The following is a 51,794-nucleotide window of genomic DNA, read 5'->3' as shown; positions in this document are numbered from 1 at the left end:
TCCAACCGAAACCTGACCGTCAATGTCTCCGACGCGGCTCAGGGATATGTCAAAGTCAATACCATCGATGTACTGCCTGCTACTCCCGGTGTACCCGCCAATCCATACCCGTGGACCGGTATCTACTTTCAGGGCGTGCCGGTAACGGTGGTCGCCAAACCCAATCGCGGCTACAAATTTCAACACTGGAAAGACGGAGCAACGATATTGACGACAGATACGACGCTGACGCTGGCATCGCTTACTGCCGACCGCACCCTGCTGGCCGTTTTCGTCGTCGACTCGGCCTTCAACAGCAAGCCGCCGGCCTATAACCTGGTCCTGTGCGACTACCGTTTCCAGAGCTGGGATGCTGCCGCGCCGGCCGGTACCTATCCGCCCAATATGCAGTTTGTCTCGATGAATCAGGACGATCCGGGCCTTACTGCGGTTCCTGCCGATACGGTTAAAGGCGCCTACAACTACTCCTCCCGCACCCGCATCAACGGCCTGGGTAGTAACGGAATCGCCTTTATCAATACCGGCAACGACAATACCAATCCGGGGTATGTACCGAGCCGCCTGGGAGGTGCGCTGCTGGCCCTGCGGACGCTCGGGCTCAACCAGGCCTTTGTGCAGTGGACCGGCGGGACAGTCACGCCCAACAGCCGGCAGTACCGCATCCGCCTGCGCTACCGGATCGGAGATACCGGCCCGTTTCAGGACCTGACCGACGGCGGCGGTAATCCCGTCGAATACGTCCGGAATACTACTGCCGGCCATAGCCAGACCTTCGGCCCGGTGGCGCTGCCGGCGGCGTTGCTCAACCAGCCTTACGTACAATTACTGTGGCAGTATTATTACACGGGCATAGGCACGTCGGGGTCGAGGGATCAGCTTCGGATCGACGATATTGTTGTTTCCAGGGATAAATGCGAGAGCGTGGCATCGGGAAGCTGGCAGGTCAAAACGACCTGGAGCTGCGGGCGGGTACCGTCGGTTTGCGACGACGTCGTGATCAAAAACGGACACGTTATCACCATTGCGAATGCCGAAGCCCGAAACCTGCAACTCGAAGCCAACGCCCGGCTCGATTATACTTCGGGAGGAATGCTTCTTCTGAAAGGCCCCTGATAAGGAACTTTCGTTTGTCGAAAAACCTTGCTTGTTTTAACAGAAGCTGTATACATTCGTCCTTCCATACAGGCTTTGAAAATGATGCAGGAAAGTTTGGAAATCGTCAATCGCGTGGCTAATTCCGGTCTGGTGACGCTGGACCTGGAATCGTATTACCACCCCGGGGAGCGGGTCGTCTATGACCTGAAAGACAACCTTTTCATGGAGGCCATCCTGCGGGAGAAAGACTTCCGGGAATTTCTCAAAAGTCACGACTGGAGTCAGTACACAGGTAAAAACGTAGCCGTCATCTGCTCGGCAGACGCCATTGTCCCGACCTGGGCCTACATGCTCCTCGCCGTGCACCTTGAACCCTATGCCAACATGGTGGTATTCGGGGACTTACAGACCCTGGAAGACAAGCTGTTTTACGATGCGCTTTCGCGGATCAACCCGGAAGATTACCAGGGCACCCGCGTGGTCGTGAAAGGGTGCAGCAATTACCCGGTACCCGTATCCGCTTATGTGGAGGTTTCGCGCCTGCTCCGGCCTGTTGTTCAGTCGCTTCTTTTTGGCGAACCGTGCAGTACGGTTCCGCTGTACAAAAAACCGAAGGCCTGAGTTCTACGTCGATAAAACCCATTCAGATGCCCGCTAACTGCCGTCCTCCGGCCTGTCAGCGGGCATACTTGATTTCTTTTCGGTAGCTTTGCGGAAAGTTTACCCGTATGAACGCACAAGCAGCCAACGACATTTTCCGGAAGAGCATTCAGGACTACCACCTGACGGACGACATCGATACCCCCATTCCCAATCCGTACGAAAACGGAACAATATCCCAGCTGCTTTACTTAAAAAACTGGATCGACACGGTACAATGGCACCTGGAAGACATCATCCGGAGCCCGCAGATCGCGCCGGAAGAGCTCGTTGCCGTTAAACGCCGCATTGACCAGTCCAACCAGGACCGCACGGATACCGTAGAGCGGATTGACGACTGGTTTCTTTCTTTTTTCGGGACGATCGAGCGTAAACCCGGCGCCCGTCTTAACTCCGAAACGCCTGCCTGGCTGCTCGACCGCATGTCGATCCTTCAGCTTAAAATCTACCATTTCCGGGAGCAGGCCGAACGGAGTGACGCTTCCGAAGAGCACCGCAGCAAAGCCGAGCAAAAGCTCCGCATCCTGCTGGAGCAGGAACAGGATCTGGCGATGTGTTTCGACGAACTGGCCGAAGACATCCGTGCCGGCGTGCGGTACATGAAGGTCTACCGGCAAATGAAAATGTATAACGATCCGACGCTCAACCCGGTGCTCTACCAGCAGAAATAGCCGAATGAAGCGTTTACTCGTTTTCCGCTTTTCCGCGATGGGGGACGTCGCCCTGCTCGCACCCGCCGTGCGGGCCATCGCGGCGGCTTACCCTGATCGCGAGTTGACGGTCGTTACCCGCGCCCGCTTTGGGGCGTTTTTTGAGGGTATTCCCGGCGTGCGTGTGGCAGCTGCCGACCTCGACGGCATCCACAAAGGCATTCCGGGACTCTACCGCCTCTTCCGCGAACTACTCCGGGAAGGCCCCGTAGAATACGTCATCGATACCCATCAAAACCTGCGGACGTCTATCCTCAAGCTGTTCTTCCGTCTGGCGGGAGTGCCTTCTGTGACACTCGACAAAGGGCGGGACGAGAAAAAAGCCCTCACCCGGAAAGAAAATAAAGTCTTCCGGCAACTTCCTCACAGCGTCGAACGGTACCTGGCCACTTTCGCCCGGGCCGGGTTTTCGGCCAAACCGGGGAATGCACCCTATTTTCCTTCCTTTTCTCCCGGCAGCACAGACGCTTTCCTGGCCCGGAACGGCCTGTCCACGAAAACCAAAAAATGGGTAGGTATTGCGCCTTTTGCCCAGCATGAAGCGAAAATGTGGCCGCTCGACCGCTTTCCGGAAACTATGCGGCAGCTTCAGAAACGGCACGATGTCCATTTCTTTCTGTTTGGCGGGGGAAAAGCCGAGATCGAACAACTGGAACAACTCCGGGCGCAGGTACCGGATACGACGGTAGTAGCGGGCCAACTCTCGCTGGCAGACGAGCTGGCTTTTCTGCCCCGCCTCGACCTGATGATCTGCATGGACTCCGGAAACATGCACCTGGCTGCCCTCAGCGGAGTATCGGTGCTGTCGATCTGGGGAGGAACGCATCCATTCGCCGGGTTTGGTCCCTGGGGGCAAACCGGTCCGCATATCCTTCAGATACCTGCCGAAGAACTCACCTGCCGCCCCTGCTCCGTTTTTGGCAACAAGCCCTGCTGGCGCGGAGACCTGGCCTGCATGACCGGAATCAGCGCCAGCCAGGTAGCGGCACGCGCGGCCGAACTGCTGACAGCCTGACGGGTCGAAATGTCCCTCCTACTCACCTCCTTCGCTTTTTTTATGGAGGGAAGCGCGTTTCTTTGTACCAGGACTTTACTTCCGTCCCGTTATGACGAAACGTCTCCTTTTATTGGTTTTCTGGTTTTTGGGGTGGACCGCCGCCCTGGCACAGCAGGCCCCCCGCTATTCGGTCTTTCTCCTTGGCGACGCCGGAAACCCCGTACCGGGGCACGACCCGGTACTCTCCACCTTGCAGAAACAGCTGACCACGGCCGGACCTAATGCGCTGATGGCTTTTCTTGGAGATAATCTCTATCCGTCCGGTCTGCCCGCTCCCGGACCGGGCCGCGCTCCGCTCGAACAGAAACTCAAAGACCAACTGGCCATTATCCGGGATTTCAAGGGAAAAACCCTCGTCATTCCCGGCAATCACGACTGGCAGCAGGGACATAAGGATGGCTGGAACCGCGTCCGGAACCAGGCCGACTACATCCGCCAGCTCACCGGCCGGGACGATGTCTTCGTACCGGAAGGCGGATGCCCGGGGCCGGTTGAAATCCCGGTCAGCCCTGAACTGACCATTCTGGCCTTCGACAGCCAGTACTGGCTGCACCCGTGGGACAAACCGGATGAAACGTCCGACTGCGGTACCACCGACATCGCTTCGTTCTTCATCGCCGTCGAAGATATTCTCGAACGCAACCAGCACAGGCAGGTACTCGTACTCGGCCACCATCCGATGTACTCCCACGGGGATCACGGCGGGTATTATACCTGGAAAGATCACCTTTTTCCGCTGACGGAAAAGGTACCCTGGCTGTACGTTCCGCTACCCGTCATCGGGTCTATTTACCCCCTTTACCGGACACTGATCGGTAATATCCAGGATATTCCTCACCCGAAATACCAGCTATTCCGCAACGGAATGGTCCGGCTGCTCCGGCAATACGGAAATGTATTTTACGCCAACGGGCACGACCACAACCTCCAGCTCATCGAGCGGGATTCGCTCTACTACCTCACCAGCGGTAGCGGATCGAAACAAACGCCGGTAAAGAAAGCCCGCGATTCCCGTTTTGCAGAAAGTACCAAAGGGTTCGCCCGGCTGGACTACGGAGCCGACTCTCTTACTATCCGGTTTTACGCCCCCGATTCGGCCTTCTCAGAAGGGCGTATTCTCTACTCCCAGGTCATTCCGTTACCGCGGCTGCGTCCGGTTAACAACGTCCCGACAACAACCAAACTACCTGAAATACAGGCAGCTTCTCTCCACTATGGAGCGGGCTTCCGCAAACGGATGTGGCTGGGAAGCAACTACCGGGATGTTTGGGCAACGCCCATCCGGACCCGTACCGTCGATCTCCCTACCGAACGCGGCGGCCTGAAAATTCTTCAGAAAGGCGGAGGTATGCAGACGCTCTCCCTGCGGCTGGAAGCCAAAAGCGGCATGCAGTATGTCATGCGGAGTGTGGAAAAGTATGCGGAAAACGCCATTCCCCTCTCCCTGCGCAGCGGCTTTGTTGCCGATCTGGTGCAGGATCAGATATCGGCCTCGCACCCGTATGCCGCGCTCGCGATCCCCCCGCTGGCCGGCGCTGCAGGGGTTCTGCACACCAATCCCGAAGTAGTACGCCTCCCGGCCGATACGACCCTCGGTCCTTACCGGCGCCAGTTTGCCGGGCAGATGGTTCTGTATGAAGAACGGGGAGACGATGGCTTCAGCGGATTCAAGAAGGTTATTTCGACGGATAAAGTCCTCCAGAAACTCGCAGAAGACAATGACAATCAGGTCAATCAGCAGGAGGTACTCCGCGCCCGGTTGTTTGATATGTGGCTGGGCGACTGGGACCGCCACGACGATCAATGGCGCTGGGCCGTTGAAAAAACCAAAAAGACCCAGAGCTATATTCCCATTCCGCGGGACCGGGACCAGGCCTTTTTCGTCAACGAAGGTATTCTTCCGAAAATCGTCTCCCGCAAGTGGATTATGCCCAAGTTCCAGGGCTTTGGCTTCACCATCCGGGATGTGCCCGGCTTTAACTTCAACGCCCGGTACTTCGACCGATCCTTCCTGACCGAACCCGGCAAGGCCGACTGGCTCCGGATGGCAGATTCTCTGCGCCACCGGCTGACGGACGAACGGATCGCGGAAGCCATGAGCCGGTTTCCCGTTTCAGCCGATGGCTCCGGCGCCATCAAACAGAGCGCCGAGACAATCGCCTCCAAACTCCGGCAGCGCCGCGAAGACCTCACCCGCTATGCCGAACAGCAGTACCTGTTTCTGGCAAAAGCGGTGGACGTCGTCGGAAGCGACAAAGAAGAATTATTCCTCGTCAACCGCCTTCCGGACGGCAAGACAGAAGTCCGCATGACCAAAAAAGGCGGCAAGGAGCTCTATTCCCGCGTTTTTGACCCGACAGAAACCAACGAAGTACGGCTGTACGGCCTCGGCGGTAACGACGTATTCCGGGTAGGCGGCAGCGCCGTCCGGGGCCCTGTCATCCGGATTATCGGCGGTACCGGCATGGACGATATCCGGGATTCGTCGCACGTGAATGGCTTACGGCGAAAGACCGTCGTTTATGACACCAAAGACAGTACCCGTCTCGAAGGCGGCCACGAAACCCGTTCAGAGCTTTCTGACCATGCATCCGTAAACCTCTACAACCGAAAGTCGTTTTTATATGACCTGATTCAGCCGCTGGTGTCGGTTCAATTCAACCCGGACGACGGCGTATTCCTCGGTGGCGGTGTATTGATCCGGAAACAGGGCTTCCGGAAAAATCCGTTTGCGGCGCAGCACCGGATCACTGTCAACCACTCCTTTGCAACAAAAGCCTATAATTTCGACTACCAGGGCGATTTCACCCACCTGATCGGCTCTCTGGATCTGCAGGTAAACGCCGAAATACGCTCACCGAATTTCGTCCGTAACTTCTTCGGGCTGGGGAACGAAACGGTATTTGACCGGGACAAAAAAATCCGCTACTACCGTACCCGTTTCGAAGAATGGCACCTCGACGCCCTGTTGCGCAAACGGGTAGGCTCGCACCTGACGCTCTTCGCCGGTCCGGTCGTGGAGCAGATTGAACTGGAGGAAAACAAAAACCGGTATATCAATCAGTACCTCGAGACCGTCGGACCGGTGGAAGCCGACCGTCTGCTGAAGACAAAATGGTATGGCGGCCTGAAGGCCGGTCTTACGTTCGACAACCGGGACAGCAAGCTCTATCCGACGCGCGGTATCTACCTCAATACCAACTACCTGGTTTACAAAGGCCTGCGGGAAAGCACGAAAAACCTGAACCGGCTGGAGGGAGAGCTGGCTTTTTATTGGTCGGCCCGGCTGCCGGCCCGCCTGACCCTCGCCACGCGCCTGGGCGGAGGCAAGAACTTTGACGATTATGAATTTTTCCAGTCGAATACCCTGGGCGGACTGAGCAACCTGCGCGGGTTCCGGCGGACGCGCTTCGCCGGAAAATCCAGCCTCTACCACAACCTGGAGGCCCGCCTGAAAATCGCCACGCTGCGTACCTACTTCTTCCCGGCATACCTGGGTGTGCTGGCCTTCCATGACATTGGCCGGGTGTGGCAACCCGGTGAGAATTCCAATCAGTGGCACAGGGGCGTAGGCGGCGGCATTTGGTTTGCTCCGTATCAGGCGGCGGTTATTTCGCTCGTCTACGCGCACTCCCGCGAGGAAAACATCCCGATGATTCGTCTGGGCTTTTTGTTTTAACGACGTATGAAGATTCTCGAACTTGATCACGTGGCCCTGTATGTGGCCGACACGGAAAAGAGTATTCATTTTTACGGGGAAATCCTTGAATGGAAATCCCTGCCGCGCCCGGCGTTTGATTTTCCCGGCGCGTGGTTCAGCCTGGGGGGCAACAAGCAGTTGCATCTCCTCGGAGCGCGCACCGAGCCGCTGCACGAAGGTACCCTGGGTTCCCGCAAAAATCACTTCGCCATCAAGGTTCCGGATATCCTGGAAACGGAAGCTTTTCTCAGAAGCAAGGGTCTGGCTTTCCGGGGACCGAAAGCCCGGCCGGACGGAATCAGGCAGATCTTTTTGCAGGATCCGGATGGGTATTGGATTGAGTTTAATGAGTAGTCTTTTTCTCACAGAATACACAGAAATTTAGGTAGCATAAAAGACAGAGGACGCCTCTCCTATTGAGTTGAGCAGGCGTCCTCTGTCTTAATTTTTTGTCTGTGTATTCTGTGAAGTCTGTGAGAAAAACTACGCCTTCGCCTCCCTCAAATACAACTGAATCGTATTCTCCAACCCATAATACAACGCATCGCAAATCAGCGCATGGCCGATCGATACCTCCAGCAGGCCGGGAATATGCTGGCGGAAGTACCGCAGGTTTTCGAGGCTCAGGTCATGCCCGGCATTCAGGCCGAGGCCGAGCTCTCCGACGCGGATAGCGGCCTGAACAAACGGCGCAATCGCGGTTTCCCGGTCGCTACCATAGCCATGCGCATAGGGTTCGGTGTAGAGTTCGATGCGATCGGTACCGGTTTCGGCGGCGCCTTCGACCATCCGTACATCGGCATCCACGAAAATAGACGTCCGGATACCGGCATCTTTAAACAGTCCCACCAGATCGATGAGGCGTTCGCGGTGGGTAATTGTATCCCAGCCGGCGTTGGACGTAACGGCCCCGAGCGCATCGGGTACAAGCGTCACCTGAGCCGGTTTTACCTTCAGAACCAGGTCGACAAACTTCGCTTCCGTCGGATTTCCTTCGATGTTGAATTCGGTCGTGAGTACTTCGTGAAGGTCGAGCACATCCCGGTAGCGGATGTGGCGCTCGTCCGGACGCGGGTGCACGGTGATTCCTTCGGCTCCGAAACGCTCGCAATCGAGCGCGGCTTTTACGACGTCAGGGTTGTTACCGCCACGCGAATTCCGCAGGGTGGCGATCTTATTGATGTTGACTGAAAGACGGGTAGACATAAGGCAGGAACAGCAGGGAGCGACGTATATTCGGCGACTATGCCCTTGAGATTTTGTAGCTTTGTACGCCCGAGAACCATTCTTTCCAAAGAACAGTTCTAAATAACGCACCAAAAATCGATGACCGGACAAGGAATTCCTAATCCCCGGTCCTAATTGTTTTCGAAATGGCCTTAAAAGCAACCATCGAATCCGAAATCAAACAAGCCATGCTGGCCAAGAACCAGCCCCGGCTGCTGGCCCTCCGGGCAATAAAATCTGCTATCCTCCTGGAGGAAACCGCGGGAACGGCGCACGAGCTGACGTCCGACCAGGAAATGAAAATCCTGATGAAGGCCGTCAAGCAGCGGAAGGAATCTGCGGAAACCTATGTCGCCAACGGCCGTCAGGAACTCGCCGAAAAGGAACTTTCCGAAGTAGCGGTCATTGAAGAGTTTCTCCCGAAAATGCTTTCGGAGGCAGAATTGACGGAACGCCTGAAAGACATCATCGCCCGCGTCGGCGCTACCGGCCCCGGCGACATCGGCAAAGTCATGGGCACAGCCACCAAAGAACTCGCCGGCCTGGCGGAAGGGAAGGCGATTTCGGCTACAGCAAAATCCTTGCTTTCAGCGTAACCTGTTTTTGAGTTTAGAGTTTTGAGTTTAGGGTTTAGAGTTGACTGTGATAACTCTAAACCCTAAACTCAAAACTCCAAACCCTAAACTTCCAAACCGAATGAACTTCCTCGACCTCTTCCTCCTCCTTCCCCTCGCCTATGGCGCGTATACGGGGTTTCAGCGGGGTGTATTGGTCGAAATCATCGCGGTGGTGGCGTTTGTGGTATCCATCATCCTGGGATTCAAGCTGCTCAACGAGGCGATTGCGTTCATCTCCCCGTATGTCAGCGAAACCATTGCCCGGAAGTTTCTGCCCTATATCGGGTTTTCGGGGGTCTTTGTGCTGGTGATTTTTACGATCAACCGGTTCGGCTGGCTCCTGCGGAAAAGCATCCGGTATACGCTGATGGGCAGTTTCGACAGCATGGCGGGGGCCGTCGTCGGGCTGTTTACTTATGCGTTCGGCGTCAGCCTGTTTCTATGGCTCCTGAGCGCTTTGCACGTAGGCTATCCCGATAAGCGGCAGGCGGCTGCCAGCATGGTGTACCCCGTCATCCGGCCGCTCGCGCCCAAGGTGATGGACAAAGTAGCGAGCGCCATTCCGAAGCAGGACAGGCTGATTGAGAAAGTCGACCAGTGGCGCGCCGATCACTGAAACGCGTATTTTTTATTGGTAATCAGCTGTTAATGAACTGATTTACCGCCCCGAGAGTTGAAAGAGCACGAAAACGATATGGAAACAGCAGTCATTCAGAAACAGGACATCCGGAAAACGACCGCAGAGAACCTGAAGACCTTTCTGGTCACCCACGGCGAGCAGGGATTCCGGGCCAAGCAGATCCTGGAATGGCTCTGGAAGAAGTCGGCGCGCAGTTTCGACGAGATGACCAATCTCTCGAAAAAAACGCGCGAGCTGCTCGACGAGCACTTCGAAATCCGGCCGCTGTCGGTTTCGAACATGCAGATTTCGCAGGATAAGACGATCAAATCGGCCTTTCGCCTGTTTGACGGTAAGCTGATTGAAGGGGTATTGATCCCTGCTGACGACCGCATGACGGCCTGTGTTTCGAGCCAGGTAGGCTGCTCGCTGACGTGTAAATTCTGCGCGACGGGCTATATGGACCGGGAACGGAACCTTGATCCTGCCGAAATCTATGACCAGGTTGTCACGATCCGTGACCAGGCTGAAAAGCATTACCAGCAGCCGCTCTCCAATATCGTATACATGGGCATGGGCGAGCCCCTGCTCAACTATGCCAACGTACTGAAATCGGTCGATTACATTACCTCGCCCGAAGGCCTGGGTATGTCGCCCAAGCGGATTACCGTCAGTACCGCCGGTATCGCCAAGATGATTACCAAGCTGGGCGACGACAACGTCAAATTCAACCTGGCACTGTCCCTGCACGCCGCCAACGACGCCAAGCGGAATCAGATCATGCCCATCAACGAGACCAATACCCTCGTTGCCTTACGGGACGCCCTGAAATACTTCTACAAAAAGACCGGGAACAAGATTACCCTCGAGTACATCCTCTTTTACAACTTCAATGACTCTGAGGAGGATGCCCGGGAATTGTGGAACTTCGCCAAGCAGGTTCCGGCAGTACACATCAACATCATCGAGTATAACCCCATCGAGAACGCCAGCTATAAGAATACCGACCCGCAGACGCTCGCGCGCTTTGCCCGGTTTATCGAGCAGAAAGGTATTCCGATTACGGTCCGCCGCAGCCGTGGAAAGGACATCGACGCCGCCTGCGGTCAGCTGGCCGGGAAAACACAATAATTTCCCCGTATTTGCTTGTTCCGATAAAAATTCTGTATTTCCCGTCCCTCCCGGAAGGATTGCGGGCACATACCGCAGTCTCTTTATTCGGGAGGAAGCCAATCAGCTGTTTCCCTTACATTTCCGGTTTCGGCCGCCTTTTGCGACCCGGAGAAGTATCCGAGTCTTAACAATTCCTTAACATACGGCCCGATCCCTTTCGGTAGTTTTGCGTCAAAATAGCCCCCTAACTTTATGTTCGGCTTAGAGACTGGAATTTTTATTCTTCTGTGTATCTGCCTTTTCTGCGCCTGTGCGTTCGAGTTTGTCAACGGGTTTCACGATACGGCCAACGCAGTGGCAACGGTGATTTACACCAACTCGCTGAAACCGAATATCGCCGTTATCTGGTCCGGATTCTGCAACTTTCTCGGGGTATTTTTCGGGGGAATCAGCGTAGCAATGGGGATTGTGAACCTACTGCCTGTTGAACTGCTAATAGACCAAAATGTCTACCATGCCGTGGCGATGGTGCTATCGCTACTCATAAGCGCCATCATCTGGAACCTCGGTACCTGGTATTTCGGACTTCCGTCCTCTTCTTCCCATACACTTATTGGTTCGATTCTCGGCGTAGGCCTCGCCTATGCCCTGCTTCCGGAAAACACGGCCGGTACGAGCTCGGTCAACTGGGACAAGGCCAAGGAAACGGGCTTCGCCCTGCTGCTTTCGCCCCTGGTCGGTTTCAGCCTCGTCATCATCCTGATGTTCATCCTGAAGCGGACGGTAAAAAATGATATCATCTTTAAAGAGCCGAAGAAAAACCAGACGCCTCCGGGCTGGATCCGGGGTATCCTGATCCTGACGTGTACCGGGGTGAGTTTCTTCCACGGCTCGAACGACGGGCAGAAGGGCGTCGGCCTGATCATGCTTATCCTCATCGGGATTACGCCGGCGTACTTCGCGCTGGACGCCAGCCGGGATACGTCGCACCTCCACACTAACCTTGTCCAGATCGAAACGCTGGTCAACCGCATCGAAGAAGGCCGCCTGGCGGAAGTGGACAAGGAAAAGCTGAAAATTGTCAAGTCCAGCATCACCGATCTCGATAGTGTGCTGACGGTGAGCAACGGCAAGATTCCTCCGCAGCTGCGCCTCGAATCCCGCAAGGATATTCTCCTTATTTCCCGCGATCTTTCCAAGATTCAGAAAGACGGCGCGCTGACGCTCAACCGCGATGAAACGGCCAAGCTGAGCGAGTCGCTCAAAGCCCTGAAGTCCTATACAGAGTATGCGCCGACCTGGGTTATTCTGTTGATTTCGCTCTCCCTCGGCCTGGGTACGATGGTCGGCTGGAAGCGGATCGTGGTGACCGTCGGCGAAAAAATCGGCAAGCAGCACCTGACCTATGCACAGGGCGCGAGCGCCGAGCTCGTCGCAGCCAGCACCATCGGAATGTCTTCCGGGCTCGGTCTGCCGGTATCGACGACACACGTACTTTCTTCGGGTATCGCCGGTAGTATGGTGGCCAACAAGGGCATCAAAAACCTCCAGGCAGGTACCATCCGAAACATTGTACTGGCCTGGGTGCTGACGCTTCCGGTGTCGATGTTTCTGGCGGGGACGTTGTTTATTTTCTTCAGGACGATTTTGTAGGCTATATATTTCGAATAAAAAAAGCGCGGCAGAAGACTGTCGCGCTTTTTTTATTTGAAATAATATCCAGGCTTCTAATCTCTTTCACTACTTTTTGTAAAAATACCGTCCTTATGAAACTAATATCTGACGCAAGAATCCAGAAAGCGGAATTTCAGAGATTGATGCACCAGTACCGACATTTTCGGTGGGCAATAGCTTGGGCTAGTCCTGTACCTACTCTTTTTCAAGAACTCGTCAAATACAAAGAAAAAATCCATAGTCTTATAGTAGGTATTCATTTTTATCAAACTCATCCCGATTTTATTCAAGAATTTCTCGACGATCCGCGGGTTCGTTTTATTCAACAGCCAGAGGGTACCTTTCATCCGAAGCTTTATTTGTTCTCAAATTCAGATCAAGAATGGGAATTACTGCTCGGTAGCACCAATTTTACAAAAGAGGCCTTTTCGAGAAATATTGAAGCAAGTCTGCTCATTTGCAATGAAGATGACGTTTCTAACAAAATCCACTCAGATACACTGGATTTGATTAGCAGTACATACAATGAAGGTGTATCATTCGACGCGAAAATGCTTAACGACTATAAAGTTATATGGCAAACCCATCAACGAAAAATTGAAAGCCTTTCAGGTCGATATGGAAATTCCGGAAATAAAAGTATAGCCATTCATAATGTTCCAGTTATTACCAAAAGCTGGAATGACTTCATCAGCGAAATAAAAAAAGAACCAAACGACGGGTTTGAGAAAAGGTTGTCTGTTATCAGAATAGCACAACAATTATTTAAAACACGATTTCATTTTCGCGAAATGACAGCCGACGAAAGAAAATTTATTGCAGGTCTTAGAAATAAGTTAAATATAGAGGGCGCAGGTAACTGGGACTACTTCGGAAACATGAGTGCAAGCGGCTACTTCAGCGGAAAAATCAGCCAAAATGACGAATTAATATCAAGAGCACTCGATGAAATCCCGCCATCCGGGCAAGTAACGAAAGCGCATTATGAAAACTTCAAAAAGCTATTCTGCGAATCACTCGCTGGCGAAAAACTTGCAAGTGCTACACGACTATTATCAATGAAGCGACCGGATATGTTTATATGCCTTAATAGCAAAAACCAAAGTGCCCTCTGCGACGATTTCGGAATAAAAAAATTTGGGATGAGCTATGAAAGGTACTGGAACGATATAATTGAAAGAATATTAGATAGCAATTGGTGGCAAAATCCTGACCCAAAAACCGAAGAAGAGCAAACTGTAAGTAATGCAAGAATGGCGTTTCTAGACAGTTTATACTATGTGCCTTGAAAATTTCAGCAGCTTCTACAGCATTTCATTCTTACTGACGCGCAGTCTATAAAAAATAACAACAGAGATCTCCGATCTCTCGATCAAAGACCTCTGCTTTTTGTATAATCACCTCCCCAACTCCTCCACCGCTAACCAGCTCATCAGCCCCGCGCCGATCTCCAGCGCGCGCTCGTCGATGTCGAACGTCGGTGTATGAACCCCGGAAACAATACCCCGGGCTTCGTTGCGGGTACCGAGGCGGTAAAAGCAGGAATCAACGACCTGGGAGTAGAACGCAAAATCTTCGCCCGCCATCCAGATATCGAGGTCGACGATGTTTTCCTCGCCCATGTATTCCGTCGCTCCGGCGCGCAGGCGTCGCGTCAGCTCCGGGTGGTTTTCGAGGTAGGGATACCCTTTGATGACTTCAAATTCGCACGTGGCGCCCATGCTTTCGCAAAGGCCCTCGGCGAGCTTCTGTATGCGGCGGAGACCTTCGGCCCGCCAGGTTTCGTCCATGCAGCGGAAGGTACCTTCAATGTAGACGTTGTCGGGAATGACGTTGGTCGCCCCGTTGGCAATCACCTTCCCGAAGGAAAGCACCGAAGGCGATTTCGGTGGGCGGTTGCGAGAAATAATCTGCTGTAAGGCGACGATCAGGTGGGAAGAGATCAGCACCGGATCAACAACCGAATCCGGCGCTGCGCCATGCCCTCCTTTTCCTTTCACGGTGATATAAATTTCATCGGTAGAAGCCATGTACATGCCTTCACGGAAGCCGATTTTCCCGACCGGAATCTGCGGCGCGACGTGCTGGCCGATCATACCGGCCGGCGCAGGGTTTTCCAGAACGCCTTCCCGGATCATCATCGAAGCACCGCCGGGCGCTTTTTCTTCGCCGGGCTGGAACACCAGCTTCACGGTACCTTCAAACTCGTCCTTCAGCTCGGTGAGAATACGCGCCACGCCCAGCAGGGACGCGGTATGTACATCGTGCCCGCAGGCGTGCATGACGCCGGGGTTCTGGCTTTTATAGGAAACGTCGTTGGCTTCGACAATCGGCAGCGCGTCCATGTCGGCGCGGAGGCCAACTACCTTTTTATGCGGGTTTTTCCCTTCGACCAGCGCTACCAGGCCGGTATCGGCCATTGAAACGGGTTCGAGCCCGAGGGTGCGGAGCTGCGCGGCGACAAACTTCTGGGTTTCAAATTCCTGAAAAGACAATTCGGGATGACTGTGTAAGTGGCGGCGATTGGCCACAAAATCGGCCGCATAGGTCGATGCCAGGGATTTTATTTTCTCTTTCATTCCAGCAGGGGAGCGAAATGCCCGTTTTGATCGTTCACCCAACCGGGTTCCCGTTTCTTTCGCACAAAAATAGACGGGAATTCTCCCTTATTCGTTCTAAGGGTGATTTTTCAACTCTATTCCAACCATTCGCCTTCTGCCCGTGTCCTGACCGGGAGGGAAAGACGATATGGTTTAACCTGTACGAATGACTTTTAACGATCATGAGCTGGTAATAGGCTGCCGCCGGAACGACCGCGTCTCGCAGCGGCGTCTTTATGACGCCTATGCGGGCCGTATGATGGTGGTGTGTCTCCGGTATGTCAAGAGCCGGGACGAAGCCGAAGACATTCTCCAGGAGTCATTCATCAAAGTATTCGAAAAGATCGACACCTTCCGGTTTGAATGCCCGCTCAGTGCGTGGATCAAACGGATCGTCGTCAACACCGCCCTTAATTTTTTGCGGGATAACCGCCGGTACCGCTTCGCGGAGGAGCTCGACAGCGTACAGGAAGAAGTAACCGCTCCTGTCTCGGACGATCTCAACTGGAAAGACCTGCTGCAACTCGTGCAGGATTTACCTCCCGGATGCCGGGCCGTCTTTAACCTCTATGCTATTGAAGGATATCAACATCAGGAAATCGCCGAGATGCTGGGCATCTCGGAGGGAACATCGAAATCGCAATACAGCCGGGCGAAAAGCCTGCTTCAGCGCATGCTGACGAGTTTTCCATACCGGCTGTCTGAGAATGGAAGGGTTTAGGGTTTGAAGTTTAGGGTTTAGAGTTCCCGTCTCCGAACGGAAGTCCCAACGCTAAACTTCAAACGCTAAACTCCCAAACATAAAAACAGTCTTTTAACGTGGCATGAGCCAGATCGAACCGAATGATTTTGAAGAACGCTGGAGAAAAGCGTTCGAAGAAGCTTCCGAACCCCCGTCGGACAAGCTATGGGATGGAATCGAGCGACAGCTGTTGCCCGAGCGCCCCATCGGCTTGCCCTTTTTCTGGGTTGGTGCGGTACTGCTTCTGCTCGGTCTCGGCTGGTGGTGGATGGCTTCCCGCGATGCAGTAACGCCCTCCCCGGCTATCACGCATACAGCGCCTTCGGCCAGCCGGCCCTCTACAGGCCCGGCAACGGACGCCGCTTCCGGCGATAAGGCAAAAAATACGGCGGACAAAACGGACGCGGCTGTATCGGGTAGTCCATCAGCCGGTTCTGATTTGGAAGTCGCGAATCCGGGAGTCGCTACTCCGGGAGTCGCGACTCATGAAGCTGCCACTCCGGGATCTGCCACTCTGGGAGCTGCCACTCAGGCAAAAGCTCCTGCCGTCAAACATACAGTGAAATCCGCTTCTCTGGAAAATACCAGCGCTTCGCATACCGGAATCGCACGTTCTGCCCGCAGGCTTCACGCACAGGGAGGACCGGGTAGCTTTGCTGCTAACCGGGATATAATGCCGCAACCTGTTCCGACACTGCCGGAAACTACTGTTGCGGACCCTACAATTCCTGCTGTTTCGTCTATTGCCGTCGCCACCGAACGCCCCGTTACCCTCGACGTGCATGCGGCTGCGGGTAAGCCCTGGTCGCTGCTTCCGGTCAATAAGCACCTGGAAGCGCCGGCAGCGGCACTCCCGTCCCTGAAGAAAAAAACATGGAGACCGACGTTCTGGATCGGCGCCAGTGCCAGCCTCATCCGGTTTGACCCGCATCTGACGCTCAGCAACGATTACGTCTCTACCGTCAATAATCTCTATGCAGGCTTCAACCAGTCGCTGGGTTCTGCCTACGTACCCGCCAACGGCGTATCCCGGTCAAAGGCCGGATACGACCGCAAGGGTTCCCATATTTCCTTTATGGCGGAAGTCACCGGAGGATACGCGTTCTCGCGCCACTGGTACCTGGAGAGCGGCGTTTCGTTTTTGCGGGGACATTCGACTATTACGGATAACATTGTCCTCATCGACCGGTCGTCGAGTACCCGCAGCAGTATTTACAACCAGTACCTGATGGATTCGAAGGCGGGTTCGCAGAATTACCAGAACTCGCCGAGTACGGGTTCCGGCTATCTGTCGTCCAAAAACGTCGTCGTCTATACCTCGGCCAACCCGTTCCGGTATACCTTCGAGTACCTGTCGGTGCCGGTGTCGGTCGGCTATCGGTTCCGGCCTGAAAAACGCCTCGATTACTTTGTTTCGGCGGGGCTATCGGCGGATTTCTTCATCCGGAATACGCTTAAGGATGATTCAGACATTGCGATTCCGACGGCCGAGTACTATCCGGCTGACGGAGTCTATAAAAACCTCAGTTTCAGCGGTACCGGTGCAGCGGGGGTCAACTACCGGGTTCGCCCGCGCTGGTCGCTGTCGCTGAAATCGTTCATCCGGAAGAACTTTACCGGCGGTATTCACGGAGATTATCTCCAGATCCATCCGCTGACGATCGGCGTAGGTGCAGGTATCCGCCGGGAATTCTGACAACCGTTTTCCTATACAAAAACAGGCCGTCCTACCGACGGCCTGTTTTTTTGTTTACCTTTTCACCACTAATCCCACTGAAACGCGTACCGCCATTCGCCCCATGTCCACCCAACCTGTCACTCAAGCCGAGCGGATCGTGCTCCTTGACACCCTTCGCGGTGTCGCCCTGTTAGGTATTCTCCTCATGAACATCCCGGTTTTTGCCATGCCGGAGTACTATGAGTGGCAGTTTGACCGAAATCCTTCGGACCCGAGCTACTGGGTCAGCGCAATTATCGAGATTGTGTTTTCGGGGAAAATGCGCGCCTTGTTCTCCATCATCTTCGGCGCGGGTATTCTGCTTTTTACTGCTTCGAAAGAAAGTGACGGCATGAATCCGACCGGTCTGTTTTACCGGAGAATGATCTGGCTGACACTCTTCGGTCTCGCCGATGCGCATTTACTGCTTTGGGGCGGCGATATCCTCTATTTCTACGGCCTTATCGGGATGATCGCCTATTGGTTCCGGAAACTGCCGGCGCGGTACCTGGTCTGGGCAACTCCGCTTGTCGCCATAGCCGGTATCGCAACGGATGCCTGGTATGCTTACGGACATCAGCAGAAACGACTGGCGTACAACGAGGCCGTGGCCATCGAGCGCCGCCATCAGCCGCTGACGCCTGCGCAGCAAGCCGCGAAAAAGGAATGGATGGATCTCGAAAAACTATTCCTTCCCAGCAACGAAGAAGCGGCCGCTCACACGGCAACGATGCGGTCTACCTACTCTGCCATCGCCGCGTACCTTCGCCCGCTGACGTGGGAGACGCAGTCGACCTACCTCCTCATTACCATCTGGGATCCGCTGGGGCTGATGTTGCTGGGTATGGCCCTGTTCAAATGGGGTTTTCTGACGGGCTCACTTTCCTCCCGGACGTATCGAAAAACGGCGCTGTATGGTTATCTGGTCGGTCTTCCCCTCGCCGCTATTGATCATTTTTACTATTTCGGCCGGTTTCATTCCCAGGCCGAGATTATTCACCGCCTCGAAACAAGCTGGTTTGAATGGGTGGATACGTTTTACGAGATTCAGCGGATCTCCCTGACAGTCGCGCATATCAGCCTGATTATCCTGCTGATCCGTTCGGGCATCGCCGCGAAACTATGGCGCCGGTTGGCTGCCGTAGGACAACTGGCGTTTACGAACTACGTCATGCAGTCGGTTATCTGTACCCTGTTGTTTTTTGGCTACGGTTTCGGCTGGTATGCACGGTTGGAGTATTACCAGCTTTACTACGTTGTTGTGGCAATCTGGATATTCCAGTTGATTATTAGTCCGTTGTGGCTGCAATCGTTCCGGTTCGGGCCGTTGGAATGGGTCTGGCGGTGCCTGACCTACTGGAAACGGTTCCCCATCCGCAGGTAATCAGCGGTTTTTCCAGACCGGCGACCGTTTTTCGGCGAAGGCCGCGATACCTTCCTGTGCATCCTCTGTTTTCTGAATCAGCTGAAACTGATCGAAAAGATATGCCTGCCGTTCTTTCACGCCGAGCTTGCGGGATTCCTGATACGCCGCGAGCCCGAGACGGATGGCAGCCGGCGAAAGGGCCATATACTCGGTGAGGAGCTCACCGGCCCGTTCACCGGGCTGAGTCGTTACTTCGGTTACCAAACCCAGGCGGGCCGCTTCACCGGCAGAAAGTACAGTGGCGCGCATGCACCAGTCGAGTACTTTCCGCTCGGGGCATCCGATGCGCACGAGGGCGTCGAGTACCTGGAAGGGAAACAGTCCCCGCCTGACTTCGGGCAGGCTGAAAGTCGCCTTCTCCGAGACGATTACCTGCGTGCATCCCGCCAGCAGCAGGATACCTCCCGCCAGCACGGGCGCCTGCGCTACCCCGATACAGGGCTTCCGCAGCCCGTATACGAGTTCAAACAGGCGAATGGGATGGGCCGGCTCCGGCAGGGCTTCGCTGCCCTCTTCGGGGGCGCGGAGATCCATTCCGGCGCAGAAGATATCGCCTTCTGCTTTCAGCATAACCACCCACACGGATTCCGCGGTACGGGCATATTGAAAAGCCAGCGCCAGCTCCTTGACCATCAGGTTATTGAGCGCGTTTTTCTTTTCGGGACGGTGAAGGACGATGGTCAGTACGTGTCCTTCCTGAAACACCAGCAGGTGCCGGAAGGAATAGGTCTCAAGAGGTAGATCGAAATAGCGCATGATGAAGTGAGCAAGGGCATTATCGGTCGATCAGCAACGCCTCCAGGGCAGGGCGCAGATCGGTGTGAAGGTACTGAAAACCTGTCTCTTTCCGGATACGCTGGTTATCCACACGATTCCCGCCAGCTACGAGCGAGGCCCGTTCGCCAAGCAGCAACCGCAGCGCCCAAACCGGTACATTCGGCGCCCAGAAGGGTTTGCGGAGTACTTGCGCTATGGTCCGGATCAGTTCTTCGTTCGTCACCGGTTGCGGCCCTACGGCATTGTATGCTCCTGACCACGGGTTTTCGATGGCATCGGCATACATCCGGCAGAGGTCGTCAAGGTGAATCCAGCTCTGATACTGTTTTCCGGTACCGAGCGGCGAGCCTACGCCCCAGCGGACAGGCGTCAGAAAGGCAGGTAGCGCGCCGCCTTCCCGGCTGAGAACCAGCCCGGTCCGCAGTTTGACCGTCCGGATACCGAGCCCGCCGATGCGGTCTACGGCCTCCTCCCATTGCCGGGAAACTTCTGCCAGAAAGCCTTTGCCGAGGGGATGTTCCTCAGTGAGCAGTTCATTGCCGGTATCTTCCCCGTAATAACTAATGCCCGAAGCGGAGATGACGGCCTCAAAGGCGAGGCCGCGGAGAGTAAGCCGGTCGGTGATGAGGTCGAGCGTGCCGACGCGGCTTTCGAGGATTTCTTTCCGGCGTTCGGGCGTCCAGCGCTTGTCGGCTACCGGCGCGCCCGCGAGGTGGACGAGGTAGTGGCTCTCCTCCAGCGCGGTTTCGTCGAGTTCCCCCTTCCGGATATCCCAGGTATAGGTTTTCACATCCGGATGCAGCTGCGATTCGCTCCGGCTGCCGCGGGTAAGGCAAGCCACCTGATATCCCTTACCCAGGAGCCATTCCGTCAGTCTCAGACCAACCAGGCCGGTTCCACCGGTAAAAAGAACCTGTTTCATATGGATTGGCGAAATAGTGGAAAGGCTTTAAGCTGTAGGCTTTAAGCTTTATGCTATAAGCTTTATGCCATAGGTAATCGACCGGTTGCGAACTGCTTACAGCCTAAAGCTTATGGCTTAAAGCCTATTGCTTACAAAGCTTATGGCTTAAAGCCTATCACTTACAGCCCTAATTAAGCCTATAACTATTCTTCCCGACCAACTATAAGCTTTACGCCATAGGTTATCGACCGGTTGCGAACTGCTTACAGCCTAAAGCTTATGGCTTAAAGCCTATCGCTTACAGCCCTAATTAAGCCTGTAACTATTCTTCCCGACCAACTGATCGAGTCCCCGGAGGACTTCGTTCGATACGTTGATTTTATTGAAACGGCTTTGCAGCGTTACTTCCACCGGGCTTTCCCGGTCACGTACCTTGACAAACAAGTTACATCCGCCCGGGTTCTGCCGGAATAATTCCGTCAGGCTTGCTACCATCTCCTGGCTGATCGACTGGAGATCAATCTCGACGTTCAGGGCCTTGCACAGCTTTTCGCGTACTTCCTGCAACAACTGAATCTGCGTAGCCTTGAACTCAAACTGCCCCTGATTCCGCCAGCTTGGCTGGAGTTTTCCCCGGATGTACAAAAAGCGATCCTGCGCCACATACTGTCCCATTTTCACGAAATCTTCCCCGAAAAGGGCAATTTCCATGCTTCCGGCGTAGTCTTCGACCGAAAAAATGCAGAACGGGTTCCCGTTTTTGGCATACCGCTCCTGGTATTTGGTGACGATCCCTGCCAGGCGAACTTCCCGGTTTTGCCAGTTTTTCTCCTCGTCGGGATCCCGGAATTTGTCGAGCGTAGTATCGCAGAAGTTATCGAGTTCTACCCGGAAGTCGTCCAGCGGGTGGCCGGAAATGTAGACGCCGATGACGTCCCGTTCCTGGTTGAGTTCGTACATACGCGCCCAGGGCTCGACGACCGGAATCTTCGGCGTCATCATGTCGCCTCCGCCCTCGCCGCCCATGCCTCCGAAGAGGGATACCTGCGCCGCCGACTTCATTTCGTGGTGTTTGTTGGCATACCGGATCAGCGTTTCGATGAAGGTACCGGCGCCGGCCTCGGCAAAGTAGGCCGCCCGGCCGATCTCGAAGCTGTCGAACGCACCGGCGTACGCCAGGGATTCAATGGTTTTCTTGTTGACGGTCCGGAGGTTAATCCGTCGCACGAAATCAAAAATATCGGTAAAAGGCCCGTTCGTATTCCGCTCTTCGATGATGCTGTCGACGGCGGCGTCGCCGGTACCCTTGATACCACCGAGCCCGAAACGGATCTGTTTTTTCTTGTTGACGTTGAATTCCTTGATGGATTCGTTGACGTCGGGCCCGAGCACGTCGAGGCCCATCCGCCGGGTTTCTTCCATGAAAGCCGTAATCTTCTTGATATCGCCGAGCTCGTTCGTCAAGTTGGCCGCCATGTACTCTTCCGGGTAGTGCGCCTTGAGGTAGGCGGTCTGGTAGGCAACAAAGGCGTAGCAGGTCGAGTGCGATTTATTAAAGGCATACTGCGCGAATGCCTCCCAGTCGGTCCAGACTTTTTCCAGCTTTTTGGCGTCGAGTCCTTTGGCGATAGCCCCTTCCATGAACTTGCCCTTCATTTTGTCGAGCGTGGCGCGGTCCTTTTTCCCCATCGCCTTCCGCAGGACGTCGGCGTCTCCCTTTGAGAAACCCGCCAGCTTCTGGGACAGGAGCATCACCTGCTCCTGGTATACCGTGATGCCGTAGGTATCGGCCAGGTATTCCTCCATTTCCGGCAAATCGTATACCACCGGTTTGCGGCCGTGCTTCCGGTCAATAAACTCCGGAATATAGGCAATCGGCCCCGGGCGGTACAGGGCGTTCATCGCGATAAGGTCCTCAAAACGAGTCGGTTTGAGTTCCTTCATGTACTTCTGCATCCCGGCACTTTCGTACTGGAAGATCGCGTAGGTTTCGCCGCGCTGGAAGAGTTCGTAGGTCTTGGCGTCGTCGAGGGGTAGTCCGTCGAGATCGATGTCGATACCGTGGTTTTGTTTGATCAGCGCGAGGGCATTTTTGAGGATGGTCAGGGTCGACAATCCCAGAAAGTCCATCTTGATAACGCCGGCGTCTTCAATGACTTTTCCTTCAAACTGGGTAATCAACCAGTCTGAGTCCTTGGAGGTACAAACCGGGATGATTTCGGTCAGGTCCATCGGCGCGATGATAATCCCCGCTGCGTGGATACCGGTCCCGCGGACGGAGCCTTCGAGCTTCAGCGCTTCGGTCAGTACCTTGCCGGCGACGGTCCTGGAGGCCATCGTTTCCCGCAATTTCATCACGCCCTGCAATTCTTCCGCCGCCCAGCCTTCCTTGTCCTTGACGCCGCCGGGGCCGTCGATCGGCGCCAGCAGTACCCGGTTCAGGTTCAGGTCCAGGGGTTTTTCCGGGATGAGCTTGGTGAGCATATTCGTCTCATCCAGCGGCAGGTCGAGTACCCGGCCGACGTCCTTGATGGCCGACTTCGCCTTCATACCCGTGTAGCTGACGATCTGGGCGACCTGGTTTCGTCCGTATTTATCCACTACATAATCGATGACTTTCTGACGACCTGCGTCATCAAAGTCGGTATCGATATCGGGCATGGACTTCCGGTCGGGGTTCAGGAAACGCTCAAACAGCAGGTTATACTTGATCGGGTCGATGTTGGTAATGCCGATGCAGTAGGCAACGGCCGAGCCGGCGGCGGAGCCCCGCCCCGGGCCGACAAACACGCCGATATCCCGCCCCGCCTTGATGAAGTCCATCACGATGAGGAAGTATCCGGCAAAACCCATCGTTTTGATGGTATGGAGCTCAAAATTGAGGCGCTCTTCGGCTTCCGCCGAAATGGTCTCGTAGCGGCGCCGGGCGCCTTCAAAAGTCAGGTGCCGGAGGTATTCCCACTGGTTGAGGGTATCGTCGGCGTGTACCTTGAACTCGTCCGGAATCGGGAAGTTCGGCAGGAGAATATCCTTCTTGAGCTTGGGATCGAAACACTTATCCACAATCTCCTGGGTATTGTCGAGCGCTTCCGGTATATGGCCCCAGACCTGTAGCATTTCGGCCCGGGTCTTGAAGTAGAATTGGTCGTTGTAAAACGCGAAGCGGGTTCCCTTGGGCATGGCTTCGTCGTCGTTGAAATCTTTTGCCGACGGCGTACTCTGCTTTTCGCCGGTGTTGACGCAGAGGAGAATATCGTGGGCGTTGGCATCTTCCTGATCGACATAGTGGCTGTCGTTCGAGGCAATTACCTTCACATTATGCTTTCGGGCGAACTTCAGCAGCACTTCGTTGACGCGCTTCTGATCGGGAATTTCATGGTCCTGAAGCTCTACATAATAATCTTCACCGAAGAGGTTGAGCCACCAGAGAAACTCCTTCTCGCCTTCTTCCTCGCCTTTGCGGAGGATAGCCTTGGGAACGCTCGCGCCGATGCAGCAGGTCGTCGCGATGAGTCCTTCGTGGTACTTTTCAACAAGCTCTTTGTCGATCCGCGGATACTTGCTGTACATCCCCTCCAGAAAGCCGAGGGAGCACAATTTCACCAGGTTACGGTAGCCGATGTCGTTTTTGGCGAGCATGAGCTGGTGGTAGCGGACGTCCTTTTTCTCTTTGGTGAATTTCTTCTCATGCCGGCTTTCGACAACGTAAAACTCACAGCCGACGATCGGTTTCACACCGTGTTTCCCTGCCTCCGAAACAAACTTAAAAACCCCGAACATATTGCCGTGGTCGGTAATGGCCACCGCTGAATGCCCGTCGGCTTTGGCTTTCTTGAACATATCGCCGATGTCGGCGGCGCCGTCGAGCAGGGAAAACTTGGTATGACAGTGAAGATGAGAAAAATGCATGTGCTGCTGAGGTAATTCAACCTTGAAGATACAAGGAAAATAGAGCGGGGTCAAGGATGGTTCCGGAACAGAAAGTTTTTTCCGTCCCTGGTGATAACCTCGCGGCGCCTTCGGCGATAACCGGTTATACCCAACCTGATCTGTTGTCTCCGCCCATGGCCCTGTCCTCCAAGTACTCCACTCTGCCGCTCCGCAGTCCTGTCCTCCTGGTCCGTTTTCTGTATGATTTTCTGCGGGACGTACACCGTTCCGGAAAAAGTGTCGAACTCCTGTCTTTCATCATCTGGGAAGTGCAACACCGCCTCCGGCTTGCGCCGCGGCGCAAGTATGTGGTGATTCTTCCCGGCGCGTCGTCTTCCGTAGCGCCCGACAGCACCCTCGTGACCGACCTTCCCGGTGTCGAAGAAATGCCGCTGGCCTGGAAATGGCTTGTTATTTCACCGGAAGGCCGGGAGTGGGGCGTCCTCCACGAAGGTCCTGAAATTCTCTATTACCGTCCTACCGCCGGTTCGCTTCCGATCCGGCTCCTGACTTTCCCCGGGGCTATCAAAAGCCTGCATCGCTGCCGCAGCGGCGTGCTTTTTCTCGCTTCCCGCGGGGTAATCTACCGGAGCGAAGACGGGGTCAGCTTCGAGCCCGTTCTTTCCCTCGCTTCCGAGATCAGCTGGTTTCTGTTTAACAACGGCCTGGCCGAACTGCCCGACGGCGGGCTACTGCTCGGCGAATACGGTTCGATCTGGCTCGGAGACCGGTGGCAAAGTATTGCGTATTTGTATCGTTCGGCCGACGGCGGCCGGACCTGGGAAAAAATCGATTCCCTCGTCCGCCGCGGTGTCAACAAGCATATCCACGTCGTCCGGTACAGCGAAACGACCAAATCCCTCCTGCTTACCGATGGCGACAACCATAAGAAACTGTGGTTTAACCACTCCCTTTCGGCATTCGACCGGTTTGCACGTTTTCTTCCGGGAGAAGGCTGGAAACTCGTCAACCAGTTACACCTCTCGAAAGGCGGGTATACGTCGGCTATCGACGGGCGGTCGACGCTGCTGCTGGGGTCAGATTACATGGGAGGTACCAACTTCATCGTCCGGACCCGCGATGGCCGGCGTTTTGACAGCCGCATTCTTCCCGACCCGTACCGCCGTGCGCCGATCATGAACATGGTCCGGATCGATACCGTCCAGGGGCCGGAAATCTGGGCGTCGGCGTACTACAGCATCGGCGGAACAAACCGCTGTGTGCTGCTCTATACCCGCGACGACGGAGAGACCTGGCACCGGTTTCTGGACTACGACGGCTCCATCTTTGCCGCCGAGCTGGTGAGCCAGTCGCCGGGACGTGTTTCCTATTTTTACCTCACGATTACCGGCCCGTCGGGTTCGAAAACATTCCGTATCTCCCGGTAGGCACCGGGTAGACCATTACCAACAATATAGTAAGTATTTAGGGGGGAAAATCTCTGATTTTTATGACTGATTCTTGTGGAATTGTGATTACACAATCCCCGATCCTGCCTACCTTTAGGCGAACGAATGGAATCGAGTATGCGCTGCCTCCGACGTAATCCCGGCAGTTCGCTCCCCCAAAAACAGATGAATAAACTTTACCTATTCCTGACCTTCCTTCTTGTGTTTGCCGGCGGGGCTCAAGCCCAGCAATACGGCAATGAGTGGATTAACTACTCGCAGGTATACGTTAAAATTCCGATCACACAGAAGGGTATTTTCCGCATTTACTATTCCGATCTTCAGGCGAAAGGATTTCCGGTTTCCGGTGACCCGCGTAACTTTCAGTTGTTCCGCAGAGGCGTTGAACAGGCAATTTACGTACAGGGCGAGGCCGACGGCGTCTTTAGTTCCGGTGAATACATCGAATTTTACGGCGTCCCGAATGACGGCGCGAGAGACAAGGAGTGGTATGACCCGCAAACGGCCCGGCGCGGTTCGGATTCACATACCAACCCCTACGTCAGTTTGTTTACAGACGAGTCGTACTACTTCCTGACGGTTAAAACCGGTGGTGGTGCTGTTAAGCGGATGGCAAACCCGACGCCTCCTTCCAAAAACGGACTGACTGCTGAGCCGTACCACAACGAAGAAGTCATCCAGGCCTATTCCAACTACTACCACGTCGGACCGGCATATAACGCCGACTATTCGCCGACGAAGTATCAGCTGGGCATTTCGCTCAGCCAGTATGATATCGGAAAAGGTTATTTGCAGGACCCGGTCAAGGGGGACCCCGTTAATAATGTAGCCAATGTCAAGTCCTATTCACTGGCGCTGACCAACCCGGTTACCAATCAGCCCGGCGTAACGCCATCGCTCTCTATTTCGATTTACGGAGCTACCCTCACGAATCACAACCTGAACTGGTCGGTCGGGCCCGACGCCGCTACTCAGACCGTTATCCAGAATTTCACGTTCAGCAACTATGCGCTCCAGAACGGTACGCAGTCGGTCGGCTGGGACAAGTTCGGAGCCAGTTCCGGCGTAATGAAGCTGGTTTCTGCCGCTGCTGCCGGTGATCAGGTTTCCCTCATCTATTATAAATTCGGTTATCCCCAGCAGTTGAACCTGAGCGGCGTCTCTGCCGGAAAGGCCATTAACCTGCGTGCAAACGGCGTCGGTAACTCGCTCGTACAACTGGCCAATGCCACTGCCGGTGACCAGATCTACGATATCACCGATCCCGACGGTGTCCAGCGGATTACCGGCACGCTCAACGCAACTACGCTGGAGACGGTCGTCGGCAATACCACGCAGGCACGTAAGCTTTGGGTAAGCCGCGCGCCGGTGACTGTTACCCAGTCTTCAATTGCGCCGGTTTCATTTCAGAACATCAATGCGGCGAGTTACAACTACCTCATTGTGACGAATAAAGCGCTACAGGTAGCGGTTCCCGGTTCAGCTAATCCGGTGCAGGATTACGCCAATTACCGTGCGTCTGCGGCCGGCGGCAGCCATTCGCCTCTGATTGTCAACATCGATCTTATCTCCGATCAGTTTAATTACGGAGAGAAAAGCGGCCTCGCGATTCGTCGGTTTACAGACTTCATGCTGAAAAACGGCACGCCGAAACACCTCTTTCTGATCGGACGCGGGGTATATGCTCAGTACTTCCGGCAGAGTTTCCCGCAAAGCACGTACGATGCCAAGAACTTCGTTCCGACCGGCGGCTGGCCGGGTTCTGACTGGATGCTGGTGAACGGATTGAACGGGAAGCCAGCAAATGTACCTTCTATCGCTGTTGGCCGACTCAATATCACCACCTCCGAGCAGGTCGTTAGCTATCTCAATAAAATCAAGGAATACGAAAGTGCACCGTTTGATTTATGGCGCAAGAATTTCTTGGACATGAGCGGGGGACATACACTCGACGAACGAGTTACCTTCAAAGGGTATGCCCAAAACTATGCCAATATTCAGGCCAATTCTCTGCTTGGTGGAAAAGGAAGTATCATTTCCAAAGAAACCGATGCTGCCATAGAAACTATCAATATTTCTGCACAAGTCAACTCCGGCCTCAGCTTTATTACCTTCTTCGGACACTCCGGAGCCAATCACACTGACATCAATGTCGGTAAGGCAGATACTTTAACTAGTCTTACCAATCAAGGCAAGTACCCAATCATGTTCATCAATGGCTGTGAAGCAGGAAACATCTTCCTTGACGGGCAGCCCGAAACTCTTGGCAGTAGTTGGATTAATACTGCGAATAAAGGTTCCATCGCCTTCATTGGTAATACTTTTCTCGGCTGGCCTTCGTATCTGAATGCATTTTCGACAAAGCTATTTTCGAATTTCGGTTCGATGCCAAACCAGACCTTTGGCACAGTACTTGTTAAAACTGTTACTGACTACATGGATCTATTTCCAAACAACGCCATGGGGCTGGGCCACGCGCTGGATGCTGTAGTACAAGGAGATCCGGCAATTATTCCTTTTCCTATTTCAAAACCGGATTTCTCCATCAATAAGAAGGGCAACTTTTACAAAATAGCCGATAATTTGGTCGATAAGGACTCTGTCCGTTTCGGATTGGTAATCAGCAACTTTGGCATTGTACCTCCGGCGCAAATGAACGTAGTACTTCAACGTTCAACACCCGGAGGTCGTACCACTGCTACCAATATCGCTACGTTTACCTTTAACCCAACCAAACAGATGGACTCGCTCTTCATCACGATTCCGAAGAGTGCCTTCCCTGTCAATACGCCAATGCTGCTTACTGCAGTTGTTGACCCCAATAATCTGATCGATGAATCGAAGAAAGATAACAATACTTCTTCCGGTATAGCTTTCGAAATCACCGCGGCCCTGCCCGTTCGCCTGATCAGTTTTACGGGAAGTATTGTCGACGGTAAAACCGCGGTGCTGACAGGCATCGACCCGGCCCGGATTCCGGAGCAAGTCGGTTTGCTTCGTTGGAATACCGCCAGCGAGGAAACCCTTAACGGGTATACGCTCGAAAAGACAATGGACTTCAAAGCCTGGACCAGCGTCGGATTTGTTCCGGCGAAAAACGCGGCGTCCGTCTTCTATTCGCTATACGACCCTACCCTGCAGGTGGGTAATACGTACTACCGGCTCAAAATCCACGAACAAAACGATCCGGATCATTACAGCCCGACGATCTCCCTGCAGCTCGCGCCGACCTACGACATGAAAGCGTTCCCGAACCCGGCGCACCGGGCTACCACCGTGAGCGTCCGGGAGGTGAATCCCGGTACTTCACCGGTACAAGTCTCCCTCTACTCCACCACCGGCGCCCTGGTGTGGAAAGGAACCCTGACCGGCGGAAAGACCGACATCCCGACCGCCGAGCTCACCGACGGCGTGTATCAGATTCAGGTTCAGGACGGTATCGCCACGCATACGCGAAAGCTGGTCGTCAGACATAAGTAACGTATTCCGCAAAAAAAGCGCCCCCAAAGTACCTGACTTTGGGGGCGCTTTTTTTGCTATGATCAGTGACCTTTTCCGTGGCCCTTGTCATGGCCGTTTCCGTGGCCTTTACCATGCCCGTTTCCATGGTCTTTGTCACGGCCGTTTCCGCGACCGGGGTGATCATATCCGCGGCCGGGCTTATCGTTTCCGCGGCCGTAGTTCGGATGGCCTTTGACGACGTAATACTTGGAATCGCGGCTGTCGCGGATTGCCACCTGGTCGTATTTACCTTTCCAGCTTACGTATTTCTGGCGATAGAACTGGTCTTTGAGCCAGGGTCTCGGTTCGTTGATAACTACTTTATGCACCCGGTACAAATCATAGTTCTGAAAGCGGGGAGGAACAATGGTTGTGGTAATCCAGCGTCCGCGATCGAAATAAGTCCACTCCCGTCTCGGTACATAATAGTAAGCACCCAGGTCAGGCATGTAATAGTAATCGACGTAGTCGTATCCTACCGGCCCCCATACAGGCTGAGCGCCGATGTTGATGTTAACACTGATCTGTGCCTGAGCGGCCTGCTGCAGGCCGACGAGGAGGCTGAGGGCAACGATGAACTTTTTCATGGCTGAAACATGGTTTAAAAGGGGAATTCCGGGGTTTTTGTCCGTCGGTTGATTCAAATGTGGCCGGTATCCGGCCCCTGCCCAAACCAACCTGACCGGATCCCGGTTTCTGGCGGATGAATTCCGTTTTTTAACTTACGGATGCCAGGCGGGTACCTGTTTGCGCCAGTATCGTTTTTTTTCCGTAACAGAAAGAATAGAGCTTTTCGACGGCTTCACCGGTCGTCAGACGGTCTGTCCTTATCTCCAGATCGCAGCTTACCGGCTCTTCAAACGGCGACGAAATCCCGGTAAACTGCTGAATGGCGCCGTCGTTTACCTTTTGATAGAGTCCTTTGACATCCCGTTTGCGACAAACAGCCAGGGGCGCATTGACATAGGTAAGGATAAAGGATGACGCTCCCCGGGTAATTTCCCTGGCTTTCTCCCGCATACACTCGCCCGGGGTAATCAGGCTGACAATGACGCAGTATCCTTCCTGCGCGAACAGTTTGGCGACTTCCGCAGTCCGGCGCACATTTTCCAGGCGGTCTTCGGCCGTAAAGCTGAGGTTCTGATTGAGTCCGGTGCGGAGCTCGTCGCCATCGAGGATAATGGCCGGAATACGCTCGCGTTCCAGCCGGTTTTTGAGGCCCCGGGCGAGTGTGGTTTTCCCTGCTCCCGACAGACCCGTCATCCAGATGATCCTGGACGTATCAGTTTTCGTAACAGACATAGGCTTCCTTCAGTTGAATCAGTTGCTCGTAGATATTCCGGGCCTCGGCTTCCAATGTCGGGTCGAGGGTATAGCGGATGTCAACCGGGCGGTCCATCAGCTCTTTTTCATATAAGGATTTCGGGTCGACCTCCGCCAGTTCAAATCCGAATTTCTCCCGGAGAATACCGGCTACTTTCGCGCCGTTTTCAAGCAGTTCGGCAGAGTCCGTAACGAGTATGTTGTCATACGCCTTCGCATGGCGGAGTATTTCCCGGTTGGCGATGATCCATTCTTTCAGGTGGCGGTTGGCATACCGGTCCGGAAACCATTTCAGTTTGAGAAAACCCATCCCTCCTTTTGCCTGCCGTTTCAGGTATTTCACCCGCATACACGAACGGATGCAGCTTTCATAGTGCCGGAAAGAAGCCATCACGGTGTAGTTCAGACCCTTGGTATCCAGCAGCGGCTTCCAGAAAAGCGACCACATTTCGTGGGGTTTTGCGGTTACTTTCCAGCCCCATTGCGCTTCCGTCCGCCGGCTGAGTACGGCCTGCGCCCGCTGTATATCCTCTTTTGAAAACGTAAATCCCGGATCGCCGTATTCGTACATACGTTCTACGCGGTCTTTGTTCCGGGCGCTTATCGCGAGATGGATATCGAGAAAATCCATGTCTTCAAAAAATCCGCGTGTATTCATGATGTCATCGGCTTCAAGAAAACGGCTTCCCATCGGTATACCGCTGCGGTGCAGCCAGCCCGAAAGGAACGACGTACCGGAACGGGACATCCCGATCACAACCAGCATCTTACTTTTTTGCATGTTTTTCCGTTTAGGCAAAGCGCTTCCTGGCACAGAAGCCGCCGTCCTGTACAACCATCAACCGGCAAACAGATTACCGGCCCTCCGCATGGAGGTTCTGTTTTTTCAAGGATTTGTTTCGGGGAAAGAATACCGGCCAAACACGGCCGTCTCTGAGAAGAGAATACGCAAAAGACAATGTGAATGTAGAGGATTTTGCCAACCGCAAAACGGAATTACTGCGATGACCCTGATTTTGGCTATGTACCACCTGAATCTGTAGCCGTTTGCTATGCGTTTCCGCTACCTTTACCGGTATGCACACGCCGCTGTCACCGGAATCCTATGCAACACTCACCGCCCATATCCGGCGGTTTATGCCGTTTTCAGCGGAAGAAAACGAGCAGATGGGCGCTTATCTCCGTGTGAAAGAGCTGATAAAGAAGGACTTCCTGCTTCAGGACGGACAAATCTGCCCTGCTGACTTCTTTCTGGTACAGGGATGTGTCCGGAAGTATTTTCTCGATGCGAAGGGTGTTGAACAAACCATTCAGTTTGGAATCGAGAACTGGTGGATGAGCGACTACCACAGCCTGGATACCGGAAAACCTTCTCCTTTTTCCATTCAGGCGCTGGAAGATACCGTCGTTCTCTGCCTTGACCGGAACGAACGGGAGGAACTGTTTGCGCAACTGCCGTGCCTGGAGCGGTATTTCCGTATTCTGCTTCAGAAGACCGTTGCCGCAGACCACTACCGGATTCAGTTTCTTTTCACCCTCACCGGGCGCGAACGCTACCGGCATTTCAGCGAGTCGTTTCCGGCTTTCGTGCAGCGTATCCCCCAGTACATGCTGGCCTCTTATTTGGGTTTCACGCCCGAATTTCTGAGCAAAATCCGGGCCGAGCGCGTTTCTTAATCCAGATTAATTTTTTCCCGGATCGGGACGGGGACCTTTGTCCTGTTCATATTTCACATGCAATTCTATGGAACCCCGATTCAATCTCCGTACGGTCGAGCCTGCCGGTTATAAAGCCGTCGTTGACCTCGACGCCTACGTCCGTAACTCCGGACTACAACCCCTTCATTATGAATTGATTAAAATCCGAGCCTCTCAGATCAACGGCTGCTCCTACTGCATCGACCTGCATACGAAAGACGCCCGCCGCCTGGGTGAAACCGAGCGCCGGATCTATGCCCTGAGCGCCTGGCGGGAAACGCCGTTTTTCTCACCGGAGGAACGCGCTATTCTCGCTCTTACCGAGGAAATTACGCTCATCACCGGCCAGGTTTCCGAAACTACCTGGCAGGAGGCAATCGCCCTCTTCGATGAATCGTATATTGCGAAAATTCTCATGGCTGCTGTCACCATTAACGCGTGGAACCGCATCGGCGTAGCGACGAAGCTGGCACCGACCCTTTGATACCTATTGACATGAAACGAGTCCTTGCAATGCTTCGCGGTATCAATGTCAGCGGACGAAACCGGGTACCGATGGCTGACCTGAAAGCTTTTTTCGAAGCGCAGGGCCATACCGACGTCCGGACGTATATCCAGAGCGGGAACGTGGTCTTTTCTCCCGGAGCCTCGCTCTCCCAGCTCGAAAGTCAGCTTTCAGGACATTTCGGATTTGAGATTCCGGTCCTGATGCGCACAACGCCGGAAATGGAAGCACTTGTCGCCAATAATCCTTTTTTACTGGAAGAAGACATCGCCACGGATAAACTTCATGTCACGTTTCTGGAAGAGCTACCGGCGAAAGACGCCGTTTCCCGCCTGGAAACGCTTTCCTTTCTGCCTGACCGATTTATCATTTCCGGCAAGGAGGTATATGTTTACTGCCCGGATGGGTACGGGAATACCAAAATTCACAATATGTTTTTTGAGAAGAAGCTCGGCGTCCGGGCTACGACGAGAAACTGGAAATCAGTCAATGAGCTGCTTTCTATGTTGAACGCCAAATGAGAAAGGCCGTCTCGTATGAAACAGCCTTTTTTCCTTGCTTTCTGTGAAGTCTGTGTAGTCTGTGAGAAAAAAATAAGTCTCTCACAGACTACACAGACTTCACAGAAGGTACTACAACGTCTCCTTCAACCACCCGAAAAACTCCCGCTGCCAAACCTGCGCATTTTGCGGATTCAGCACCCAGTGGTTTTCATCCGGCAGGTACAGCAGCTTGCTTTTGATACCGCGAAGCTGCGCCGCCTGAAACGCCTGAAGCCCCTGCTCAATGGGGACACGGTAGTCCTTTCCTCCCTGAATAATGAAAATCGGCGTGTCCCACTTTTCCACAAAGTTGCTGGGCGACTGGCTGAACGACCGCTGTGCAATTGCATTCTTCTTATCCCAGTACGGGCCGCCTTTTTCCCAGTTTTCGAAGAACAGCTCGTCCGTCGTGCCATACATACTGCGGAAATCAAACACGCCGTCGTGCGCGATGAAGGTTTTGAAGCGCTTCTGGTGAACGCTCGCCAGGGCAAAAACGGAGAAGCCGCCAAAGCTGGCGCCGACGCATCCGCGGTGATCTTTATCCACATAGGCTTCCTTCGAAACGGCGTCGATGGCACTCAGGTAGTCTTTGATGACTTGCCCGCCCCAGTCTTTGGAGACCTGCTCGTTCCATTTCGTACCGTGGCCGGGCATACCGCGGCGGTTCGGCGCTACGACGATATAGCCTTGTGAGGCCATCAGCTGGAAATTCCAGCGGAAGGAATAGGATTGCGTCAGTGGCGATTGCGGTCCGCCCTGGCAGTACAGCAGGGTCGGGTACTTTTTCGCCGGATCGAAGTTTGGGGGAAAAATAACCCAGACGAGCATCCGCTTGCCGTCGGTCGTGGTGACATACCGGCGTTCGGTTTTGCAGGTCGCCAGACCGCGGTTGGCGTCGTCGTTGACGTGGGTCAGCGGTTGCATGACTCCGGAGGTAATGTCAAGCGTAAACAGCTCGGCTGCATGGTTCATGTCGGTACGGCTGACGACGAGCGTATTCCCCGATTGTCCGACAATGCCATTGATGTCAAAGTCACCTTTCGTCAGCTGGGTGATGACAGGCATCATTTTGGTCAGACCGGGATAGGTTACCCGGAAAACCTGCAGCGTCCCGTCGATCGGCGCCCAGAAAAAGAGAGAACGACCATCTTCGGCCCATTTGAATCCTTCTACATGGATATCGTCGCGTTGAGCTGTCAGGTTCATCGACGATACGCCATCCGAAACAATAATATCCTGTTTATCAGCCTCGTATCCATCACGCTTCATCTGCAACCAGGCCAGCTGGCCTTTGGCATTGAATTCGGGGGCGATGTCGTAGCCTTTGTTGGATTCGGTCAGGTTACGGGTTTTGCCGGTCGTGATATCGTATTCAAACAGGTCTGTATTGGTGCTGACGGCGTATGCGGTCCCGAATTTCTTCTTCGTAACGTAGATCACACGCTTCCCGTCGGGATGCCAGATAAAATCCTCATCGCCGCCGAAAGGCTTCTGCGGGCAGTCATACGCCTCGCCTTCCATGATGTCTTTGGCTTCTCCCGCTTTGCCGTCGGCATAGGGAGCCACCAGTACGTGGTCAAACTTGCCGTCTTCCCAGGTATCCCAGTGCCGGTAGTTCAGCGATTCGAATACATAGGCGTTGGATTTCGGGAGATCGGGGTACTTGTCGGCCCCGATGATATTCTTGATTTTGACCGGTTCGCTGGACAGGATATGCTTGCCGTCGGACGAGATTTTGGGATCAGTGAGCCACTCGGCGGTATCCGTGATTTCCACGGCGGCGCCTCCGTTCAGCGGGATCCGGTACAGCTTGCGCTGACTTTTGTTGGCGGCGACATCGGGAGTACTGACGGCGTAGAGGACATATTGTTTGTCTTTCGACAGTCCCAGGCCGGATACCCGGCCCAATTTCCAGAGTTGTTCGGGGGTGAGTGACGACTGGGCGCCCGCTGCGAGGGAAAGCAGGGCAAGGCCGCAGGCGATCGATACTTGTCTGATCATCTGTTTCTGGTGTGCATGAAGTGAGAAAAGGGCGATTAGTTAGGACACGGAAAGCAGACTGGCGTCAATTTCCGGGTAGGTTACCGAAAAACATTTTCGCTTTCAGAAGCGGGTCCCGGCGGGCGGAGCGGCACGTCCTAAAACCCATTTCAGCCGAATTTTCTTCCGAAAATACCTAACCTGTCTTTCGCTATTCAAAAAATACCAAATTTTCTTTCGAAATATCCGATTCCTACCTACCCGAATCTGTTCAGGAAAAATCACATTCCATTTGGGAATATTCCCTGATTTTTTCCTGTTTCATCGCGAAAATTCAACAATTCGTATAAATAATTTGAATTTATGCAGATATTTCGGCCTGATTCTAATACATACTCTATTCACTAAACAATTACTTCACATGAAAAGACTCCTACACCTGGTGTGGGCTGTCCTGCTTTTGGGGACAGTTCAAGTAGTCTACGCACAAGATCGCCGGATTTCGGGGAAAGTATCGGGACCAGACGGGACCGGCGTTCCCGGGGTGAGTATCCAGATCAAAGGCACAACCCGGGGGGTAAACTCCGATGCCTCCGGAAACTATGTTATTTCTTCTTCCAGTACGGCTGACGTTCTTGTCTTCACTGCGGTTGGTTATCAGAGTACGCAGGTCACCGTTGCCAATCAAACCATTATCAATGTTACCCTTACCGAAGCGTCCAAAGCGCTCGACGAAGTGGTTGTCACCGGTTATGGTTCCCAGCGTAAAAAGGACATTACGGGTGCGGTAACGGTGGTAAAAGGCGCCGAACTGACGGCGCTGCCCGCCGCCTCGCTGACCCAGGCGCTTCAGGGCCGCGCGGCCGGGGTGACGGTCGGAAACGACAACTCTCCGGGCGGTGGCACGATGGTGCGTATCCGGGGTTTCGGGACGATCAACAACAACTCTCCGCTCTACATCGTCGACGGCGTACCGACGCAGGGGAACCTGACCAACATCAACCCGAATGACATCGAAAGTCTTCAGGTACTGAAAGATGCATCGGCGGCTTCCATCTACGGCGCGCGGGCAGCAAACGGCGTTGTGATCATCACAACGAAAAAAGGTTCTGCCGGTGAAACGAAGATCACGTTCGACATGTACACGGGTATCCAGCGTCCGGGCAAGTTCCTGAGCCTGCTCAATTCACAGGAGCTGGGGCAGCAGATCTGGACGTCGACCAAGAATGCTGGTCTCGTTCCGACCAACGGGCAGTACGGCAGCGGCGCCAACCCGGTTATCCCGGACTACATCTACCCATCCGGCGCATTTGAAGGAGATCCCCGCCTGGCCAAGGATGCCAGCGGCAACTACATCAACTACACGTACGATCTCCGCGATCCGGGTCTCGGCAGCACGAAGTTCATGATCACCAAAGCCAACAAGCAGGGTACTGACTGGCAGAAGGAAATCTTCAACCAGGCCGTGAGTCAGAACTACCAGCTGGGCGCCAGCGGCGGTACCGATAAAGGTGCCTATGCGATTTCCTTCAACTATTTCAACCAGAAGGGGATCATGAAGTATACCGGCTATAAGCGCTACTCTCTCCGGGCTAACACCGAATTCAAGGTGAAGAACCGGGTACGCGTCGGTGAAAACTTCACGGTATCGTATGACGAGCGCATTGGTATCACGAACAACGACGAATCGAACCCGATTGCTTTTGCCGTGCGGATGCACCCGCTGATCCCGGTATATGACGTGGCAGGTAACTGGGCCGGCGCCAAAGGTCTCAACCTCGGCAACGCCCGGAACCCGGTGGCTGAACTTTACCGGAACAAGGACAACGTCACCAAAGGCGTTCACCTCTTCGGAAACGCTTTTCTGGAAGCTGATCTCCTCAAGAACCTGACCTTCCGGACAAGCTTCGGGGTAGAATACAACCTCTACAACTTCGCGCCGTTTACCCCGCTCGATCCCGAATCGCCGGAAGCACGGAATACGAACAACCTGCGCGTCGAAAACCGGTACGACAACTCCTGGACCTGGTACAACACGCTGACCTACCGGAAGTCGTTCGGCGATCACAACATCAACGTTCTCGCCGGTACCGAAGCCATCGCGACGTATGACTTCATTTTTGATGCGACGCGGAGCAACTATGCGTTCGAAGATCCGAACTACCTCTACCTGAACGCCGGCAGCCCGCTGGGTCTGCAGAACTCCGGCCGCGGCGCCAACCGTACCCGCCTGTTCTCCATTTTTGGCAAGGTCAACTACTCGTACAAGGATATCTTCCTGGCTGACTTTACCCTCCGCCGGGACGGTTCTTCCCGTTTCAGCGCGGCCAACCGCTACGCCGTTTTCCCGGCTGCCAGCGTGGGTCTGCGTCTGTCGGAGCTGGCATTCATGAAAAACATCAGCTGGCTGTCTGATCTGAAGATCCGCGCCGGCTGGGGCAGCACCGGAAACCAGAATATCCCGAACATTTACAACGCCTACACGCTGTACGAATCGCGGCCGGTGGAAAACCACTACGACATCAACGGTGCGAAGACGTCTATCGTACCCGGCTTCGACCTGGTACAGTTCGGCAACTCGAACGGGAAGTGGGAAACGACGACCTCGACCAACATCGGGTTCGACGCCAGCCTCTTCAACAACAAGGTTCAGTTTGTGTTCGACTGGTACATCAAGAAGACCAAAGACATGCTGAGCCAGATCGACGTTCCCTGGGCAATGGGCCAGGCAACGATCCCCTACACCAACATCGGGGACATGCAGAACAAAGGGGTGGATGTCTCGTTGAACTACAACGGCAAGGCTGCTGACGGCAAAATCCGCTTCTCGGTAGGCGCCAACTTCTCGACGTACCGCAACAAAGTACTGAAGATCAACAATGACCCGAACTCCATCAAGTTCGGTTTCAGTACACGTCTCCCGGCGATGAGCGCGACGAAGGTAGGCATGCCGGTATCTTCGTTCTACGGTTATATCATCGACGGCATCTTCCAGACCGACGAGCAGGCGCAGAAAGCTCCTCAATTCGGCACCTATAACCGGGCCGGTTCCTTCATCTTCCGGGATGTAGACGGCGACGGCAAGGTCACCACGGCTGACCGTACCTTCATCGGTAACCCGCACCCCGACTTCTCGTATGGGCTTAACGTCAGCGTAGGCTGGAAAAACTTCGACCTGACCCTCTTTGGTCAGGGTGTCTACGGTAACGACCTCTTCAACTACATGCGGTACTGGACCGATTTCAACACCTTCCAGGGTAACCGCAGTACCCGCATGCTGTATGATTCCTGGGAACCCGGCAAGACCAACGCGAAGCTGCCCCAGCTGCGCTCAACCGACGCCACCAGCGCCCAGATTTCGACCTATTTCATCGAAAAGGGATCCTACCTGCGCCTGAAGAACATCCAGCTGTCGTACTCTCTGCCTGCCGGACTGCAGAAACACCTCGGTCTCGGCGCTACCCAGATCTACATCCAGGGCCAGAACCTGTTTACGTTCACGAAATACACCGGTCTTGATCCGGAAATCAACCTGCGCCGTTCCGGCGAAAGCGGCCAGGACACGCACCTGGGCGTAGACGAAGGCGCTTACCCGGTAGCGAAGACCATGCTCGTCGGATTGCGACTCAGCTTCTGATATCCGGTATCATTCCATCGACATTTTTATATCGAAAGCATATGAAAAGAAATATAATTCTTGCTTCTCTGCTGATGGCGGGTCTGATCTCGTCCTGCAGCGAATCATTCCTGGATGTGAAGCCGCAGGGTGTGGCGTCACAGTCCCAGCTAAGTAACAAAGCAGGCGTAAATGCCCTGCTGATTGGCTCCTACTCGCTCCTCGATGGTATCGGATCGGGTGGTACCGACTGGCACGGGGCCGTTTCGAACTGGGTATATGGCGGAGTGGCTTCGGACGATGCGTACAAAGGCACGGACGCCAGTGACCAGCCGGAAATCACCGGTATCGAGCGCTACGAAGTTCAACCGGGCTTTGTCCACATGCGCGGAAAATGGCGGGTGGTATACGACGGTATCTCCCGTTGTAATGAAATCCTGCAGATCATGGCGCTCGCCAAGGACATGACCGACGCCGAAAAAACGCAGGTAACGGCCGAGACCCGCTTCCTCCGCGGTCACTACCACTTCGAAGCCAAGAAGATGTGGAACATGGTGCCGTACATCGACGAAAAAACCTATAACTCGTCGGACCCGAACTCGGTGAAGGTAGCCAACGACAAGGATATCTGGCCGAACATCGAAGCCGACCTGAAGTTTGCCGCCGACAACCTGCCGGCTACCCAGTCGCAGAAAGGCCGGGCCACCAAGTATGCCGCTATGGCTTATCTGGCCAAAGCCTATCTGTTCCAGAAAAAATGGGCGGCTGCCAAACCGTTGCTCGAAGCCATCGTCGCGTCCAATCAGTATAAACTGGTGGATTTCCGGGATAATTTCCGTGCCGCTACGAACAACAATGCCGAGTCGGTTTTCGAAGTACAGTTCTCCGTAAACGACGGAACCAACGGTAACAATGGCAATGCCGGCGAAACGCTCAACTGGCCGTACTTCTCCGGCGCGCCGGGTGGCGGCTGCTGCGGATTCTACCAGCCGTCCCTGAACCTCGTCAATGCCTACAAAACCGACGCAAACGGCCTGCCGATGCTCGATACCTTCAACGATGCCGATCTGAAAAACGACCAGGGCCTGAAGGCGACCGATCCGTTTACGCCGGATACCAAGCCGGTCGATCCGCGCCTCGACTGGACCGTAGGCCGCCGGGCTATCCCCTTCCTCGACTGGGGTCCGATGCCAGGCGTAACCTGGATACGGGATCAGAACTACGCCGGACCGTACACGGGCATGAAGTGGATGTACTACAAGGCTGAAGAAGGAACCAATACCCACTCCACCAACAAGCGCCGGGTAGCCAACAACTACCGGATGATCCGCTACTCGCACGTACTGCTCTGGCTCGCTGAGTGTGAGATTGAGGTAGGATCGCTCGACAAGGCCCGCCTGCTGGTGAACCAGATCCGTAACCGTGCCAAAACCAGCACCCAGGTAGTTAACCCGGACGGTACTCCGGCCGCCAGCTACCTGGTAAACGAGTACGCGGCCGGCGCAACAGCCTTCGCCGACAAAGCATCAGCCTGGAAAGCGGTTCAGATGGAAGAGCGCCTGGAGTTTGCGATGGAAGGCCACCGGTTCTTCGACCTCGTTCGCTGGGGTATCGCCGACGTGACGCTGAACAAGTATCTCTCGGTAGAAAACAAGAAACGTGCCTACCTGACGGGCGCCGTCTTTACCAAGGGCCGGAACGAATATTTCCCCCTCCCGGTAGATGAAATCAACAACAGCTACCTCAACGGGCAGCCGACGTTGAAACAAAACCCGGGCTACTGATTTGTGTAGACTCTTTTTCAATCCCCGGCACCTTCTGAGGTGCCGGGGATTTTTATTTCCATGCGAATGAAGCACAACAAACCCCGCCGCACGATGCCGGTTTGTCCGGGAGGCCAGCTATTCCGCGACCTTGAGTGAACGGCAGCTGTTATCCTTTCAGGGTCCCGGGCGATATCCGGACAGGCTGCCCGCGGAAAGTACCGGCGCGCAGCGTTCATCTCATACCTCCCTTCAACCCATGAACCTGTCCGTACAAGTTCCCTGGACTGAATCTCCTTTTTTTGAATCGGAGCTGGAAGCGGCCGGTCTTTCGCCGGAAATGAAGGCCTTCGTCCGTTTCTTTTCCGAAAACGGCTATGTCATCATCGATCCCGGGATAGATGAGCAGACATTGGATGAGGCCGTAGCAACCCTGAAACCCCGCTTTTCCGAACGCCGGACCAACCGGCTGCAGGATGAATGGCCTGACGTCGCAGCTGTCCGCCGGATCGCTGCGGCGCCGAAGGTCATGGAACTGCTGGAAATACTTTACCGGCGGGAGCCGATTCCGTTCCAAACGCTTAATTTCAGTTCGGGAAGCCAGCAGCGTACCCACAGCGATTCCATCCATTTTCATTCCCTGCCGGAAAGATACCTCGCGAGAGTCTGGGTGGCGCTGGAAGATATTCACGACGGAAACGGGCCGCTTCATTATTATCCGGGAAGCCACCGGCTGCCGTTTTACGACCTGGCGTCCCTCGGCTTACCCTCTGCGCGGCATGAATCCATCGAGGAACTCATTTCGAAGTACTACGCGCAATACGAGGATTTCATCGAACAGCTCGTCGTCCACAAACACCTTCAAAAGAAGACCCTGAATCTCCGGAAAGGGCAGGCGCTCATCTGGTCGGCCAACCTCCTGCACGGAGGCGAGAAAATCCGGGACGCAGGCTCCTCCCGGTATACGCAGGTAACGCACTACTACTTCGAAAACTGCGCCTACTACCGGCCGATGCGGACCGAACTCGCCCTCGAACGGGTATGCATTCAGCAGGTATTCAACATTGCGACAGGCAGGGAAGTCCCGAGCCGGTACCTCGGTACGGCAATCAACCATACCGGTCATTCCTATACGATCCAATTACCCAAGAAACTATTGCAGCGTCTGTTTCCGGAATCCTTCCGGATTCGGGTGCGGCGTCTTCTCGGAAAATAACCGCTATGCCTCATCGCCTTGCCTATCTGATTTTTGCCCACCGGTACCCGCAGCAGCTACGACGGCTGACCGACCGGTTGCGGGCGGAAGGAAGCCATTGCTGGATACACATTGATGCCTCCGTACCGCTGGATACCTTCACGCCGCTTTTCGCCGGGCAATCTGATAGTACCTTTCTCCAGCAGAGATACCGCTGCCGCTGGGGCGACTCCGGTTTGACGACTGCTATGCTCGCCGGTATCACCGAAGTTCACCGGAGCGGTATTCCGTATGATCACTTACTCGTACTCAGCGGACAGGATTATCCGCTGGTACCAACGGATACGATTGTTCGTTTTTTCGCAGAAAATCCGGGAGTCAGCTTCGTACACCGTGCCGGTATGGACGAAACAAACAATGCTCACCTGCTTTCCCGTGTGGAACGGTATCATTTCCGCCTGCCGTTTAACCAGATACTGCAGTATCCGGGAGAGCCCCGTCAGCATCCCGTCAAAGCGTTGGCCGGTATCCTGCTGAAGGCATCGGGCCGGTTACCCCTTCCGCGTGTGCTGCCAGGGAAACTGAAACACCATTTTGGTTCGAACTGGCTCCGGCTGGCACCCGTCGCAGTGGAGTATCTGGTCCGGTACGCTGCGCAGCATCCGGAAATTCTGCGGTACTACCAAACCGCCTGGGTACCGGAAGAGCATTTTTTCCACACGATTCTCTTCAACGCGGAGGAAGCTGACCGCGGCCGGATCATCCCCGACTGCCTTACCTACAGCCACTGGCATCGGCCGGAGGAAATGTACGGGGTTCCGCTCGGCATGCAGGACCTTCCGGCGCTGCGACAATCGGGAGAGTTGTTTGCCCGGAAGTTTGATATCACGGCAGACTCCGCCATTCTCGACGCACTGGATTCGCTTCCCTGAAACAGGCTGAAGCGATAATCCGGCAAACGGACTTGTTGGCAGCGCTAGCGGCGATGGCCCCGAAAATGCTATCTTTGTTTGAACGCTTTCCGATTGCCTGCATATGAACGTCTCGATCAAAGAAATCGCCCGCCGCCTGAAAATCTCTCCTTCAACGGTATCGAGAGCGTTGCAGAACCATCCGCGGATCGGCCTCCGAACCAAGGAACGGGTGCAGGAACTGGCCGAACAGCTCAATTATATTCCGAGCGCCACGGCCCGCAACCTGCGCAGCGGCAAAACGTTTATGCTCGGTGTTGTCCTCCCCGAAATCCGCGAGAACTTTTTCTCCAATGCCATCAACGGTATTGAAGAATTCGCTTTTGAGAACGGATATACCGTAGCCTTGTACCAGTCGCACGACCGATACGACCGCGAACGCCAGGTACTCGAAGTACTCTCTCATCAGTTGGTCGACGGCGTCATCCTTTCTGTTGCGAAGGAAAGCCGGCAGTTTGATCACGTGGAAAAACTGCTCCGCCACCGCATTCCGCTGGTATTATTCGACCGCATTCCACCGGGAATTGATACCCATCAGGTTTCCTGCGATATCGAGTCCGGCGCCTATGAGGCTACCCGCCTCCTGATTCAGAAGGGGTTCCGGAAGATAGCCCTGCTCAACGGTCCGGATTCCCTTGTTGCCTGCGAGGAGCGGTACCAGGGGTATTGCCGGGCGCTGGTGGAAGGAGGCCTGCCGGTAGTACCGGAGCTCATTCAGCAGGTAGACCTGACGACGGAAGATTCCCGGAAGAAGATGGAACTGCTGCTGTCTCTCTCCGACCGCCCGGATTCCGTCCTTACGTTCAATGACTATGTCGCGCTCGACGCGATGGGTATCTGCCGTTCCAGAGGTCTGCGGATCAATCAGGATATTTCCTTCGTCAGCTTTTCCAACCTGCCCATGAATGCTTACCTGGAGCATCCGCCGCTGGCGTCTGTCGAACAGCATCCGTACCGCATGGGCTACTCTGCCGCTGAAATCCTGCTGCAGGCCATCAGCAACCGGGAAGAGACCGCCCAGAAGGTCGTCCTGAAACCCGAACTGATGGTTCTTTCCTGATCTTTCTTTTTTGCGGGAAGCCGAAAATTTGTGCACTCGTTTGAATTGTGTCATGCACACGATTGTGCATGTCATTTGCCTGCTTCCCAGCCTTCTGAGGGCCTTCGAAAGGGGTCCTGTTTCCTGAATTTCACGTTACTTTGGTACAATCCTTTTTGATGTTCAACATGAGTCAACGATTCTCCGTCTCGGCTCCGGGCCGAATTTGCCTTTTTGGGGAACACCAGGATTACCTGGGACTTCCCGTCATTGCCGCTGCTATCTCACTCCGCCTCCGGATCGAGGGAGAACCCCGTCCGGACAGGCAGATCCGGATATCCCTGCCCGACATACACCAGACCGAATCGTTCACCCTTCAATCCGAGATCCCGTACGACAACCAACGGGACTACTATAAAAGCGTCATCAACCTGCTGCAGCGGGAAGGGGCCGTTATTCCGTCCGGATATGACATCCGGCTGACGAGTAATATCCCTATCAACGCCGGTACGTCCAGTTCGTCGGCGCTGGTGGTTGGCTGGGCCTACTTCCTGGACCGGCTCGCCCGGACCGCACACATCAAGACGGCCGCCGAGCTGGCGGATCTGGCTTACCGTGCCGAAGTCGAAGAGTTTGGCGAACCCGGAGGCCGGATGGATCAGACCTCGATTTCGGTCGGAAACGTCATTTACCTCGAATCGTGGCCGGTACCGAAGGTGGAAGCGCTGAAACCGATCAGCGGAACCTTCGTACTCGGCGATTCGCAGACGGCAAAAGACACCCTGGGCGTATTAAAACACGTCAAATACGGTATGCTGGAAGCAGTGCGGAAAATCCGGGAAGTAAACCCCGGGTTCTCGCTCCATACCTTCCCCGCAGCACAGGCCGACGAGTTTCGTCAACTGCTTACCGATGACGAATTCATCCTTTTCAAGGGTAACCTTTCCGACCGGGATATCCTCCTGGAAGCCAAGACCCTGCTGGAAAAAGGCAATGTCGATCCGGTGGTATTCGGCAACCTGCTGAACCGGCACCAGATCAACCTCCGGGAAGCCAAGCGTATTTCCACGCCGAAGATTGATCGTATGATCGACGCCGCACGCAATGCCGGCGCACTCGGCGCCAAAATCAACGGCTCCGGAGGCGGAGGCTGCATGTTTGCCTATGCGCCGGATAACGCCGAAGCCGTCGCCGAAGCCATCGAACGCGAAGGCGGCAAAAGTTACATCATTACCATTGACGAAGGCGTGCGGACCGAGCTGGTCTGATCCTTCCTGAAAGCGTATAAACGACTAACAATACCATGTCCAAACGCCTGTTGATTCTCGCCGGAGGAATGTCCTCCCGGATGAAAAAAGCGGTAGAAGACCTCGATATCGACCAGAAACTGATCGAACAGGCCGACTCCCTTACCAAAGGCATGATCAGTGTGGGAGCCGCCGGAAAGTCGCTCATCGATTACCAGTTGACCAATGCGATCGAAGCCGGCTTCGAAGAAGTACTGCTGCTGCTGCATCCCGAAGACCGGATCACGCAGCCCTATTACGAATCGGAAGAAACCCGGACGCGCCTTGGAGGCCTCACGGTCCGTTTTGCACGGCAATTCATTGCATCAGACCGGACCAAACCAGCCGGAACCGCCGACGCAGTACTCCAGGCGCTGGAACAGACAGCTGACTGGCAAACAGGTCGCCTGGTGGTCTGCAACAGCGACAACCTGTATTCTACCCGGGCCCTTCAGCTGGTCTGGAACAGCAAAACGGCCAATGCGCTGATCAGCTATGACCGGGATGCACTTGATTTTCCGGCCGAACGTATTCAGGGATTCGCCCTGATCCGCACCGACGAAGAGGGATTCCTGATCGACATTCACGAAAAACCGACCGAAGAAGAAGTGGAAGCCGCCCGCGCCCGCGAAGGCCGCGTAGGCGTCAGCATGAACCTGTTTGCTTTCGAAGCCAGCCAGATCATTCCCTGCCTGAAGGAAACGCCTTTCCATCCGGTCCGGAACGAAAAAGAGCTGCCAACGTCGGTCAATAAGCTCGCGAAAACTAAGCGCGTATACGCAATACCGTTGTCCGAAAACGTACCGGACCTGACCAGCAAGAAGGACATCGCCGTGGTTCAGAAATACCTCGCTGAAAAATATTCTCTTTAACTGAACAACAGACTATTTACTATGAAAAATGACACGCAACACCGTCGGCATTTTCTGAAAAATTCGGCCATGGCTGCCGCTGGAGCCGCTTTTTTCCCTCATATTCTGAAGGCGGTTCCCAACGACAGAAAAGTTCGGCTCGGATTCATCGGTGTTGGTCTGCGGGGACGTGAACACGTCCGCAACAGTATCCTTTTCTCCCAGGTGGAAATCAACGCGATCTGTGACATCGATCCGGCCGCGGTGGAAAAAGCCCAGAAAATGCTCCGGGACTCCGGCCGGAAGGAAGCCGCGGTCTACGGAAAGGGAGAGCGTGATTTTGAAAACATGGTCAAGCGGGAAGACCTGGACGGTATCGTTATTGCCACGCCCTGGGAATGGCACGTACCGATGGCTGTTTCCGCAATGAAGGCCGGCAAATATGCAGCGGTCGAAGTATCCGCTACGGTTACCCTTCAGGAATCCTGGGACCTGGTCAATACCTATGAAAAGACCGGTTCTCACTGCATGATTCTGGAAAACGTATGCTACCGCCGGGACGTCATGGCGGCCCTGAATATGGTACGCAGCGGTCTTTTCGGCGAACTTACCCACCTCGAGTGCGGATATGAGCACGACCTGCGCGAAGTGAAATTCAACGACGGCAAAAAAGCCTACGGCGGCGGCGTTGAATTCGGAGAGAAGGCTTTCTCGGAAGCGAAATGGCGTACCCAGCACTCTGTTACCCGGAATGGCGACCTGTACCCGACGCACGGCCTCGGACCGGTCGCGGAGATGGTCAACATCAACCGGGGTAACCAGTTTGAGTACCTGGTGTCAATGGCTACCAAGTCCCGCGGTCTTCACAAATATGTAGTAGACAACGGCGGACCCAATCACCCGAATGCCAAGGTAGATTTCAAGCTGGGCGATGTTGTTCAGACGATGGTGAAGTGTTACAACGGCGAAACGATTCTCATTACACACGATACGAACAGCCCGCGCCCGTATTCCCTGGGCTTTAAGGTACAGGGTGTAAACGGTATCTGGATGGACGAAGGCGATCAGATTTACCTGGAGAAAGTGAGCCCGAAACCCCATACCTGGGAGCCGGACAAAGCATACATGGAAAAGTACGACCACCCGTTGTGGAAAAAGTTCGAAAAGGACGCCAAAGGCGCCGGTCACGGCGGGATGGACTATTTCGTCATCCGTGATTTCATCCTCGCGATCCAGAACAAGACTTCCCCGACGATGGACGTATACGATGCCGCTGCCTGGTCGGCCATCGCACCGCTGTCGGAGCTTTCCATCAAAAAAGGATCGAAACCCATCCCCATTCCGGATTTCACCCGCGGAAAGTGGAAAACGAACAAACCGATTTTCGGCCTCGATAGCTAGGATTTTTCCTCTCATGCGGCAAAACATCACTGTTTTGCCGCATTTTTTTCGGGTATACCGGTACCCTTTCGTCTCTTTTTCCGGTAAAACACAGCCTCTTGCACACATGATACGCTCTATCCTATTCTTCTGTTGCCTTTCCCTGACCTCCATTGCGCAGAAACTTCCGCCCGGACTACCGGTGTGGAAAACGCCCGGTGCGCCGGCCAGCGACTGGCTCATCCGCGCCGATGGCTACAAAGCCGCGGTATACCGCTCGGCCGACGGGAAAGACCTTATTCTTTCGAATGGACTGCTCATGCGGCGGATTCGTATTGCCCCGAATGCCGCGACTGTAGAATTCCGGAACCTGACCAGCGGCGAGCAGTTTATCCGGGCGGTCCGCCCGGAAGCCCGGCTGATACTCGACGGCAAAACTGTTAACGTTGGCGGTCTTTACGGACAAAAACAACAGGCTTACCTGCTCAATGAATGGGTAGATGGCTTTACCGCCCACGACACGGATTTTTTTCTGAAAGAAGCAACGGTTTCGCCGCTGAAACCGGCGGTCAACTGGAAATCTTCGACCTGGGCGCCGGCTGCCGCCCGTCCCGCCGGACAAACGCTGACGCTCACATTCGGTCGGGGATCGCTTCAGGTGGATGTTCAGTATGATTTGTATGACGGTATTCCATTGATTGCCAAGCGGCTATCGATCCGGAACCAACGTGGTACGGCGGTATCGGTCGACGGGGTCGTCAACGAAATCCTCGCCGTACCAGAGGAAGAATCGGCGGTGGTCGGTTCTCCGGAACAAATGAAGAAGCCGTCCCGGATTTACATCGAAAGTAATTATGCCTTCAACAACGCGATGAAGGCTGATTTATCAGACCAGACCACGCACTGGAAAACAGACAGTACCTATACGTCTCAGGTCAACTACAATTACCAAACCCCGTGCGTACTGGAGGTTCACCCGCCCATCGGGCCGGGAATCGCACTGGCGCCGGGAGAAACCTTCGAGTCCATCCGTACCTATGAACTACTGCTGGATTCGTATGACCGTGAACGGAACGGCCTCGCCAAACGACGGATGTACAATGCCATCGCTCCCTGGACCCGGCAGAATCCGATCTTCATGCACCTGGTTAGTACCGATCCGGTGAAGGTGCGCGAGATCATCGACCAATGCGCCGAAACAGGGTATGAAATGGTGATTCTGAGTTTCGGCAGCGGACTGAATATGGAGGATACCAGCGCTGCCAATATTGCGAAGTTCAAGGCGCTGGCCGACTATGCCCATTCCAAAAAAATACTCCTGGGCGGATACTCGCTGTTCAGCAGCCGAAGGATCAGCGATGCCGACGACGTCATCGACCCTAAAACCGGTCTGCCTGACAAGCATGCCATGTTTGGCGCCGCGGCGTGTCTGGGAAGTAACTGGGGATTGACTTATCTGAAGAAGCTGAAAACGTTTATTACCCAAACGGGTTTTGACCTGCTGGAACACGATGGACCGTATCCGGGAGATGTTTGCGCGTCGACCAATCACCCCGGTCACAAAGGGCTGCATGATTCGCAGTGGACGCAAATGGAGATGCAGAAAGGGTTTTACCGCTGGCTGAACGAGCGGGGTGTGTATGTCAATGCTCCGGACTGGTACTTCCTGGACGGCTCACACAAGATTGCGCTGGGCTATCGTGAAGTGAACTTTTCGCTGCCGCGCCCGGAGCAGAAAATCCTGAACCGTCAGAATATTTTCGATGGTACCTGGGAAAAAACGCCGTCCATGGGCTGGGGTTTTGTTCCGCTGACGAAGTATCAGGGCGGCGGACCGGAAGCGATTCTGGAACCGCTGAACGACCACCTCGAAGACTACAAACAGCTGATGGTTCAGTACTACGGAGCCGGCGTACAGGCCTGTTACCGTGGTCCGCGGTTGTATGATACCGAGGCGACGAAAAAGGTCGTAAAGGAGGTAGTTGGCTGGTATAAGCAGAACCGGGAAATCCTGAATTCGGATATCATTCACCTGCGTCGTCCTGACGGCCGGGAGTGGGACGGCATTCTCCACGTCAATCCATCCCTGCCGACGAAAGGTATGGCACTGTTGTACAACCCGCTGAAGGAGAAGATTACCCGTACGATCCGGATTCCGCTTTATTACACCGGTCTGGAAAAGCAGGCGTCTATCCGTATTGGTGACGGCAAGGCGGTTACCTATCCCCTGAACCGGTCGTATGAGGCAGTCGTGCAGGTAGACATTGCGCCGGGCAGTTACACGACATTAACCGTTCAATAATGAAGCGCTATCTCTTTCTGCTGTTGCTCGCTGCTCAGGCGGTACACGCGCAGCGCAAGCCCAACGTCATATACATTTATGCGGACGACATGGGCGTCGGCGAGCTGGGCAGCTACGGCCAGCAAAAAATCCGTACGCCCTGGCTGGACCAGCTCGCGAAGGAAGGCATGCGGTTTACGCGGCATTATTCTTCCTTTCCGGTGTGCGCGCCTTCGCGCTGCGCACTCATGACGGGCAGGCATGCCGGGCATTCCTTTATCCGCGGAAATTATGAAATGGGTGGATTTGAAGACGACAAGGAAGGCGGGCAGATGCCTTTGCCGGAAGGTACGTTTACGATTGCACAACTGATGAAACGGGCAGGATATGTCACCGGCGCGATCGGAAAATGGGGCCTGGGGATGAACAATACCACCGGAGATCCGAACCGGCAGGGATTTGACTATTTCTATGGCTACCTCGATCAGAAACAGGCGCATAATTTCTATCCGACACACCTGTGGGAAAACGGCAAATGGGATACCCTTCGTAACCCGTATATCAAGGTTCATCAGCCGATTCCGGCCGGCTCTCCCGACGCGGCGTTTGAACAGTACAAAGGGAAAGACTACTCCATCGACAAGATGGCGGAAAAGACGGTCGCTTTTATCCGGGAAAACCGCAACAAGCCCTTCTTTCTGTATCTGCCCTATACTGGCCCGCATGTTTCGCTTCAGGCCCCTGACGAGGCTGTAAAGGAATATATCGGGCAATTTGATGAAAAGCCGTACTACGGACAGAAAGGCTATGCGCCGGCGAAGTACCCGTTGTCGACCTACGCGGCCATGATTACGTATTTCGACAAGCAGATCGGAAAGGTAATGCAATTGCTGAAAGACCTGCATCTCGACGAGAATACCATTGTGATGTTCAGTAGTGATAACGGAGCGACGTTCAACGTGGGCGGTACGGACACCGACTACTTCAACAGTGCGATGGGTCTTCGCGGACGAAAGCAGGATTTGTACGAAGGGGGAATCCGGGCGCCTTTTTTGGTACGCTGGCCGGGGAAAGTGGCGAAAGGAGTGGTTTCGGATCACCTTTCTGTTCAGTTTGACCTGATGGCGACGCTAAGCGAGCTGACGGGCGTTTCTGCCGGCGCGACGGATGGTATCTCCTTTCTGCCTACCTTATTGGGCCAGTCGGGGAAACAGAAGCAGCATCCCTATCTCTATTTTGAGTTTCCGGAGAAATCAGGCCAGGTCGCGATTATCCGCGGCCATTTGAAGGCTATCAAAACGAATATGAAAGAAAAGGGTATTTGGGAAGTCTATGATTTGCGGAAAGACGAAAAGGAAACGTCGGACCTGAGTACCTCTCATACCGCCGATATCGCGGCCTTCGAAGCGATCCTCAAAAAAGACCATTACCAGGCAACAGTACAAGATTGGGAATTTGTTGATCCGAAGTTTAAGAAGAAGTAGCTGTAGGCAATCATCAATAAGCAGTAAGCAATAAGCTTTAGGCCTTAAGCTATTGCTCGCGGTGTCAGTATTACATCAAAAAACGCTCTCCGGTCTGGAGGGCGTTTTTCATTTCGGCAGTCAGCTTAAAGCAATCAGGGCTCGGGGGTAATATCGGTAGTTGCAGCTACCTGTATATCACGCAAAAGGCGCTCTTCCGTTTGGGGAGCACCTGGGGTAATTCGCAAGGGGCGTGTTGCCGCCTATAGCTTACAGCCTACCGCTTAAAAGTCGACAGCCGATCGCCGACAGCTGACAGCCGACAACTGCCTAAAAACAGCAAAAGCTCCCGGTTACAGGAGCTTTGCTATCCATTAATGGGAGGCGATTACCTACTTTCCCGGGGGCGAACCCAGTATC

At 54.5% G+C, this 51,794-nt stretch carries 38 protein-coding genes; 29 read left to right on the top strand and 9 right to left on the bottom strand.

Going from position 1 to position 51,794, the window contains the following annotated elements:
• The 6 genes from BLR09_RS25620 to BLR09_RS24780 form a co-directional block, all read left to right on the top strand.
• Nucleotides 1-1,113: InlB B-repeat-containing protein (locus tag BLR09_RS25620; RefSeq protein WP_449441356.1), on the top strand; the 1,113-nt coding region annotated here is incomplete at its 5' end.
• 81 nt (nucleotides 1,114-1,194) lie between these two features.
• The gene (locus BLR09_RS24800; RefSeq protein WP_394331419.1) at nucleotides 1,195-1,716 is read left to right on the top strand and encodes a DUF2480 family protein; all 522 of its coding nucleotides are present in this window, start codon (nucleotides 1,195-1,197) and stop codon (nucleotides 1,714-1,716) included.
• Between the two features lie 107 nt (nucleotides 1,717-1,823).
• Entirely contained in the window at nucleotides 1,824-2,426 is a 603-nt protein-coding gene (locus tag BLR09_RS24795; protein WP_093209157.1) for a DUF4254 domain-containing protein, read from the top strand.
• A 4-nt stretch (nucleotides 2,427-2,430) separates the two neighbouring features.
• Nucleotides 2,431-3,480 (top strand): glycosyltransferase family 9 protein, encoded by a 1,050-nt coding sequence (locus BLR09_RS24790; protein WP_093209154.1) that lies wholly within the window; start codon nucleotides 2,431-2,433, stop codon nucleotides 3,478-3,480.
• 91 nt (nucleotides 3,481-3,571) lie between these two features.
• A complete protein-coding gene (locus BLR09_RS24785) occupies nucleotides 3,572-7,201 on the top strand; it encodes a BamA/TamA family outer membrane protein (protein ID WP_093209151.1) in 3,630 nt (1,209 codons plus the stop codon).
• A gap of 6 nt (nucleotides 7,202-7,207) precedes the next feature.
• On the top strand, nucleotides 7,208-7,576 hold the full coding sequence (locus BLR09_RS24780; protein WP_093209149.1) for a VOC family protein: 369 nt from the start codon (nucleotides 7,208-7,210) through the stop codon (nucleotides 7,574-7,576).
• Between the two features lie 129 nt (nucleotides 7,577-7,705).
• Here BLR09_RS24780 and BLR09_RS24775 read toward each other — a convergent pair whose 3' ends face one another.
• The gene (locus BLR09_RS24775; RefSeq protein WP_093209146.1) at nucleotides 7,706-8,428 is read right to left on the bottom strand and encodes a pyridoxine 5'-phosphate synthase; all 723 of its coding nucleotides are present in this window, start codon (nucleotides 8,426-8,428) and stop codon (nucleotides 7,706-7,708) included.
• Nucleotides 8,429-8,595: 167 nt separating this feature from the next.
• On the opposite strand from BLR09_RS24775, the gene BLR09_RS24770 reads away from it, so the two are divergent.
• The 5 genes from BLR09_RS24770 (at nucleotide 8,596) to BLR09_RS24750 (ending at nucleotide 13,761) form a co-directional block, all read left to right on the top strand.
• Nucleotides 8,596-9,045: a GatB/YqeY domain-containing protein gene (locus BLR09_RS24770; RefSeq protein ID WP_093209143.1), complete on the top strand. Its 450-nt coding sequence runs from the start codon at nucleotides 8,596-8,598 to the stop codon at nucleotides 9,043-9,045.
• A gap of 100 nt (nucleotides 9,046-9,145) precedes the next feature.
• The gene (locus BLR09_RS24765; RefSeq protein WP_093209141.1) at nucleotides 9,146-9,682 is read left to right on the top strand and encodes a CvpA family protein; all 537 of its coding nucleotides are present in this window, start codon (nucleotides 9,146-9,148) and stop codon (nucleotides 9,680-9,682) included.
• Nucleotides 9,683-9,760: 78 nt separating this feature from the next.
• The gene (gene rlmN, locus BLR09_RS24760; RefSeq protein ID WP_093209165.1) at nucleotides 9,761-10,816 is read left to right on the top strand and encodes a dual-specificity RNA methyltransferase RlmN; all 1,056 of its coding nucleotides are present in this window, start codon (nucleotides 9,761-9,763) and stop codon (nucleotides 10,814-10,816) included.
• Nucleotides 10,817-11,050: 234 nt separating this feature from the next.
• Nucleotides 11,051-12,451 carry an inorganic phosphate transporter gene (locus BLR09_RS24755; RefSeq protein ID WP_093209138.1) on the top strand — a complete coding sequence of 467 codons (1,401 nt, stop codon included), beginning with the start codon at nucleotides 11,051-11,053 and terminating at the stop codon, nucleotides 12,449-12,451.
• Between the two features lie 113 nt (nucleotides 12,452-12,564).
• Nucleotides 12,565-13,761 (top strand): phospholipase D family protein, encoded by a 1,197-nt coding sequence (locus tag BLR09_RS24750; protein ID WP_093209135.1) that lies wholly within the window; start codon nucleotides 12,565-12,567, stop codon nucleotides 13,759-13,761.
• A 108-nt stretch (nucleotides 13,762-13,869) separates the two neighbouring features.
• Here the strand turns inward: BLR09_RS24750 and BLR09_RS24745 are convergent, their stop codons facing one another.
• Nucleotides 13,870-15,051, bottom strand: coding sequence for a M20 metallopeptidase family protein (locus tag BLR09_RS24745; RefSeq protein ID WP_093209132.1), 1,182 nt, complete (start codon nucleotides 15,049-15,051; stop codon nucleotides 13,870-13,872).
• Between the two features lie 187 nt (nucleotides 15,052-15,238).
• On the opposite strand from BLR09_RS24745, the gene BLR09_RS24740 reads away from it, so the two are divergent.
• The 3 genes from BLR09_RS24740 to BLR09_RS24730 all read left to right on the top strand — a co-directional run bounded on the left by BLR09_RS24740 (nucleotide 15,239) and on the right by BLR09_RS24730 (nucleotide 18,915).
• Complete coding sequence (locus BLR09_RS24740; protein WP_093209130.1) at nucleotides 15,239-15,793, top strand: RNA polymerase sigma factor; 555 nt, start codon at nucleotides 15,239-15,241, stop codon at nucleotides 15,791-15,793.
• Nucleotides 15,794-15,896: 103 nt separating this feature from the next.
• The gene (locus BLR09_RS24735) at nucleotides 15,897-17,510 is read left to right on the top strand and encodes an outer membrane beta-barrel protein (RefSeq protein WP_093209127.1); all 1,614 of its coding nucleotides are present in this window, start codon (nucleotides 15,897-15,899) and stop codon (nucleotides 17,508-17,510) included.
• A 103-nt stretch (nucleotides 17,511-17,613) separates the two neighbouring features.
• Nucleotides 17,614-18,915, top strand: a complete 1,302-nt coding sequence (locus tag BLR09_RS24730; protein ID WP_093209124.1) for a DUF418 domain-containing protein — start codon at nucleotides 17,614-17,616, stop codon at nucleotides 18,913-18,915.
• Here the strand turns inward: BLR09_RS24730 and BLR09_RS24725 are convergent, their stop codons facing one another.
• From BLR09_RS24725 to dnaE, 3 genes are all read right to left on the bottom strand, one after another.
• The gene (locus BLR09_RS24725) at nucleotides 18,916-19,713 is read right to left on the bottom strand and encodes an enoyl-CoA hydratase/isomerase family protein (RefSeq protein WP_093209122.1); all 798 of its coding nucleotides are present in this window, start codon (nucleotides 19,711-19,713) and stop codon (nucleotides 18,916-18,918) included. It abuts the gene before it with no gap.
• 19 nt (nucleotides 19,714-19,732) lie between these two features.
• Nucleotides 19,733-20,656, bottom strand: a complete 924-nt coding sequence (locus tag BLR09_RS24720) for a TIGR01777 family oxidoreductase (RefSeq protein WP_093209119.1) — start codon at nucleotides 20,654-20,656, stop codon at nucleotides 19,733-19,735.
• Nucleotides 20,657-20,944: 288 nt separating this feature from the next.
• Nucleotides 20,945-24,547 carry a DNA polymerase III subunit alpha gene (gene dnaE, locus BLR09_RS24715; RefSeq protein ID WP_093209163.1) on the bottom strand — a complete coding sequence of 1,201 codons (3,603 nt, stop codon included), beginning with the start codon at nucleotides 24,545-24,547 and terminating at the stop codon, nucleotides 20,945-20,947.
• Nucleotides 24,548-24,702: 155 nt separating this feature from the next.
• Between dnaE and BLR09_RS24710 the strand changes: the two genes are divergently transcribed.
• Nucleotides 24,703-25,956 (top strand): sialidase/neuraminidase family protein, encoded by a 1,254-nt coding sequence (locus BLR09_RS24710; RefSeq protein WP_143011217.1) that lies wholly within the window; start codon nucleotides 24,703-24,705, stop codon nucleotides 25,954-25,956.
• 186 nt (nucleotides 25,957-26,142) lie between these two features.
• Complete coding sequence (gene porU2, locus BLR09_RS24705; RefSeq protein ID WP_176785665.1) at nucleotides 26,143-29,457, top strand: putative type IX secretion system sortase PorU2; 3,315 nt, start codon at nucleotides 26,143-26,145, stop codon at nucleotides 29,455-29,457.
• A gap of 62 nt (nucleotides 29,458-29,519) precedes the next feature.
• Here porU2 and BLR09_RS24700 read toward each other — a convergent pair whose 3' ends face one another.
• The 3 genes from BLR09_RS24700 to BLR09_RS24690 form a co-directional block, all read right to left on the bottom strand.
• Nucleotides 29,520-30,065: a hypothetical protein gene (locus BLR09_RS24700; protein WP_093209111.1), complete on the bottom strand. Its 546-nt coding sequence runs from the start codon at nucleotides 30,063-30,065 to the stop codon at nucleotides 29,520-29,522.
• 130 nt (nucleotides 30,066-30,195) lie between these two features.
• Entirely contained in the window at nucleotides 30,196-30,780 is a 585-nt protein-coding gene (gene cysC / locus BLR09_RS24695) for an adenylyl-sulfate kinase (RefSeq protein ID WP_093209109.1), read from the bottom strand.
• On the bottom strand, nucleotides 30,761-31,582 hold the full coding sequence (locus BLR09_RS24690) for a hypothetical protein (protein WP_093209106.1): 822 nt from the start codon (nucleotides 31,580-31,582) through the stop codon (nucleotides 30,761-30,763). The genes cysC and BLR09_RS24690 overlap by 20 nt, the downstream gene beginning before the upstream one ends.
• A 296-nt stretch (nucleotides 31,583-31,878) precedes the next feature.
• Here BLR09_RS24690 and BLR09_RS24680 point away from each other — a divergent pair, with 296 nt between their 5' ends.
• The 3 genes from BLR09_RS24680 (at nucleotide 31,879) to BLR09_RS24670 (ending at nucleotide 33,525) form a co-directional block, all read left to right on the top strand.
• Entirely contained in the window at nucleotides 31,879-32,478 is a 600-nt protein-coding gene (locus BLR09_RS24680; protein WP_093209102.1) for a Crp/Fnr family transcriptional regulator, read from the top strand.
• 67 nt (nucleotides 32,479-32,545) lie between these two features.
• Nucleotides 32,546-32,983: a carboxymuconolactone decarboxylase family protein gene (locus BLR09_RS24675; RefSeq protein ID WP_093209099.1), complete on the top strand. Its 438-nt coding sequence runs from the start codon at nucleotides 32,546-32,548 to the stop codon at nucleotides 32,981-32,983.
• A gap of 11 nt (nucleotides 32,984-32,994) precedes the next feature.
• Nucleotides 32,995-33,525, top strand: coding sequence for a DUF1697 domain-containing protein (locus BLR09_RS24670; protein ID WP_093209096.1), 531 nt, complete (start codon nucleotides 32,995-32,997; stop codon nucleotides 33,523-33,525).
• A 111-nt stretch (nucleotides 33,526-33,636) separates the two neighbouring features.
• Here the strand turns inward: BLR09_RS24670 and BLR09_RS24665 are convergent, their stop codons facing one another.
• On the bottom strand, nucleotides 33,637-35,550 hold the full coding sequence (locus BLR09_RS24665) for a S9 family peptidase (RefSeq protein WP_093209094.1): 1,914 nt from the start codon (nucleotides 35,548-35,550) through the stop codon (nucleotides 33,637-33,639).
• A gap of 400 nt (nucleotides 35,551-35,950) precedes the next feature.
• Between BLR09_RS24665 and BLR09_RS24660 the strand changes: the two genes are divergently transcribed.
• The 10 genes from BLR09_RS24660 (at nucleotide 35,951) to BLR09_RS24615 (ending at nucleotide 51,395) form a co-directional block, all read left to right on the top strand.
• Nucleotides 35,951-39,166, top strand: a complete 3,216-nt coding sequence (locus BLR09_RS24660; protein ID WP_093209091.1) for a SusC/RagA family TonB-linked outer membrane protein — start codon at nucleotides 35,951-35,953, stop codon at nucleotides 39,164-39,166.
• 41 nt (nucleotides 39,167-39,207) lie between these two features.
• A complete protein-coding gene (locus tag BLR09_RS24655; protein ID WP_093209088.1) occupies nucleotides 39,208-40,929 on the top strand; it encodes a RagB/SusD family nutrient uptake outer membrane protein in 1,722 nt (573 codons plus the stop codon).
• Between the two features lie 238 nt (nucleotides 40,930-41,167).
• Nucleotides 41,168-42,124 (top strand): phytanoyl-CoA dioxygenase family protein, encoded by a 957-nt coding sequence (locus tag BLR09_RS24650; protein ID WP_143011216.1) that lies wholly within the window; start codon nucleotides 41,168-41,170, stop codon nucleotides 42,122-42,124.
• Nucleotides 42,125-42,129: 5 nt separating this feature from the next.
• A complete protein-coding gene (locus BLR09_RS24645; protein ID WP_176785664.1) occupies nucleotides 42,130-43,035 on the top strand; it encodes a beta-1,6-N-acetylglucosaminyltransferase in 906 nt (301 codons plus the stop codon).
• Between the two features lie 103 nt (nucleotides 43,036-43,138).
• Complete coding sequence (locus BLR09_RS24640) at nucleotides 43,139-44,134, top strand: LacI family DNA-binding transcriptional regulator (protein WP_245690014.1); 996 nt, start codon at nucleotides 43,139-43,141, stop codon at nucleotides 44,132-44,134.
• Nucleotides 44,135-44,301: 167 nt separating this feature from the next.
• Complete coding sequence (locus BLR09_RS24635; RefSeq protein ID WP_093209161.1) at nucleotides 44,302-45,381, top strand: mevalonate kinase family protein; 1,080 nt, start codon at nucleotides 44,302-44,304, stop codon at nucleotides 45,379-45,381.
• A gap of 35 nt (nucleotides 45,382-45,416) precedes the next feature.
• Nucleotides 45,417-46,271: a sugar phosphate nucleotidyltransferase gene (locus BLR09_RS24630; protein WP_093209077.1), complete on the top strand. Its 855-nt coding sequence runs from the start codon at nucleotides 45,417-45,419 to the stop codon at nucleotides 46,269-46,271.
• 21 nt (nucleotides 46,272-46,292) lie between these two features.
• The gene (locus tag BLR09_RS24625) at nucleotides 46,293-47,651 is read left to right on the top strand and encodes a Gfo/Idh/MocA family protein (RefSeq protein WP_093209075.1); all 1,359 of its coding nucleotides are present in this window, start codon (nucleotides 46,293-46,295) and stop codon (nucleotides 47,649-47,651) included.
• 106 nt (nucleotides 47,652-47,757) lie between these two features.
• Entirely contained in the window at nucleotides 47,758-49,932 is a 2,175-nt protein-coding gene (locus BLR09_RS24620) for an alpha-galactosidase (RefSeq protein ID WP_093209159.1), read from the top strand.
• On the top strand, nucleotides 49,932-51,395 hold the full coding sequence (locus tag BLR09_RS24615; RefSeq protein ID WP_093209072.1) for an arylsulfatase: 1,464 nt from the start codon (nucleotides 49,932-49,934) through the stop codon (nucleotides 51,393-51,395). Before BLR09_RS24620 ends, BLR09_RS24615 begins: the two co-directional genes overlap by 1 nt.
• Nucleotides 51,396-51,794: the final 399 nt, after the last annotated feature.

Source organism: Siphonobacter aquaeclarae (genome assembly GCF_900103285.1).
Classification (GTDB): Bacteria; Bacteroidota; Bacteroidia; order Cytophagales; family Spirosomataceae; genus Siphonobacter; species Siphonobacter aquaeclarae.
This window is presented reverse-complemented; position numbering and strand designations above follow the sequence as displayed.

Excerpts from the sequence above, each read along its gene's own strand:
- BLR09_RS24800 (WP_394331419.1), top strand. The coding sequence starts at position 1,195 with ATGATGCAGGAAAGTTTGGAAATCGTCAATCGCGTGGCTAATTCCGGT.
- BLR09_RS24795 (WP_093209157.1), top strand. The coding sequence starts at position 1,824 with ATGAACGCACAAGCAGCCAACGACATTTTCCGGAAGAGCATTCAGGAC.
- BLR09_RS24790 (WP_093209154.1), top strand. The coding sequence starts at position 2,431 with ATGAAGCGTTTACTCGTTTTCCGCTTTTCCGCGATGGGGGACGTCGCC.
- BLR09_RS24785 (WP_093209151.1), top strand. The coding sequence starts at position 3,572 with ATGACGAAACGTCTCCTTTTATTGGTTTTCTGGTTTTTGGGGTGGACC.
- BLR09_RS24780 (WP_093209149.1), top strand. The coding sequence starts at position 7,208 with ATGAAGATTCTCGAACTTGATCACGTGGCCCTGTATGTGGCCGACACG.
- BLR09_RS24775 (WP_093209146.1), bottom strand. The coding sequence starts at position 8,428 with ATGTCTACCCGTCTTTCAGTCAACATCAATAAGATCGCCACCCTGCGG.
- BLR09_RS24770 (WP_093209143.1), top strand. The coding sequence starts at position 8,596 with ATGGCCTTAAAAGCAACCATCGAATCCGAAATCAAACAAGCCATGCTG.
- BLR09_RS24765 (WP_093209141.1), top strand. The coding sequence starts at position 9,146 with ATGAACTTCCTCGACCTCTTCCTCCTCCTTCCCCTCGCCTATGGCGCG.
- rlmN (WP_093209165.1), top strand. The coding sequence starts at position 9,761 with ATGGAAACAGCAGTCATTCAGAAACAGGACATCCGGAAAACGACCGCA.
- BLR09_RS24755 (WP_093209138.1), top strand. The coding sequence starts at position 11,051 with ATGTTCGGCTTAGAGACTGGAATTTTTATTCTTCTGTGTATCTGCCTT.
- BLR09_RS24750 (WP_093209135.1), top strand. The coding sequence starts at position 12,565 with ATGAAACTAATATCTGACGCAAGAATCCAGAAAGCGGAATTTCAGAGA.
- BLR09_RS24745 (WP_093209132.1), bottom strand. The coding sequence starts at position 15,051 with ATGAAAGAGAAAATAAAATCCCTGGCATCGACCTATGCGGCCGATTTT.
- BLR09_RS24740 (WP_093209130.1), top strand. The coding sequence starts at position 15,239 with ATGACTTTTAACGATCATGAGCTGGTAATAGGCTGCCGCCGGAACGAC.
- BLR09_RS24735 (WP_093209127.1), top strand. The coding sequence starts at position 15,897 with ATGAGCCAGATCGAACCGAATGATTTTGAAGAACGCTGGAGAAAAGCG.
- BLR09_RS24730 (WP_093209124.1), top strand. The coding sequence starts at position 17,614 with ATGTCCACCCAACCTGTCACTCAAGCCGAGCGGATCGTGCTCCTTGAC.
- BLR09_RS24725 (WP_093209122.1), bottom strand. The coding sequence starts at position 19,713 with ATGCGCTATTTCGATCTACCTCTTGAGACCTATTCCTTCCGGCACCTG.
- BLR09_RS24720 (WP_093209119.1), bottom strand. The coding sequence starts at position 20,656 with ATGAAACAGGTTCTTTTTACCGGTGGAACCGGCCTGGTTGGTCTGAGA.
- dnaE (WP_093209163.1), bottom strand. The coding sequence starts at position 24,547 with ATGCATTTTTCTCATCTTCACTGTCATACCAAGTTTTCCCTGCTCGAC.
- BLR09_RS24710 (WP_143011217.1), top strand. The coding sequence starts at position 24,703 with ATGGCCCTGTCCTCCAAGTACTCCACTCTGCCGCTCCGCAGTCCTGTC.
- porU2 (WP_176785665.1), top strand. The coding sequence starts at position 26,143 with ATGAATAAACTTTACCTATTCCTGACCTTCCTTCTTGTGTTTGCCGGC.
- BLR09_RS24700 (WP_093209111.1), bottom strand. The coding sequence starts at position 30,065 with ATGAAAAAGTTCATCGTTGCCCTCAGCCTCCTCGTCGGCCTGCAGCAG.
- cysC (WP_093209109.1), bottom strand. The coding sequence starts at position 30,780 with ATGTCTGTTACGAAAACTGATACGTCCAGGATCATCTGGATGACGGGT.
- BLR09_RS24690 (WP_093209106.1), bottom strand. The coding sequence starts at position 31,582 with ATGCAAAAAAGTAAGATGCTGGTTGTGATCGGGATGTCCCGTTCCGGT.
- BLR09_RS24680 (WP_093209102.1), top strand. The coding sequence starts at position 31,879 with ATGCACACGCCGCTGTCACCGGAATCCTATGCAACACTCACCGCCCAT.
- BLR09_RS24675 (WP_093209099.1), top strand. The coding sequence starts at position 32,546 with ATGGAACCCCGATTCAATCTCCGTACGGTCGAGCCTGCCGGTTATAAA.
- BLR09_RS24670 (WP_093209096.1), top strand. The coding sequence starts at position 32,995 with ATGAAACGAGTCCTTGCAATGCTTCGCGGTATCAATGTCAGCGGACGA.
- BLR09_RS24665 (WP_093209094.1), bottom strand. The coding sequence starts at position 35,550 with ATGATCAGACAAGTATCGATCGCCTGCGGCCTTGCCCTGCTTTCCCTC.
- BLR09_RS24660 (WP_093209091.1), top strand. The coding sequence starts at position 35,951 with ATGAAAAGACTCCTACACCTGGTGTGGGCTGTCCTGCTTTTGGGGACA.
- BLR09_RS24655 (WP_093209088.1), top strand. The coding sequence starts at position 39,208 with ATGAAAAGAAATATAATTCTTGCTTCTCTGCTGATGGCGGGTCTGATC.
- BLR09_RS24650 (WP_143011216.1), top strand. The coding sequence starts at position 41,168 with ATGAACCTGTCCGTACAAGTTCCCTGGACTGAATCTCCTTTTTTTGAA.
- BLR09_RS24645 (WP_176785664.1), top strand. The coding sequence starts at position 42,130 with ATGCCTCATCGCCTTGCCTATCTGATTTTTGCCCACCGGTACCCGCAG.
- BLR09_RS24640 (WP_245690014.1), top strand. The coding sequence starts at position 43,139 with ATGAACGTCTCGATCAAAGAAATCGCCCGCCGCCTGAAAATCTCTCCT.
- BLR09_RS24635 (WP_093209161.1), top strand. The coding sequence starts at position 44,302 with ATGAGTCAACGATTCTCCGTCTCGGCTCCGGGCCGAATTTGCCTTTTT.
- BLR09_RS24630 (WP_093209077.1), top strand. The coding sequence starts at position 45,417 with ATGTCCAAACGCCTGTTGATTCTCGCCGGAGGAATGTCCTCCCGGATG.
- BLR09_RS24625 (WP_093209075.1), top strand. The coding sequence starts at position 46,293 with ATGAAAAATGACACGCAACACCGTCGGCATTTTCTGAAAAATTCGGCC.
- BLR09_RS24620 (WP_093209159.1), top strand. The coding sequence starts at position 47,758 with ATGATACGCTCTATCCTATTCTTCTGTTGCCTTTCCCTGACCTCCATT.
- BLR09_RS24615 (WP_093209072.1), top strand. The coding sequence starts at position 49,932 with ATGAAGCGCTATCTCTTTCTGCTGTTGCTCGCTGCTCAGGCGGTACAC.